We start from the raw sequence: 44,202 nt of genomic DNA, 5'->3' as shown, positions 1-44,202 counted from the left end.
CCTTGAGTTTCTGTTCCTAGACAGTCAGAAACCTAGACAGGAAGCGGCGTGCGGCCGTTAAGGCGCTCCGAAACACCCACAGATGAAGCAGGAGAGCCAAAATCTCCGTCGAATTCGTTAGGGCCGGTCGCCGCGGTCGCCCGCAGCGACCACATCCGCAGCATTTGCCGACCAGGTCCGCGGCGCGGGTTCTACGCCGCTGCGCGGCTGGCACGCCACGCGCTTAGCGGCGCAACACCTGCGTGCCGCTCCTGGAGCGGGCAACGGATGCCGCTACGCGGCTGCGCCACCCAGGTAGGCGTTGTGCACCTCGGGGAGTTCCACGAGTTCGGCCGGGGTTCCCGTGAGTGCCACCCGTCCGCGGTGCATGACCACTGCCCGGTGCGCGATCTTGAACGAGGCGCGCACATTCTGTTCCACGAGGAGAACCGCGAGCTGCTCCTCGACGCAGAGCCGGGAGAGCACGTCCATGATCTCCGCGACCACCTTCGGCGCGAGGCCGATGGACGGCTCGTCCAGCATGATCGCCGTCGGGTTCGCCATCAGGCCGCGCCCGATGGCCACCATCTGCTGCTCGCCACCCGAGAGGGTTCCGGCGGCCTGACCCATCCGGGTGCGCAGCCGGGGGAACAGCTTGAGGATCGAGTCGACGTCGCCGTGGCCCTTCTTCGTCCAGGCACCCAGCATGAGGTTGTCACGCACCGAGAGGGTCGGGAAGCACAGCCGGTTCTCGGGCACATGGGTCAGGCCGAATCCGGCCATCTTCTCCGTGGGCTTCCCGGTGATCGTGCGACCCTCGAGAGTCACGCTGCCCCCGGTGGGCCGGATGAGGCCGCTGACGGCTCGCAGCAGGGTCGTCTTACCGGCCCCGTTCGAGCCCACCACAGCCACGATCTCCCCACGCGCCACCTCGAAGCTGACCTCGTGCAGCACCGCGAGCTTGCCATAGCCGGCGTCCAGTCCGGAAACGATCAGCGTCATGCGTGCTCCTCCAATTCGTTCAGTTCCGCTTCGGCCTCGTCGAGGTCCGTGCCCAGGTAGGCAACGACCACGGCGGGGTCATTGCGCACGGACTCCGGGTCGCCGTAGGCGATGAGCACACCGTCGTCGAGCACCGCGACATGGTCGGCGAGGGACATGACCTGCGCCACATCGTGCTCGACGAGCACAATCGTGAGCCCGGCGGTCCGCAGCCGCCGCAGCAGCTCGGCCATCACCTCGCGCTCAGCGCCGGATAGGCCGGCCATCGGCTCGTCGAGGAGGAGCAGGGCCGGCTCGGCGGCCAGAGCCCGGCAGACCTCCATGATTCGCTGCTTGCCGAACGACAGATCCGAGGCTGAGTCGTCCGCGGCATCCGAGAGTTTCATCGACTGCAGGATCTCGTAGGACGCGGCGCGGTGGGCGCTCTGCTCACCCGACTGCAGCCCCAGCATTCCGCGGAGGACGCCCGCGCTTCCCTTGCGGTACCTGCCCATGTACACGTTGCCGACGACATCCGTCGAGGTGAAGACCTGCAGGTTCTGGAACGTGCGGGTCAGCCCGTGCGCGGCGGCGACGTGCGGTTTGCGGCCGGAGATCACCTGGTCGAGGAACGTGACGGTGCCCTCGCTTGGGGTCAGTGCTCCGGAGATCATGTTGAAGCAGGTCGTCTTGCCGGCACCGTTGGGGCCGATCAGACCCAGGATGCTGCCGGCCGGCACGGTGAGGTTTACATCGTTGACGGCGACGACGCCGCCATATCGTTTGCTCAGTCCCTCGAGGACGAGGATCGGCTCACCGGCCGCGACCGGGGTGCTGACCGCCGGGAGCTGCGGGATCGTCGTGTCGTCCTCCGGGACGTGCGCATGCGCGTCGCCGGGTGGGCGCTTCCCGGCGAACGGCAACTTCTGCCACAGCGTGGTCGCCGCCTGGTGGAGGCCGCCGGGCAGGAGCAGGATCACCAGGATCAGGACGATACCGTAACCGAGCAACTGCACCTCTCCGGTGGCGCCGGGGAAGATGGCCGGGATGACGTCGCGCATGCCCTCGCCGAGGAATTGCACGAGGAAGGCGCCCGCGACGGCGCCCCAGACCGATCCCAGGCCCCCGATGACGACCATCAGCAGGATCGAGACCGACAGGTGGAATTCGGCGGTGGCGGGGCTCACGATCGCGACCTGGTAGGCGTAGAACACCCCGCCGAGGCCCGCGAAGCCGGCGGAGAGCACGAAGACTTTCAGCCGCAGCGCATAGGTGTTGACGCCGAGGCTCTCGGCGGCGAGTTCGGAGTCGTTGACGGCCGAGAGGGCGCGACCGGCGCGGCTGTGGGTGAGGTTGAGGGCCAGGATGAGCCCGATCACCACGAACGGCGTCACGAACCAGAGGAAGAAGCCGCTGTTGTCGATCGGGATCCCGAGCACCGTGGGTCGCGAGATGCCGTAGATGCCCGTGGTTCGTCCGGTGACATCCCATTCGCGCACGCCGATCATCACGATGAAGCCGAGCCCCAGCGTCGCCAGCGCGAGGTAGTGGCCGCGCAGGCGCATCAGCGGAAGGCCCACGAGCAGGGCGACCAGCATCGCGGCGAGAACACCGACGGTGGCCGCGACCGGGCCGGGCAGATCGAGCTTGGTCAGCAGGATTGCGTGGGTGTACGCGCCGATCGCGAAAAACGCGGCCTGCCCGAGGCTGACCTGCCCGGCCAGACCCATCAGCAGGTTGAGCCCGATGGCCGGCAGGGCGAAGATCATGGCGAACACGACGATGTTCATGACCGAGGAACTGGCCGTGAAAGGGACCACGATCATCAGCGCGACGAGCACGCCGCAGCCGATCAGCGTGCTCTTGTTGTTCGCCCAGAAACGCGTGCGGAGGGAGCGCGTCCCGGCGAGGGTAGGTGTGGTTGCATGTGTCATTTCGCTACACCCTGACCGCTGTGGGCTTGAGAACGAGGCCCTGGGGGCGAACGACGAGCACAAGGATGAGGATGAGGAAGGCGGCGCCGTCCCTCAGGCCGGACGAGACGTACCCGGCCACGTAGGCCTCGATCACGCCGAGCAGGAGAGCCCCGACGATCGCGGCACGAAAGGAGACGAAGCCGCCGAGGACGGCGGCGACGAAGCCCTTGAGGCCGAGCAGTACGCCGCCCGACCAGAGCGAGAGGTAGATCGGGGAAGCCACCACGCCGGCGACACCCCCGACGAAACCCGCAATCGCGAAGGCCAGCACTGACGCGGTGACCGGTGAGATCCCCACGATGCGCGCCGCAACGGGCTGCTCCGCACACGCCCGCAGGGCCTTGCCCCAGCGCGACTTCTCGTAGAAGAGCACAATTCCGCCGCCGACCACGACGAGGGCGCCGATCATCCAGAATTCCTGAGAACGGATGCTCACCCCGCCGATCAGGATGTTGGTCCCCGGGAACAGGGGCACCCCCTTGGCCTCGGGCCCCCAGGCCAGCAGCATGATCGCCTGCAGCAGAGTCGAGACGCCGAGGGTCAGGATGATGGACGTGAGCGGGGTCAGCTTCTTCACCCGTGCGATGATCAGCCGTTCCATCGCAATGGCCACCAGGGTCACCGAGAGGATGGCGACCAGGATCGCGAGAAGGAGCGGCATCCCGGCCGCGGCGAGCCAGGCACTCCCCAGTCCGGCCAGCATCGCGAACTCGCCCTGGGCGATGTTGATGACGTGGCGAACCGTGTAGACGGCGATCAGGCCGACGGCGAGCAGGGCGTACACAGAGCCCTGTGAAAGCCCTGCCACCGTCAACTGCAGGAAATCAGTGAGCACGATCAGTCCTTGAGGAGGTTCCAGCGACCATCCTCGGCCTCAGCCAGGATGAGGGCGGTGGCGTCGAGGCCGGAGTGGTTCTTCGCGGTCATCTGGAAGACTCCGGAGATCCCAGTCCACTGGGCGCTCTCGAGTTCGCCGCGCAGGGCATCCGCGTCGGTGCCGGCGGCCTCGATCGCGTTGACGGCGATGTGCCAGGCGTCGAACGCGTGGCCCGCGAAACCGGACGGCTGCTCGCCGTAGGCCGCGTTGTAGTCCGCCTGGAACTGCTCGATGACCTCGCGCTGGGTGTTGTCGGCCGCCAGCTGGTCGGCGACGAGCAGGCGGCCCATCGGGGCGATGACGCCGTTGGCGGCGTCACCGGCGGCGTCGAAGAATGCCTGGTTCGAGATGCCGTGCGAGTGGTAGACCGGCTTGTTCACGCTGAGCTGCACATAGGCCTTCTGGGCCAGGCCGGCCGAGGGGTTGATGCCCCAGATGATGACGGCGTCAGAGTCCGAGCCGCGCACGTTGGTCATCTGCGGGGTGAAGTCGGTCGCGCTCGGCTCGAAGGCCTCCGTCATGACCAGGGTGATGCCGCGCTCGGCGCCGAGGTCTGTGATGTACTCCGCGACCCCTTCGCCGAAACCGCTCGCGTCGCGCACGAGGGCCAGCTTGGTGTATCCCTTCGCCTCGGCGTCGTCGAGGATGCGCTCGAGCACGACCACGTCGTTCTGCGCGGTCTTGAAGACCCACTTCGAGCCCTCGACGATGGCCACGTTGGCCGCGACGGAGATCATCGGGATCTTCGCGGCTTCCGCGATGGGGCGCATGGCCAGGCTGGGCCCGGTGCGTGAGGCACCGATGATGATGTCGACCTTGTCGCTCTCGATCAGCTTGCTCGTGGCCTTGGCCGCGCCGTCCTCGGTCGACTGATTGTCGATGATGGTGAGCTCGACGTCGCGGCCGTCGATGCCGCCGTCGTCGTTGAGCTGCTTGGCCAGCATTGTGAGCGTGTTCTGCTCCGGCACGCCGAGGCTGGCGCCGACGCCGGTGACGTCGAGAACCGCGCCGATCTTGATCGGGCCGGCCTCCGCTGCAGGGTCGTCCTTGGCCGTTCCCCCCAGGTTCGAGGTGCTGCATCCGGCCAGCGCAAGGGCTGTGATAACGGCAATCGGCGCGATGAAACGCAGACGAGACTTCTTCATTGGAATCTCCTTCAGAGGAACAGATAATTAGTGACCGACCAGTCGTTCACTAATTCAGGTGTGGGCCTGACAGTACCGTGGCATCGCCGCGCGCGGCAAGGGTCCCGAGGCAGTCGTTCGTAACGAGTGGGTGACGGTGTCGGCGGTGAAAGGATGCCAGTCGGCGCCCGGTCCGTCAGGCCAGCGCGAGCATCCCGGCCGCGCCGAGGGCGAGCGCGAGGCCCAACCACTGCACCGGCGCGATCCGTTCCCGGAGCACCACGGCGGCGAGCAGGATCGTGCCGGCCGGGTACATTGCCGTGAGTACGCTCATCACGCTGAGGTCTCCGGCGCGCATGCCGAGCAGCAGCAACACATTGGCCACGACGTCGATCACGCCGCAGGCCACGGCCAGCCGCAGCCCGATGGTGAGCGTCGAGCGGGGCTGCGGCGCGGCATCCGTCACCGGTCTGAACGAGCCCGTCATCGGCGCGGTCGTCACCAGTGAACGTCGCCGCCGCAACGCGAGCAGGGCGAGCAGCCCGACCACGGAGAACATGATCGCCGCATTAACCGCGCGGTTCATCACCAGCGGCACGAGCCCGCTGTCCGCCGGGGTCAGGTCGATCATCACCATGAAGGCGCCGATCATCGTGCCGGAGCCGAGGGCCATCAGCACGCCGAGCAGGCTCGGCCGCACGGCGCCGCGCTCGGGCACGAAACCCACGAGCACCACCGCCACGAGCGCCAGGCCGAGCGCCCAGTAACCGATCGGGGCGAGGCGGTCGCCGCCGGCCAGCCCCACCGTCATCGGCACGACCGCCGACACCACGGCCGTGAGCGGCGAGAGGATGCTCATCGGCCCGATCGCGAGGCAGGTGTAGAGCAGCGAGATCGCGATTGCGCCGCTGACTCCGGACAATCCGCCCCACAGCACGGCCGACGGCGACCAGACCCCCACCACAAACGGTAGGGCGAGCAGCAGGGCCACGAGCCCGGATGCCGCGGCGACGGCCGTCACGAGCAGGGAACTCATGCGCTTGGCGGCGAGCCCGCCAAGGAAGTCGGCACTCCCGAAGATGAGTGCGCCGGTGAGGCCGAGGACCGCGGTGAGCATAGAAAACGAGCTTAGCGAGTGGCCGGTATCCTAAAACCCCCAACTGTGTGAGGCGGGGAGACAGGTCGCTGTGAAACGAGGGAACAGGGCGCGGCAGTGGGCAGCGCTCGCGCTGGGCGCCGCCGTGGTGGCCGCGCCGCCGTGGTGGTCCGCCGCCCCGGCGTCGGCCCACGACTCCGTGGGCGGGTCCTCCCCGGCAGCGGGGGCCGTCGTGACTGAACAGCCTTCGCTGTTCACCGTGACGACGAACGACGCCCTGCTTGACCTCGGCGGCGGGGGAGCGGGCAGCGGGATGCTCATCAGCGGGCCCGCGCGTGTGGCCACGCCTCTCTACTACGGTGACGGCTGTATCAGCCTGCTCGGCCCGACCGTCGAGACCAAGGCCCAGCTGGGCCAGCCGGGCGAGTACACGGTGACCTGGCAGGTGGTCTCGACCGACGGGCATCCGGTGTCCGACGACTTCACCTTCACCTGGCAACCGGCCGCCGACCAGGCATTGGCTGAAGGGTCCCCGGCCAAACCGGTCTGCGCCGAGACCGCGGACGCCGCCGCGGATGCTGCTTCCCCGGATTCCACCGACACAAGCGCCGTCGCCCTCGCCGAAGCCCCCCTCGTCGCCGTCTGGATCGCCGCCGCCCTCGGTGCCGTTCTCCTCGCCGTGGCTGGAACCCTCCTCGCCATCCGCCGACGCGCGCCTCGCCCACCGAATCAGCCCGAGCAGCCCGACCAGCCCGCGTAGCCGACCCGCACCATCGGAGGGCGCAGGTAGAGTTGCCGGGTGAGTTGGAACGCCGAAATACCGTGGAATCCTGACGAGTTCGAACCACCCGACGAATTCGACGCCCCGCCACCGCCCGACGGCTATGCCGGCGGAGCCAGGGAGTGGGAACCGGCCCCGGGCCTGGCGGGCCCGGCAGGCCGCGCCGGTGCCGGCGCATCCGCCCTTCGCGTACCCGCAACCCCGCCCCACCGCGCCACCGCGAAGTTCGCGACGGCCGGCGAGGCCCTGCGCACGGTCTTCGGCTACGACTCCTTCCGCGGCGAGCAGGCCGCCATCATCGACCAGGTCATCAACGGCAACGACGCCGTCGTGCTGATGCCCACCGGTGGGGGTAAGAGCCTGTGCTATCAGATCCCCTCGCTCGTGCGGGAGGGCACCGGCATCGTCATCTCGCCGCTGATCGCCCTCATGCAAGACCAGGTCGACGCGCTCACCGCCGTGGGCGTGCGCGCCGCGTTCCTCAACTCCAGCCAGGACTCCGCCGCTCGGGGCGCGGTCGAGCGCGACTACCTCGCCGGCAACCTCGACCTGCTCTACGTCGCCCCCGAGCGACTCTCCTCCGAGGCCACCAAGCGTTTCCTCGACCGCGGCACCATCGCCCTCTTCGCCATCGACGAGGCCCACTGCGTGTCGCAGTGGGGGCACGACTTCCGGCCCGACTACCTGGCCCTGTCCGACCTGGCCGACCGCTGGCCCGATGTTCCCCGCATCGCTCTCACCGCCACGGCCACCGACGCCACCCATAAAGAGATCACCACCCGGCTACAGATGGGCGATGCCCGGCACTTCGTCGCCAGCTTCGACCGGCCCAACATCCAATACCGCATCGTCGGCAAGGCCGAGCCGCGCAAGCAGCTCCTGGCCTTCATCAAGGCCGAGCACCCCTCGGATGCCGGCATCGTCTATGCCCTCAGTCGCAAGACCGTCGAGGCGACCGCCGAATTTCTGCGCCAGAACGGGCTCAACGCGCTGCCCTACCACGCGGGCCTCGACCAGGGGTTGCGCGCCCGCACCCAGTCCCGGTTCCTCCGTGAGGAGGGCGTCATCATCGTCGCCACGATCGCGTTCGGCATGGGCATCGACAAACCGGATGTGCGTTTCGTCGCCCACATCGACCTGCCCAAGTCCGTCGAGGGCTACTACCAGGAGACCGGCCGCGCGGGCCGCGACGGCCTGCCCTCCACCGGCTGGCTCACCTATGGCCTGCAAGACGTCGTGCAGCAGCGCCGCATGATCGACGAGTCGCCCGGCGACCTCGGCCACCGGCGCAAGCTCTCCGCCCACCTCGACGCCATGCTCGCGCTCTGCGAGACCGTCAGCTGCCGCCGGGTCAACCTGCTGCGCTACTTCGGCCAGTCCAGCGAGCCGTGCGGCAACTGCGACACCTGCCTCGAACCCCCCGTCGGCTGGGACGGCACCGTCCCTGCCCAGAAACTGCTCTCCACCGTGGTGCGCCTGCTGCGCGAGCGCAATCAGCGCTTCGGCGCCGGGCAGCTCATCGACATCCTGCGCGGCAAGGTGACCCCGCGCACCACTCAGCACAGCCACGACCAGCTGGCCACCTGGGGCATCGGTGCCGACCTCAGCGACCAGCAGTGGCGCGGCGTCGTGCGGCAGCTCCTCGCCCAGGGTTTCCTGGCCACCTCCGGCGAATACGGCACCCTGGTGCTGACGGATGCCGCCGCAGAGGTCCTCGCTGGCCGCCGCACAGTGGAGCTCCGCACCGAGCCCGAACGGGCCGCCCGCCCCGCGGCCGGGGCCCGCAAGAGCGCCGCGAAGGCGGCCGCGGCCGATCTCAGCCCCGAGCAGGAGACCCTGTTCGCGGCGCTGCGGGTCTGGCGCTCCGCCCAGTCCAAAGAGCAGGGCGTGCCGGCCTACATCATCTTCGGCGACGCAACCCTGCTGGCGATCGCCGCGACGAAGCCGGCCACCCTGGCCGACCTCGACGGCATCTCCGGCGTCGGTGCCAAGAAGCTCGACGCCTACGGCGCCGCCCTCCTCGAGGTCGTGTCCGCCGGAACCTGACGCCTCCCGTCCCGGACCCAACCCGCGGCATCCCGCAGGACCGGGTAGAACTGAGTCATGGACTGGACCGAGTACTTCAACGCTCAGGCCGCTCGCCCACCGCGTGCGGTGCTGCTCCGTGCCCTCGACCTCCGTGCCCTCGACCTCTGCGCCGACGCGCCACCCGCCCCACCCGGCACTGCGATCGACTTGGGCTGCGGTGCGGGCACCGAGACCCGGCACCTGCTCGCCGCCGGCTGGACTGTACACGCGTTCGACGCCGACCCGGGCTCTGAGGCCAGGGTCTGGACGGGCCTTCGCGCCGCGGAGCAGTCCCGCCTGGTCTTTCACCGGTCCCGCTTCGAGGATCTCCCCGAGTTGCCCGCCGCAGACCTCGTCTATGCGGGGTTTTCCCTGCCCTTCTGCGACCCCGCAGTGTTCCCCGACCTGTGGGCGGGCATCCGCGCGGCGCTGAAGCCCGGCGCCTGGTTCGCCGGAGAATTCTTCGGCCCCCACGATGAATGGGCCGGCCGCGCAGACATGAACTTCCATGATCGCGGCCAGGTCGAGGCGCTCCTGGCCGGTCTGCACGTCGTCGGCCTCGTCGAAGACGACCGCCCCGGTCAGTCCGCATTCGGCCCTCGCCACTGGCACCTCTTCCACGTCACCGCCCGCACCCCGACGACCTGTGCCCCAACGAATTCGACGGAGATTTTGAGCTAAAGCCACGTTTTGGGCTTGTTTTAGGGCTTCTAGGGCAAAATCTCCGTCGAATTCGTTAGGAGCGGCCGGGCCGTCGCTCCGGCAGAGGTGGTGCCCCGTTTGTGGGTAACGGTGCCGTCAGACCCTTTACCGCTGTGGAAACCTACAAGACGAATGCCGGGCGGAGCATCCTTCGTTGTAGGCCCGTCACGCACTATTTCCCCGCTTCGTGAGAGCCGCCTAACGTGTAAGAAAATTTCGAGTTCGCGCGAAGACGAAGGACCAATGATGGTTGACACTGCTCAGCGCTCCAACAGCACTACCCCCGCCAAGACGGAGAAGACCCCCGCCAAGACGGACAAGAAGACGGACGCGACCCTGGCCACGACCGTCGCCGTCACGCCCCCCGTGGCGCCCGGCGTCGACACCGGCCCGGTCATGATCGCCGGCCAGGCCGGTGCCCCCACGGTCAACATCGAGTCGCTGCACCGGCAGCTGCTCGGCACCTGGGCCGACGTGCGCCTGCGGGCGCGCGAGCTCACGGCCAAGCCCGAACTGCAGCGCATCGAGGGTCAATCCATGGCCGAGCACCGCGAACGCGTGCTGGGCCAGCTCCTGATCCTGGCCGAGAACGGGCACGTGCACCGCGCGTTCCCGACGCACCTGGGCGGCGCCGACGACCACGGCGGAAACATCGCCGGGTTCGAGGAACTCGTCACCGCCGACCCCAGCCTGCAGATCAAGGCGGGCGTGCAGTGGGGTCTGTTCGGCGCGGCCGTGCTGCACCTCGGCACCAAGAAGCACCACGACGCCTACCTGCCGGGCATCATGACCATGCAGGTCCCGGGCGTCTTCGCGATGACCGAGACCGGACACGGCTCGGATGTCGCGGCCATCGGCACGACTTCGACCTACGACCCTGCCACGCAGGAATTCGTTATCGACACCCCGTTCCGCGCGGCGTGGAAGGACTACCTCGGAAACGCCGCGAAAGACGGCATCGCCGCCGTTCTCTTCGCCCAGCTGATCACGGCAGGCGTCAACCATGGAGTGCACGCATTCTGGGTGCCGATCCGCGACGAGTCCGGGGATTTCCTCCCCGGCATCGGTGGCGAGGACGACGGCCTCAAGGGTGGCCTCAACGGCATCGACAACGGGCGGCTCCACTTCGACGGGGTGCGCATCCCCCGCGAAAACCTGCTCAACCGCTACGGCGACGTCGCCGAGGACGGGACCTACGCCAGCCCGATCTCCAGCCCCGGCCGCCGCTTTTTCACCATGCTCGGCACCCTCGTGCAGGGCCGCGTCTCGCTCGACGGCGCCGCCACCCAGGCTTCGGCGATGGCCCTCACGATCGCCATCACCTACGGCAGCCAGCGCCGCCAGTTCAACGCCGGTAGCGACACCGACGAGGAGGTCATCCTCGACTACCAGCGCCACCAGCGCCGTCTGCTGCCGCGCCTGGCCACGACCTACGCGCACACGTTCGCCCACGACGAGTTCCTGGTCAAGTTCGATCAGGTCTTCAGCGGCCAGGCCGACACGGATGCCGACCGGCAAGACCTCGAAACCCTCGCCGCCGCCCTCAAGCCGCTCTCGACCTGGCACGCTCTCGACACCCTGCAGGAGGCCCGCGAAGCCTGCGGCGGCGCCGGATTCCTGGCCGAGAACCGGCTGGTCGGCCTGCGCGCCGACCTGGACGTCTTCGCCACCTTCGAGGGCGACAACAACGTGCTCCTGCAGCTCGTCGCGAAGCGTCTGCTCACCGACTACAGCCGCAAGTTCGCCTCAGCCGGCCCGGGCGTGCTCGCCCGCTACGTCGTGCAGCAAGCTGCCGGCCGCGCCTACCACGGTACCGGGCTCCGCACCCTGGGCCAGGCGGTCTCCGACTTCGGCTCCACCGCTCGCTCCGTGGGCCACCTCCGCGACACCACGGTGCAGCGGGAGCTGCTCACCGACCGGGTCGAAACCATGATCGCCGAGATCGCGGGCAAGCTCCGCTCGGCCGGCAAGCTGGCACCGAAGGATGCCGCGGCCCTCTTCAACGCCAACCAGGACCAGCTGATCGAGGCGGCCCGCTCACACGGCGAGCTGCTGCAGTGGGAGGCGTTCACCCGGGCGGTCGAGACCGCCGAAGACGCCGGCACGAAGCAGGTCCTGACCTGGCTGCGCGACCTGTTCGGCCTCGGACTGGTGGAGAAGCACCTGGCCTGGTACCTGATCCACGGGCGCCTGTCGGCCAAGCGGGCACAGTCGGTCACGGCCTACATCGACCGCATCATCGCCCGGCTCCGCCCCCACTCCGTCGACCTGGTCGACGCCTTCGGTTACAGCCAGGACCACCTCCGGTCGGCAATCGCCAGCGGTGCCGAGCAGGAGCGCCAGAACGAGGCCAGGGACTACTACCAAACCCAGCGTGCCAACGGCACCGCTCCCCGCGCCGAGAAGACTCCCGCCAAGAGGTAGCCCCGATCCGGTGGAGAGTGCCCGTTCCGCCGGCCGCTCTCTACCGGAACGGGCACCCTCGTGTCGTACCCAGGTACGAGGCCGGCGGGCGCACAAGCGTCCGCTGGGCCGATGCGTGCAGCATCCGTCCCCCGTAGCGTCGATGACGGGTCGATTTCACACGGTGAGACCGGCCCCACCGATGTACAACGAGGAGACGGATGATTCAGGCACAGTCCCTGACCAAACGGCACGGCGGCAAGACCGCGGTCGACGCGATCGACTTCACCGTGCAGCCCGGCAAGGTGACCGGCCTGCTGGGTCCGAACGGCGCCGGCAAGAGCACCATCATGCGCATGATCGTCGGACTGGACCGGCCGACCGCCGGATCGGTCACGGTCAACGGCAAGCATTACAGCGAGCACCGGGCGCCGCTGTGCGAGGTGGGCGTGCTGCTCGACGCGAGGGCCGTGCACACCGGCCGCTCGGCCCGCAACCACCTGCTGGCCCTGGCGGCCACCCACGGCATCCCGGCCACCCGGGTCGACGAGGTGATCGAGCTCACCGGGATTGGAGCCGTCGCCCGCACGCGCGTCGGCGGCTTCTCCCTCGGCATGAGCCAGCGCCTCGGCATCGCAGCGGCGCTGCTCGGCGACCCTGCGGTGCTGATTCTCGACGAGCCCGTCAACGGGCTCGACCCCGAGGGCGTGCAGTGGGTGCGCCAGCTGATGCGGTACCTCGCCGCGGAGGGCCGAACCGTGCTGCTGTCCTCGCACATGATGAGCGAAATGGCTCTCACGGCCGACCACCTGATCATGCTGGGCCGGGGAAAGGTGATCGTGAATGCCCCGGTCTCCGAGATTATCGGCATGGCCGGCACGCACCGGGTGCGCGTGCGCACCCCTCAGTCCGCCCAGCTTGCGGCCCTGCTCGCCCAGCCCGACGTCACCGTCAGCACCGGAGAGCCGGACCTGCTCGAGGTAGCCGGTATTTCGGCCGGTGACATCGGCGAACAGGCCGCCGCCGCGGGCATCGTGCTGCACGAGCTGACCGGCGTGAGCGCGTCACTGGAAGAGGCTTACCTGGCCCTGACCCAAGACGAGGTGGAGTACCGCGCCAGCGGCTCCGCGCAACTGCAGGAGGCATGACGATGACCGAGACAACCGCGACCAAGACGCCCGCGCCCGCTGCTTCCTCCTCCCCGGCCGCGGACGGCACCGTGCCCGGCGCCGCATCCGCTGTGCACGGCCTGAGCGCGGCGGGCCTGCTGCGGTCGGAGTGGATCAAGCTGCGCAGCGTGCGCTCGACGGCCTGGTCGTACGCCCTGCTCGTACTGGTTTCGCTCGCCCTCGCGGCGGTCATGTCCTCGACGCTCGACCTGCAGGGTGCGGACGCCTCGATGATCCCCGCGGCCGACCAGGCGACTTTCATCGCCCAGACCGCGACATTCGGGGTGTTCTTCGGCCAACTCATCGTGGCCGTCCTCGGCGCGCTGACCATCAGCGGCGAATACTCCACCGGCATGATTCGGTCCACGTTGACAGCGGTGCCGCGCCGGCTGCCCGCCCTTGCGGCGAAGGCCGCCGTGCTGTTCGTCACGACCTTCGTGGTTGGGCTGGCCGCCAACCTCGGTTCCTATCTGGTGGCGTCGCTGGTGCTTTCCCGGCAGGGCTTGGGCGTCAGCTTCGCGGATCCAGCCGTGTTCCTGCCGGTACTCGGCGGTGCGCTCTACCTGGCCCTGATCGCGGTCTTCGCCCTCGGCATCGGCACCATCGTGCGCAGCGGGGCCGGCGGCATCGCGGTCGTGCTCGGCATCGTGCTGTTGCTCCCGATGGTGTTCCAGGTGATCGCTGCCCCGTGGGCCGCCGCGGTGCTGCCGTATCTGGTGTCGAACGCGGGCATCAACATGTTCGGGTTGATGTCGTTCAGCCCGGTGCCGATCGAATGGTGGGTCAACCTGCTGGTGGTGCTCGGCTGGCTCGCGGTCAGCTTGGTCGGTGCCGCTGTGGTGTTGAAGCGGAGGGACGCGTAAAGTCCTCTGAATGACCGAATCACTCCTCGCCCTCGGCCGGCCGCTTGTGCCGACCGAGGGCGAACTTCGTCTGCCGACACCGCCGGGGGTGGCCGGGCGGTTCTGGTCGCGGCATCCGTGGCTCAGCGATGCGCTGGTCGCGAGCGCCTATTTCGTGCCGATGGCCGTCGTTTTCCTGATCGACCTGACACGGCAGGCCGGGCCCGGCCTGCCGCCGCAGGCCCTCATCACCGCCGCGGTGGTGATGGTCATCACGGCCGCACTGCTGGTCCGGCGGCATGCCCCGCTTCTCGTGCTCGGGGTGACCTGCGCAGGACTGGTCGTCGCGTTCCCCGGCCAGGGCGACACCCTGCCCGTGCTGATCGCGCTCTACACTGCCGCGGTCTATCGTGGCGTGCGAAGCGCCTGGTTCGGCCTCGCCGTGGCGATCGGCATCGGCGCCCTAGGTGCTTTTCCGGGCGCGAGCAGCTACGCATCCTGGCTTGCGGTCGCCTCCCAATCCGCGGTCCTCATGCTCGCGGCCACCCTGATCGGTGTCACGGTCGGCGATCGCAAGCGTTATGTGGCCGCGCTGGTCGAACTGGCCGCACAGCTGGCCCGAGAGCGCGACCAGCAGGCCCAGCTCGCCCGCATCACCGAACGCGGGCGCATCGCCCGGGAAATGCACGACATCATCGCGCACAGCCTCTCGGTCATGGTCGCGCTCGCCGACGGCGCCGACGCGCTGCTCGTCAAAGACCCGGAACGTTCGCGCGCTGCGCTGCGCGAGGTGGCCCGGACCGGCCGCGGCTCGATGTCCGAGATGCGCCGGCTGCTCGGCGTGCTGAGTGAGGGTCCTCAGGAGCAGGGCGACCCCGAGGGGACGGATATCCCCCTCCGGCCCCAACCCGGCGCCGACCAGCTCGTCGACCTGGTCGAATCGTTCCACGCCGCCGGACTGCCCGCCCGGCTGGAACTCACCGGGCGCATTCCCGGGAGCCAGGGTCTGCAGTTGACGGTCTACCGGATCGTGCAGGAATCGCTGACCAACGCGCTGCGGTATTCGGCGCATCCGACCGCGGTGACCGTGCGACTGATCCGGGTACCGGGGCGGCTCGAGGTGGTCATCGCCGACGACGGCCGGAACGCGTCGGCCACATTGCCATCGTCGGCTGCCGGGCGGGGCATCATCGGGCTGCGCGAGCGCGTCGCGCTCTACGACGGCACCCTCGTGGCCGGGTGCCGTCCCGGCGGCGGCTGGCAGGTGCGCGCGACGATGACGGTCGACGAGACGGGGGAACGGGCATGACGCCGATCCGGATTTTGCTCGTCGACGACCAGGCGCTGCTGCGCACGGGCTTCCGGATGGTGCTCGAGGCCGAGGACGATTTCACCGTGGTGGCCGAGGCCGGCGACGGCGCCGAGGCGATCGCACTCGCCACCGACCTGCATCCCGACGTCATCCTGATGGATGTGCGGATGCCCGGAATCGACGGCATCGACGCCACACGGCGGATCACCGCCGCGTGCCCCGACAGCCGGATCATCATTCTCACCACTTTCGACCTCGACGAGTACGCGTTCGGTGGCCTCCGCGCGGGCGCGCGCGGGTTCCTGCTGAAAGACGCCCAGCCCGCTGAACTCACCGCGGCAATCCGGGCCGTGGCCTCGGGAGACGCCTCCGTTTCGGCGCGGGTGACCCGGCGCATGCTGGACCTGTTCGGAGCGAAGCTTCCGGGGGCAGATCGGGAGGCCGACGGTACCGAAGCGGATGCCGACGCCGGCCGACTCGGCCTGCTCACCGAGCGGGAGCGAGAGGTCTTCTTCGCGGTCGCGGAGGGTCTGTCGAACCCGGAGCTCGCCGAACGTTTCTTCCTGTCCGAGTCCACCGTCAAGAGCCACGTCGGACGCATCCTGGCCAAGCTTGAGCTGCGTGACCGAGTGCAGGTCGTCATTCTGGCCCACCGGCTCGAATAGGCTCGGGGGTATGCGCACCTTCTACCCCGAGATCGAACCCTACGAAACCGGACTCCTCGAGGTCGGTGACGGGCAGACCATCTACTGGGAGGCATCCGGCAACCCCGACGGCAAGCCGGCCGTCTACCTGCACGGAGGGCCGGGCGGCGGATCGAGCCCGAAGCAACGCCGCGTCTTCGACCCGAAGAAGTACCGCATCATCCTTTTCGACCAGCGTGGCTGCGGTCAGAGCACGCCGCACGCGAGCGCGGCGGACGCCGACCTCACCACCAACACCACCTGGCACCTCGTGTCCGACCTCGAGAAACTGCGCGAGCACCTCGGGATCGAGCGTTGGCTGGTCTGCGGCGGGTCCTGGGGCAGCACCCTCAGCCTCGCGTACGCCGAGACACACCCGGACCGGGTCACCGAACTCGTGTTGCGGGGCATTTTCACGCTGCGCCCGATGGAACTCGACTGGTTCTACGAGGGCGGCGCGTCGGCGATCTACCCGGACCTCTGGGAGAGCTTCATCGCCCCGGTTCCGGTGGAGGAGCGCGGCCGCCTGATCAAGGCCTATAAGCGCCTGCTGCACGACCCCGACCAGTACGTGCGCGAGCGGGCCGGCGTGGCCTGGTCCACCTGGGAGTCCTCGACCATCACGCTGCTGCAGCAACCCGACACGATCGCGCGTTTCACCGAGCCGGCGTTCGCGGTGGCCTTCGCCCGGATCGAGAACCATTACTTCACCAACTCGGGCTGGTTCGAGCCGAACCAGCTGATCCGCGACGCGGACCGGCTGAAAGACATTCCCGGCGTCATCGTGCAGGGCCGCTATGACATGTGCACCCCCGCGTTCACCGCCTGGGAGCTGCACCAGAACTGGCCGGAGGCCGATTTCAGGCTGATCCCGGATGCCGGTCACTCCTTCGACGAGCCGGGCAACCTGGACGCGATCATCGAGGCGACGGACCGCTTCGCGGCCTGAGGCCGGCCGGGAGAATCCCGGCGACAGCAGGCCCAGACCGGTCGGACGGCGGTCCTGAATATGTGCTCGCTCCCGTCGAAATAATCCCTGCCGGTGGTCTGTCCAGGCCCTTGACACTCTCGTCTTATTTGGTAATCGCACTACCCTTCGATAGCATTCGAATATTGCTCAGGTGGCCCCTCTTCGGGGGTCACATTCCTCGCGCTCTCGATCGCGCACAATCTTGAGATGTTGTATGTCTGCACTTTATGCTGCCCAAAAATCCCCGATCAAATTCCTGAACCGGCACCCCAATGGCAAGCCACGTCTCGCCAAGCTATGGCAACTCACGGCCGTCCTTGCGGCGACAGTGCTGGCCCTATCGGCTTTCGTTCCGTTGCCCGCGTCGGCGGTGACCTCTCCCCAGGCTGTCGCCGCTGCCCCGATCGCAGTGAAAGCGGGGGAGGCCACCTGGACCACTATCCGCGAACCCAGCACACCCCAGAACGCCACGCCGTACGTCAGCGCCACGTCGCTGGCTGACAAGACCTTCCTCAAATTCGACACGGCACAGTACACGGGCATGAGCGTCGTGTCGGCGACATTGGACTTGAAAGTCGCCAGCACCACCTCTACCGCACCTGGCGTGCAGGTCTATCCGGTCTCCTCGGACTGGAGCGCGTCGTCTCTGACTGAGTTGAACCGCCCGGCCCACATCGACACGGAACTGAGTGGGGCATCGGTTCGGGCTCTGACCGGACAGACAATTTCTGTGCCGCTCTCGGGTCTGAACGGTACAGCGTTGTCCGGGTCGACTGCGTTCGAGGTGCGCTTCGCCCAGAAGTTTGTGAGCACCTCGTTCGTAGGCAAAGGGGAGGCGCGCCCCACGCTGAAGCTCGTCCTCGCGGCCACCGGCTCGGCGACCGGCGCGGCGACCGGCTCGGCGACCGGCTCGGCCACCGGCTCGGCGACCGGCTCGGCCACCGGCTCGGCGACCGGCTCGGCGACCGGATCCGACAACCTGTCATTCGCGGTTCCCGGGTCGAACACCACCGGCAAAAAGGTCTTTGCACACTACTTTCCGCCGTACCCCATCTCCATCGAGAACAAGGCACCCGCATCGGATTACTATGCGATCAACTACCTCACCTCGCAGGGCGAGGGAGGCATCCACGCCAACTACGGCGGATTGCTGCGCGACCGCCCTGAGGCTCGCGCTCCGCGTTCGGGGGATTGGAAACTCACTGATATGAAAGAGGAAGTCACCGACGCGGCAGATGCCGGTATCGATGGCTTCACCGTCGACATCATGAGTCTGTCCGGCCTCAACTGGGAGCGAACACTCGATTTGGTGCAGGGCGCGGAGCAGTCCGGCAGAAACTTCACCATTGTCCCGAACCTGGATATGACGGCCAGCGCCGGAAAGGCCAGCATCGCGACCATCGCGGCGAAACTTGCCGAATTATACAAGTCCCCGGCCACCTATCGTCTGAGTACAGGCGAATTCGTTCTCTCCTCCTTCGCCGCCGAGCGTCAGAACGCGGTCTGGTGGGGGCAGTTGAAGTCGACGTTGGCTTCGCAGTATGGAATCAAGACGGCGTTCATCGCCGTATTCCTTAATGCCAGTGACGAGAACCTGAAGAGTTTTGCACCGATCAGTTATGCGTTGAGCAACTGGGGAACCCGGACGCCGGTGACCATCGAGAACGGTCCCGACTACGCGGCGAAGGCACGAGCACTCGGCGTGAAGTGGATGTCTCCCGTTGCCGTCCAGGACGTCCGGCCCCGAAGCTACCTCTATGACGAAGCCGGCAATACGGAAACCCTGAAGGCGTCCTGGAAACGGGCGCTGTCGAACGGTTCTGAATTGGTGCAACTGGTCACGTGGAACGACTACTCCGAGGGGACGTCGTTTGCTCCTTCGGCAGCGCACGGCGAGGCCTTCCTGGATATCAACGCGTACTACCTGAGCCAGTTCAAGAAGGGCTCGGCGCCGGCTATCGTCAACGACTCGATCTACTTGACGCACCGGATTCAGCCCTATGCAGCGACGCCGACCACGCCGCAGCAGCTCATGTCGCCCACGTTGAGTGGAACAGCCATGAAGCCTCGGGATACCGTCGGAGTGCTCACATTCCTCACGGCACCGGCGACGGTCACGGTCTCAATCGGAGGAAAAAAGGCATCGTTCGAGGCGCCGGCAGGAGAATCAAGCAGGACGTTCCCGCTGGCGCTCGGCACGGTCGGTGCGAGTGCAGACCGGAACGGGGCGCAGATCGCCGCGGTCACCTCTCCGTACACAGTCGTTGCGCGCCCTGTCGTGCAGGATCTGCAGTATTACGCCGCAAGCAGCAGGACCCAGTAACCAGGATCATCGGAACATAGCCGGGTGCTGCCGAACTGCCTGCGGGTCGGCAGCACCCTTTTGTGTCGAGTAGATCGTGTGACATCGCTACCGTTTGCGGAGTGCGACTTCTTCCTCGTGGCTGCGGACGGGTTGTTCCTGACGTGACGGCTCCTGCTCCGCCGCCGTGTGCGGCATGTAATACCTGCCTCGATTTCGACCGAGAAGCCGAGCGGGTGCCAGGTTCAGGATCGCGCCGAGCACCGGAGTCCCTGCCGTTTTGAGGCTCTCGACGGCTTTCCGGAGTTCCCGCGTTTCGACCTTTCCCGACCCGACGACGAGAACTGCCCCGCCGAAATACCTTCCGAGGATAGCTGCGTCAGTCACGGGCAGGAGAGGCGGGCAGTCGATGACGACGACGTTGAACCGGTCGCGCAGCGAGGCGAAAACCTGTTGGGCGTGTGTGGAGGAAAGCAGTTCGCTCGGGTTCGGGGGAACCTGCCCTGACAACAGGATCTGGAGGCCGTCCGGCCCCCAGGGTTGGAGGACATCATCCACGTCGGCGTCGTGGGCCAGAATAGTCGAAAGACCGACCGATCCCTCGAGGTCGAAATAGTCGGCCAGGGACGGTCTCCGCAGGTCCGCTTCGACCAGACACACCAGGCTGCCGGAGGCCGCGAGTGTGATGGCGAGGTTCGCCGCCGTGACGGATTTTCCTTCGCCGGGAATGGACGAGGTGACGACGAACACCTTGTGGCGCTCATTCGCCTGGAGGAAATGCAGGTTCGTTCTGACCTGCTTGAATTCCTCGGCCCGAATGGGGCTGAAGCCTCGTTGCGGGACCAGCGGGTTGTTGACACTCCCGCGGTCGTACACAATCGTCCCGAGAAGTGTCAGACCGAACTGCCTGAGCTGTTCCGCGGTTCTCACTTTTGCGCTCGTTAGCTCCCGCAGGAGAATGAAGCCGAGCCCGGCAACGAAGCCGCCCAGCAATCCGGATGCCAGTGCGATCGACGGGCTGGGGGCGGAAGGCGCGGTGGGTGTCGTCGCACTCTGCACGGACTCGAGGCGTAGTGGTGTAGTGCCGTCGCTCCTTTTCGGGACCAGACGGATCACCGTATTGACCAGACTCGTCGCCACCGCGTCGGCAGTGGCGGCGGCGCGGTCCGGCGAGGTATCCGTGACAGCGATCGAAATGAGAGACGTGTTCAGTGGCACCGAGGCAGATACCCGATCACCAAGTTCACCGACAGTGGTTTTCAATCCAAGCGCGGTTATCACAGGGTCCAAGACGATCTGGCGGGTCGCCATGATGCTGTAATTGCGGGCCTGCTGTTGTGAATAATTGCTGCCCTGCGCGAGGTCACTGGTGCTATCGCTACCGATTGCCGAAACGAATAACTCCGCTTCCGCGGAGTACTCAGGCTCGGTGGTCAGCACGTAGACCGAAGCGGCGATGACGCCAAGAATGGTGAATGTGACGAGCGCAACCCATCGAGATCGCAAGAGGTTCCAGAATCCACGTTGATCCACGCGTTCGCCCTTCACCGTGTCGAGCGGCACCGGATTGACCAGCCAATACTGAGACTCTATCAAGAACCTCATTATCACAGCGACCCACGTAGGGGGGGCATATGCGTGCCACTATGAGCACATGATAGCCCGACGTCTCATGCGGCCTCGGTGGTGGAAATTTCTCGTCGTCGCCGTGCTTTTCGTGGGTGCCATCGGGCTTGCACTCCTCGCGCTGCAACCGGTCGGCACGGAAGACGCAGGAGCGCCGAAAGACCCATACCCCACCATCACCGCCGTTCCACGTGCTCCTACGGCCGTGTTCCTCGGTGGGGCATCAACCTCGGGAGCCGGAGTCAGCGGCCAGGCCACCCGTTGGTCGACTGGGCTCGCTGCAGACAAGGGCTGGCAAGAGGTCAATCTCGCGACAAAAGAAGGTGACATCGCGTTTGGAGTCACACCCGGAACCTGTGGGCCCTCGCCGTGTCCGAGCTACCAGGACTTGGTGGCCAAGACCGTCGGCCTGAATCCCTCCGTCGTCGTGGTGGCGGCGGAGCGGGCCGGCACGAATGTGGATCTGCCTGAAGCAGTGGCAACCATCAATGCCGCACTTGCCGCCCTGCGCGTCGGAGTGCCCGATGCTACTCTGGTCGTAGTCGGCCCGGCGGCGCTCAACGGTATGGACGATAGTCGGGCAGCCGAATTGGACAGTGAGGTTCGCGCCGCCGCGGCGCGCGTCGGCGCCACGTACGTTAGTCTGCTCGAACCGAATGTTCTCGATCCATCGATGGTCGCAAGTGACGGTGTCAGTGTGAACGAAGCAGGTCATGCCGCAATTGCAGTTCGTGTGAAAACTGCGCTTTCGTGACGGAACCTGGACCCGGCGCAACCGTCGGGACGTCGGGGTCGGCAACGACTTTTCGCACCGTCCTCGGGGTCACCGTTCTCGGTGCAATCCTTGCCGCTGTCGTGCCGCTGGCTCTCCTGGTACAGGTGCCAGACGTCGGCAGAGGACAGGCGTGGATTCTGACTCTGATCCTCGTCGTGTGGGCGGGTCTGCGACTCGCCCTCATCATCGTTGTCGGCCGTCCGATGCTGTTCGACTTCTTCTTCTGGATGTTCGTCTACGTCTTCATGGGGATTGCTCCAACCGTCCAGATCCGAAGTGGTCTCATCTCGCGGACGACGCAAGGTATCGACGAGTCGCTCGAGCTCCCCACGGCCGCCTTGGTCTGTCTCGGCGTCGCCTGCTATGAAATCGGGCGATTGGGTGCCTACGGGCATGAGCGCAGCAAGCTGACGACCGGGATTCGAGAACGGGGGAGTGCCCCCGTTCGGGTGGTGACCCAGGTGCGAACCTGGCCGACCCTGGTGCTCGTCGGCGCGGGCATCGTACTCAGCTTGTATTTCATCTCCAGGGTCGGTGCGGGATCGCTTTTCGGTAGCAGGGATCAAGCCTTTGCCGCGCGTTCAGCGGCGTGGACGGATCCCGCAGTGCGCTCGATCATGTACGCCGGTGCTATCTATCCGTTGTTGGTGGGCATCGGTGCGCTCGTGCAGCTGAGGCGGAGGACGACGGGGCCGCTGTCGATGGCCTATCGCGGCCTGATCGTTGTCGGGATTGCACTCCTTCTCACCGTCGTGAATCCGGTCAGCAGTGCACGCTACAGCCTGGGCACTGTCCTCTTCGCCCTCGCCGTTTTCGCGGGAGCCCTGCTCACCGTCGCGCGTGTTCGAGCGACCCTGACTGCAGCACTCGTCGGATTGATTTTTCTGTTCCCTCTGGCGGATGCCTTCCGGCGCCCGGAAGTCAACTTGGTGCGCAACGGTTTCTTCGGGGAGTACGAGGGGAACCCTGACTATGACGCATTCTGGCAAGTCGCCAACGCATTTTCGTACGGTCTTGACGGGCTGATTGAGCCGGGGCGCCAGGCGCTCGGCAGTGTTCTCTTCTGGGTGCCCCGAGGCGTCTGGCCGGACAAGCCTGTGGACACGGGAATTCTGCTCGCCCAATATCGCGGCTACAGTTTTCAGAACCTCTCTGCCCCGCTCTGGGCGGAATTCCTGGTCAATGGAGGTATCAGCGTACTCATCGTGGGTTTTCTCCTGCTGGGCTACTCCCTGCGTGTCATGGACAGTCGACTTCTCCCCGCGTTCAATGCCGCGGGCTATTGGGCCATTGTCGGCGCGATCTTTCCGGTCTATATGACAATTCTCTTGCGCGGTTCACTGCTCCAGGCGACGGGAGTGGTGGCGGTCGCGTTGGCGTGTCTGCTTTTCGTCCGACAGTCGGGCAGGCCCCCCAGAAGTGACTCGCTCAGCGGTACGAAGTGGCCAGAGCTTCAGCGATCGCCTGCATCCCGAACCGGTTCCGGCTAGCCAGCGCGCCGGCGCGGCCCATGCTGTGAGTCAGATCGTCGTCGCGTAGAACCGTTGCAACGGCGCCGACGAGAGCCTCGAGAGTGTCATCCACCACAATTCCGCATCCGATCTCAGTGACCGCCGGAGCGAGTCCGCAGCTATCCGTGATGACCACCGGCACGCCGAGTGACATGGCTTCGAGAACTGACATCGGATACGGTTCATCGATGGAAGGCAGAACGTATACGGCGGCCCGCGACAACCGTTCGTTGGTTGCACCCGGGGCCAGGGGTCCCTCCCAGGACAGTATGCCTTTACTATCGGCCGCGTCGATGAGGCGCTGTACCGCTGGCCCCTCTCCCTCATCGGGACCGACCAGGGTGAACGACACCGTCGGGAATTCATCAGCGAGTGCGAGCGCCATTTTCACGAAGAGCTGCGGGCGTTTCCGGCGGGCGAGTCGGGCTAGATAGAGAACTTCCGTGCCCGCAGCGGGACCGTTCGCGCTCCCCGGCGCCGGTACGCCATTGGCGAGATGCTTTAGATTGAGCGCCGTGCCCGCAACGGCACTGAGATCATTCCGTTCCTGGTCGGTGAGGTAGAACACCACCTTCGCCCCCCTCAGAGCCGGTCGGGTGACGAACGCGTCCAGAGGAATCGCCAATGGACTGTCTGAAGGGTCGATCATTCCGTGAGTCTGCACCACGTACGGTATCCCGGCCTTGCGCAACCAGCGCGCAGCAGGGAGCGTGACGAGGTCACGGGCGGCATGAATGTGCACAACGTCGAACGAGCGCGCGGCCTGCTTGAGCCAGTGCTGCAGGGCGGGTGCGCACAGGCCGGCGAAACCGATACCTGGGATGATCGTTCGGGCGGGGAACAGACGGAGCGGCACCCCGTCGAATTCATGGGGGGCCGCTTCGCCGAATCCGCGGGCGCCGCCGGCTACCACTACGTCGTGGCCTGCTTCACGGAGGGCTTTGGCCTGGTTCAACGCGACGCGAACGGGACCTCCATACTCACCGTTGGGAGTGACGAGCGTCACGATGGAGAGCACACGCATTCAGGTCTGGTCCCGGTCCTGTGAGAGTGCTGGTCGTTCCGCGCGCGGAGCTCGCAGAAGTGCCCGGGCGGGCACGGTCCCGGAGACGAGAGCCGTCGCGCCGATAACGCTGTCATGGCCGATCCGGCTTCCTCGGAGAACTGTTGCCCTGGCCGCGATCCAGGCGCCGTCTTCCACGATAATCGGCGCATTGTCGAATTCGAATGTCTGCGAGGTGCGGTCATGGCTGCCCGTGCACAGCATGACACCCTGGGAAATGCACACGTCACTGCCAATGATCACCGGCTCGAGATTCAGAATCCAGACCTCTTCACCGATCCACGAGTTGTCACCGACGACCAGTTTCCATGGCCAGTGGATGCGCACGCGATGGCGGATCAAAACATTGTCACCGATCGTGGCGCCGAAAAGCCGAAGGAGCGCCACGCGGAGACGGGGCGGGCACCACCACCGGACAACAACGAGTCCGGAGAGGAGAAGCCAGGCGATCTGCCAGAGCGAATTCCGCCCCCGTTCGTAGCCTGCGCCGGAGAATCCGGCCAGGTTCCGGCGAGGGAGACCTGACGGTTGGGCCATCGGTGGTCTCGCGTCGCTGACTGACATGACGGTCAGTGTACGCAGACAACCGATCAGCGGCTAGATATCCCGTTGAACCATGTTGCTGCTAGCTTGTTCGCATGCAACCCCGTCGAACTGAGCGTGGGCAGGCGAGATGAGGGTCCGATGAAGGCAGGTGCGCCGAGGGGTAGACGGCTGAGGCGCGTTCGCGCCAGCATGAACACCATCGTCGGATACTCGATTTCGATGGTGCTCCTGGCTGTCGTCTCGCTTGCGGTCATCCCCTCAATGGTCATGGCAAGCGGCGCGGCAGCGTGGGGAATGATTGCGGCAGGCCAGTCCATCGGCGGCGTGGGTGCGGTTATCGTGGCTTACGGCTGGGGTCTCTCCGGGCCGGCCTCCGTGGCGAGGGCAGACGCGAACATGCGACTCACCGCATATGCGGAGTCGGTTATCTGCAAGCTGCTGATCATTGTGCCCGTCGGCCTTCTTGTTTTTTCGGTGGCCTGGGGTGTCGGTCGCGACTACGCCATCTTCGCCGGAGTCGGTGCCCTGTCCACGGCGACCGTGGGACTGACCGCGAACTGGTGGTTCGTCGGTCTCATGCAACCGTACCGACTCTTGGTTTTCGAAACCGTCCCGCGGGTTCTCGGGACCGGCATCGGCATTTTCTACATGACTCACGGGTCGAGTGCTCTCGTGGGTGTGCTCTGGCAGCTGATCGGTATGGTGACGGCATTCATGGCCTCCACCATATGGATCCTGCAACCGTGGAGACTCCGTCGACTCCGGTCGCTTCCGCGCAGGCGGATAGGGATGGTGCTTTCTTCGCAGCGGCTGGGTGTCACCTCGACCGTGCTTTCCTCGCTGTATACCTCGACCCCGATTGTCATTGTGTCGTTGATCGCCCCGGGCGCGCAGCCGGTTTACGCCGTTGTCGAGAAGGTGCAGCGCCAGGTGATCGTGGGACTCGGCCCATTCGTCACGATCCTCCAGGGCTGGGTGCCCAAAGCTCGAAGGCAGGACCTCGTCCGCCGAGTCAGGACGGGGCTGGTCGCCGCCGTGGTGTTCGCGGTTGCGCTCGCCGGTCTCATGCTGGCCGTAGCCCCGGAACTGGTGCGTTGGCTCGGCGGCGGCCAGATCAAACCGTCCTTTGTCACCTTGATACTGATGGCGCTGATCACCGGAGTGAGCCTGATCGAGGCGGTCGTCAGCAAGGCCTGCCTGGCGGCATTGCGCAGACTCGATGTGGTGACCGGGGCGACGGCCATCGGAACTCTGGTCGGTCTACCCTGCGTCGCGATCGGAGCCGTGTCCTGGGGGGCAGAGGGGGCGCTCTGTGGTATCTTCGCTGGGCTTTCGCTCAGGCTTCTGCTTGAACTCATGGGCATGCGCCGCGCAATCGCCCAGCGCAGCGAGGATGCGCTCGACGTGACAATGGTTCCGGAAATCGGGGTGAGCGGCTCTTGAGTCAGATCAAAGACGCGATGAGGGCGCTGGCTTGGGCGCTGCCGGCGAGCACGGCTAAGAACCGGCTCCTTCGCTCGATCGGCCACGACATTCATCCGACCGCAATGGCGCGATCCTGTCTCGTCCTTCGGGTCACACAGGTCTCGATGGGAGCGAACAGCCGGATAGGCCGATGGAACCTGCTCAAGAACATGCGCCGGGTGTCAATCGGTGATCACGCAACCATCGGCCGCTTGAACGTTTTTTCATCCCACCCCGTGTACAAGCGGCTCTACCCGGACGGCGCGGCACTGGAAATGGGGCCTCATTCAAAAATTACGAGCCGGCATCAGTTCGATTGCTCCGGCTCCATAGTGATCGGCGAGTACTCCAGTGTCGCCGGGCACGAAACCAAGATTGTGACGCACAGCATCGACGTTCGACGAAATGCTCAGGCGGCATATCCGGTGCGAATTGGAGCCCGGAGTTTCGTCGGAGCGCGCTGTCTGCTCTTCGGCGGCGCTATCTTGCCGGATCGGTCGGTCCTGGCGGGAGGATCGGTGCTCGCCCGTGCGAGATCGGGCGGGTTGCCCGGACTATGGGCGGGTGTTCCGGCCGCGCTCCGCGGGCCGATCGACGGTGAGTGGTTCGAGCGTTCGACCACGGGAACCAGTCGGGTCTTCATCCCGGCTACGGGAGAAACGGTGGAAGACGCGCTTTAGCCGCGGGCGGACAGTGCCCGGAACCATTTGCCGAGCAGTAACGCCATGATCAGCGCGTTGGCGGCCAAGAGAAGGCTGTAGACCACCACGAAAGCACCGGGCCAGCCAGTGAGGATGAAGCTGAGCGAGAGGATCCCGTAGTCGGCCGGCAGCAGAGCAATGGCCCTGGCTCTCGAGGGGCGACGAGCCCCGCCCTCGCCGATGGCCGAGGTCGTGGAGGTTGCGTTGGCTGAACGGCGCAGGAGCAGCTCAGTCAGCAGGCCACCCACGAAGGTGACAACGGACACGACCTGGAATGCGAGGGGCACGAGATACCAGATCGGCTCCGTGGACCAGAAGCGGTACGCCGTGATGAGGATCGCTGCGTGGACCGCGACGATCTTGCCGGCGTCCACGACGTGGTCGAGCCACTCGCCAGCGGGGGAACCGCGGCCGGTCAGGCGCGCGACCTGACCGTCTGCCGAATCCAGCGCAAAGCCGAGAACGAGGAGGACCGCAACGCCGACGGCTCGGATCGGGCTTGGTTCTCCGCTGACCAGGAGAACAAGACCCGCCCCGGTCGCAAGGGCCGACAGCCCGGTCACCTGATTGGGCGTCATCCTGAGCCCAAAACACACCGAGGCCAGCACGCGCCCCAACGGTCGATTGACGTATCGCGTGTACAGCGACACCCCGGTCTGTGCCTTCTGCGCACTCGCAAGCTGTGCGTGAGCTTCACGAAACTGTGTCATCACGGGCCATCCTCGGATTGATTGAGCGTGGGCAGCGTGCCCCGTCCTCGGCACATGTTAGCCCCTCGTCGGACGTCACTCCTCCGGGGCATTGCGGGTGTGGCGCACAGGGCGTACGTTTCCGCCGATCCCACTTTTCGCTAAACGTGAGCAATGCTTTCTTACCCAAAGCGCTCCAAGGCCGCGTGAGGCTGGATTCCATAGTTCATTCGCGGTCATCAGAGCTTTTCGGCGATGAGGCTGTTCACCCGAGGGATAGGTAGCTATGCGTAAGCTTGCCGCAATTTTCACGACCGTGGCTGTCGTGGCCGGACTCGTCATAGCGAGTCCCGTGCCACAACCGGCGTCGGCGCTCTCCGCCGGCGTCGCCTTCAGTGCGGACAACCTGTCGACCTGGCAGACGAACGGCGTTGTCTACGGAGTCGGCACGGTGCACGGAAAAGTCGTGGCGGGCGGAACATTTTCTGAGATCAGGCCGCCCAGCGGCGGTGCGGGAGTGCCGAGGAACCAGGGAACGCTTGCGATTTTCAACGCGGAGACAGGAGCCCCTGACAGCTGTCAGTTCGCCATGACCCTTAATGGGGCCACGCCGACCGTGCGGTCGGTGGTTGCCTCACCCGACGGCAACACCATCTACATCGGGGGCAATTTCTCCTCCGTCGGCGGGGTGAACGCCGCGCGGGTAGCCGCGATCGACCCGGTCGCCTGCACCGTCAAGCCGTTCCGGGTGGCGGGGGTGTCTTCCCTCGTCCGCGGCATGGCTGCCACCTCGTCCACCCTGTACCTGGCTGGGGAGTTCCAGACCGTCGGCGGCCAGGCGCGCAAGCGCTTTGCAGCGGTGGACGCGACGTCGGGCGCGCTTCTGCCCTGGGCCCCGGCGGCTGACACTGTCGGGCGGGCCGTGGCCGTCTCTCCCGACCGCAGCAGGGTAGCCATCGGTGGGGACTTTTTCACGGTCAATGACCAGGATTCCCACTCCATCGCGGTCGTCGATGCGACCACCGGCGCAAACGTGCGTAATTACCCCCTCGGCTTCATCCCGCGTACCTCGGTGACCAAGACCTTGTGGTCGGACGGCACGGCGTTCTACGGGGGCAACGAAGGAACGGGGGGCGGAGTCTTCGACGGTCGCTTCGCCGTCAATTGGAGCACACTCGACCAGACTTGGCGGGACAACTGCCTGGGCGCAACGCAGGCGGTGCTCGAATACCAGGGCACCCTGTATTCCGCGAGTCACGCGCACGACTGCTCATCGAACAACGCCTTTCCTGACGGGAGACGGATGTTTTTGATGGCACAGAACACCTCGGACGCGGCTTTGCTGGGCTGGTTCCCGACTTCCAATGACGGTACGGGCGAAGGAATCGGCCCGCGTGCTCTCACCATTGCCACCGGCGCCACAACGGGAAAGAAGTACCTCTGGTACGGCGGTGAGTTCACTGTCATCAACGGCGTAGTCCAACAGGGACTCACACGCTTCGGTCCGGATGACGTCGGTGCGCCGCCCACCCCGGTCGTTGCAGCCGAGGCGCTCACTTCGGGCGCCAATCAGATTCGCTTCCGCACCGTGGTCGACCCTGACGACAGTGCCTTGACGTACAACGTCTACCGGAACGGCGGAGCGACCCCAATCTGGACCGGCTCTGCCAGTTCCCTGTGGTGGACCCGTCCCCAGGTGACCGTCGTTGACACGAATGTCGCCGCGGGCACGAATTACACCTACCGGGTGACGGCGAATGACGGGGTCAACACCAGTCCGCTGTCGGCGTCAGTAGCAGCCCGCGCCGTCACCAAGGGGGTTGACTATCCCACTCAGGTGATCCAGGACGGAGCCAGGCTGTATTGGCGTCTGGATGAGGTTTCCGGTCCCTGGGCACAGGACAAGTCCGGTGCGACGGTCACCGGCCTGAACGGCCTATACAAGAACGGCGTCACCTACCGGGCGCCTGGCGCGATCGTCGGTGACACCAACACCTCCGCTACGTTCAATGGGACTGATGGCTACATCTGGAGCGACCAGCAGAAACCGGCACCCACCACTTACTCGATCGAAACCTGGATCAAGACGACATCCACCCAAGGGGGGAAGATCATCGGATTCGGGGATGGTCGGCCGAGCACCGGGACTGGCAACACGAACCTGAGCGGGAATTACGATAAACACATCTACATGGATAACCAGGGTCGCCTGACCTTCGGTGTCTACATCGGTCGCACCGAAACGATCAAGACGGCCTCGTCGTACAATGATGATAAGTGGCACCACATCGTGGCAACCCAGAGCGGGTCCGGGATGAAGTTGTTCGTGGACGGCGTCCGGGTGGGCCAGAACGCCACCAGCACCAGCCAGCAATACAGCGGTAACTGGCATGTCGGTGGCGACAACCTGAATGGCTGGCCCAGCCAGCCGTCTAGCGCTTTCTTCGGCGGCCAGATAGACGACACCGCGGTCTATGCATCCGCCCTGAGCGCCGCGCAGATCGCCCAGCACTACACTCTCGCTGGGGGAACCCTCGCCGTTCCGCCGACCCCGACAGACGCGTATGGAGCCAGGATCTACACGGACGAGCCTGATGTGTACTGGCGCCTCGACGAAACCTCTGGAAGCGCGGCGAAAGACTCATCGTCCGACGCCCAGAGCGAAGGAGATTACGGCGCTGCAGTCCAGCTGCAGCAGCCGAAGGCGATCAAGGTCGGGACTGCCGTGCAGACCAGCGGAACTCAGGACGGCGGCATTGCGACCAAGACCGCACGCTCATCGGTTGCCCAGTTCTCCACGGAAGCTTGGTTCAAGACGGACACGACATCCGGCGGGAAGATCGTCGGCTTTGAGAACGTCGCAACCGGGCAGGGTTCGAATTACGACAAGCAGATCTACATGACCAATTCCGGGAGCATCATCTTCGGCGTGTACGTCGGGGGCTTCCAACTCATCGAATCGCCGGCGGGATTCAACAACAACGCCTGGCATCACGTAGTGGGCACGCAGGGACCCGATGGGATGAAGCTCTACCTGGATGGCACAGAGGTCGGCTCGAACCCTACCAACTTCAACCAGGCGTTTGACGGCTACTGGCGTGCCGGTGGTGGCAACCTCAACAGCTGGCCCTCGCAGCCCGACAGTCCCTATTTTGCGGGCACGCTCGACGAGGTGGCGGTCTATCCGTCGGCCTTGAGCGCAGCGGCCGTCGCGGCTCACTACGAGCTGGGCTCCAACACCGCTCCCGATGCCATAGCGCCGAGCGTTCCCGCTGGCCTAACGTCAACCGTCTCAAACGGCGCCGTCGCGCTGGCATGGACTCCGTCAACGGACAATGTCGGTGTCACCGGCTATTCGGTGCACCGCGGGTCTGCATCCGGCTTCGTCGCTGACGCCACCAACAAGATCGCCGACGTGACAGATGCGTCATATACGGATCCGGGGCTCGCTGACGGAACGTACCATTACGTCGTGGTCGCCTACGACGCCAGAGGCAACGCAAGTCCGGCTTCCGCGTCGGTATCCGCGTCGGTGGCGACCGCCGACACTGACGTGCCGAGTGTTCCGACTGGTCTGACGGCGTCGGTGTCGGGGAGTTCGGTTTCGGTGGCCTGGACGGCGTCGACGGACAATGTCGCGGTGACGGGTTATTCGGTGTACCGGGGGTCTTCGGCTGAGTTCGTCGCTGATGCGTCGAGCAAAATCGCAGATGTTTCGGGTGCGTCGTATTCGGATCCCGGTCTGGCGTCGGGTGTTTACTTCTACAAGGTGATGGCGCGTGATGCTGCCGGCAATGTGAGTGCAGCCTCTGGTGCCGCGGAGGCGACGGTTCAGGCCGCCCCTGTGGGACCGGTGGTCCTTACGACCGGTGCCAGCGAAGACTCGACGACGTACCAGGTGCTTCCCACGACCAACTTCGGGTCCAATAGCCAGTTGTCGTCCCGGGGGGCGGGCACGTCGCTGATCGAGTCGTACCTAAAGTTTGCAGTCCCGGCTGCGCCGGTGGGCACTGTGCTCAGCGGGGCGACCCTGCGGATTCGAACCTCGACCGACTCGACCGCCGCCTCGGTGGATGCCCAGACATTTAAGCTGCTGAGTGGGAATTGGACGGAGGGCACGGTGAACTGGAACAACCGACCCACCGGTCTGGGACCGGACCTGGGGAGCCTCGCCGGCGCATCGGCGACGAACACGGCTTACTTGGTCACGCTCGATGCGGCGCAGCTGAGAACTCTCGCTGGTTCAACGGTGTCCGTCGCGCTGGTCAGTGCCGGCCCGGACAACCTCCGGCTGTGGTCGACCAACAGCACCAACGTCACCTATCGCCCGCTGCTCACCCTGACCTTCACAGCGAGCTGAATGTCCAGCGGTACCGACGTGCAGAGCACGGCTGACATCAGCCGCGCTCCGTTCCTGCCGCCAATAAACCGAAGACAGTTCCTCCTGGCCGGCGCCTCAACACTGCTGCTGTCGGCTTGCCAAGCCACGCCCGCTCCCCCGGTCTCCGTACTCCCGACTGCTGCGGCACGATATGCAATCGGAGATCTCCTCGGAACGACACCGTTCTACATAGCTCACCGTGGCTCCGGAGACAACTGGGTCGAGCACAGCTTCGATTCGTACAGCCGCGTGATCGACAGCGGGGCCAAAGCGATCGAAGTCTCGGTCAGCGCCACCTCAGACGGCGTGTTGGTGTGCCATCACGATCTGACGACCAAGCGGATGACGGGTGTCGACCTCCCGATCGCGGAAGTCACCTGGGAGGAACTGTCGCAACTTCGCAGCGACGCGAGAGCCTGGCTCGGCCCTGCGGCAGAACGGGAGCCGCTGCCGTTGCTCGCCGACGTACTGGATGCCTTCGCCACAACGCACGTGATCTTTCTCGAAGACAAGCAAGGCACGAATACGGAAGCCCTGCTCAAGGTCATGGACAGCTACTCGCACTCCACGGAGCATTTCGTCTGGAAACAATGGGCAGGTGCAACGCAATACACACTGGTCGACGGGCACGGTTACACAACCTGGGGATACTTCACTCCGGAACTTTTCGAGCGTGCAAATGAACTTGCGCCTCGTTTCGATTTGCTCGGGGTGTCACACAGGGCGACGGATGCGCAGGTGGCCGTGTTGGTGGGCTTCGGCAAACCGGTTATCGCGTGGGAGGTGCACTATCGCTCGATGCGTGACCGGATGAGCGACCTCGGCGTGGCCGGGATGATGTGCTCTAATCTGCCCTACGTGACCGGGACGACCGCTGGGAGTCACGGTGACGCCTTCGGAACCGGGCTGCGGGCCGCCGGCGACCTGCCCTGGACCATTGACGAGGGCACTCTGGTGCAGCCCCTGATCGACGCGGGCGCCGCATCCGTGGCACTGGACCACCGGGACGTGCAGAGCTACTTGATGGGCTCAATGTGCCCGGTGGGTCCCGGATCATACCGGATCACGTGCGAGCTCCGTTGGCCGGAATCGCTTCCAAGGGAGGAGCAGCACGCCGGGCTCGCCTTCGGTGCCGCCGACGACCGCCCTTACCGAGTCAGGGTGGCCAGCGATGTGTCCGGGTACCACATGATTCTCCGGGCGAACGGCTCCCTTGAATTGTTCAGCCGGGTCGCGGGGACGACCGAGGGCACGCGATTGAGAGCGGTGCTGACCGCCCCACCACGGGCTTCGGAGTGGGTGCGTCTCCAGATCGAAGTCCTCGCAAACAGTATTCGGATCCTGCGACTTGACGGTGACGGCTGGTCGATGGACATCGATGATGCGAGCTACCGGGGAGGCTATTTCTGGCTATGCAAGAACTACCAGGATGGACCGCCGGTCGAATTCAGGTCAATCCTCGTCAGTTGATGTCCATTCGTTCCGGGCTGTCCATTTCCGCTTCACGGCGGTTCGATTGCATCCGTCGCCCCGGTCAGAATCGGCCTCGCCAACCGATTTCTCTCGACACCGCCGTCAACGGCTCCCTTCTCCAGAATTCGCCGAATCCGGCCGATTGCAGCGTCTGAGGACAGGAAGTCGGCCGAGAACTTCCGCCCGGCCGCCCCGTACGCGGCCGAAGACTCCGCATCGCCACCGAGCATCTCGGCCGCGTCCACAAGGTCGCCGGGGACCGCGGCGTTGATTCTGATTCCGCCGCCGGCCAACGCCAGCTCATCGGCGGTGACACTGGATTCATCAGTTGCCGCGATGACGGGTAACCCCGTGTTGAAGTACGTCGTGAGTTTGCTCGGTACGCACATTTCCGTCAAGCCAGGCCGCTCATTGACGAGCAGGATGTCTGCGGCTGAGAGGGTCGCCTGGAACGCTTCTTCGGGTAGGGGATCGATGAATTCGAGACGGCGGTTTCCGCCCATGGCTTCGAGTTGATGCCGCTTGTTTCCGTCGCCGAGGAGAACGAATCTCACTCTCGATCCCCGCTTCTCTGCGATCTCTGAAGCGTGGACAACGTTCTCGAGAGCCTGTTTGGCACCCATGTTCCCCGCGTGGAGAACGACGATATCATCCGATTTCCAGCCTCGAGTGGTGCGCACATCTTCCCGACGGTGGCCGTTCGGGTAGTCGGTGTGACACCAATTGCGAATGACCTCTACGGAGTCGGCGTCGATGGCCAGCTCCTCAACCAGATAGCGCTTGAACCGCTCGTGGATCACGACGACTGTGTTCGCACTGCGGAGGATGGACCGCTCGATCCCGCGGAGCAACCAGGTGGCCAGGCGGCCCCCTGTTCCACTTTCGGACACTCCGAGGCTATAAATGTCCTGCACCCAAATACAGGTGTTGGTATGGACCAGGCGCGCGCGCAGCATTGCCGCGCCCACGGAGAATAAGGCAGGTGTAACCAGCACGGCGACGTCGGGCTTGTCCCACTTGCTGAACACTGCCCGAATCCCGAAGCTGAGTTCCATACCCAGGCGGTTCCACAGACGCGGTTTCGACGGCACACCGTGAGGGGCCCTGGTGACATTGACACCTCTGATTCTTTCGTGCGCATGCTCGCGCCCGTGTACGCGGTTGTGGCCGTCGTAGCCGTCGTAGATCCGCCATTGCGGGTAATGCGGATTGCCGGTGATCACAGTGACCGGGTGACCGGTCGCGGCCAGTGCTTCCGAGAGCCCAGCGGTGTAGACGGCGATGCCGGTCGGCTCGGGGGAATAGTTGAGTCCAATAATGGTGACCCTCATCTGCCCGCTCACCGCCCGCGAAAATCTGCTTGATGGGAAACAAACCAGGCGTAAGCGTCTTCGAGGCCGTCCTCGAGATCGATCGTCGGCTTCCAGCCCAGCGCCTGGATGCGGGTAACGTCCATCAACTTGCGAGGAGCACCATCGGGCTTGCTGTTGTCGAAGGTCAGACGGCCGGTGAAGCGGGTGACTTTGGCGACCGCCGATGCCAGGTCGTTGATGCTGCAGTCAGAGCCGGTCCCGACGTTGACGTGCGACAGCATCGGCGTAGTGCTGGCCTGGTACACCTCCCGGTCCAGTTCCATGATGTGCACGCTGGCCGCCGCCATATCGTCTACATGAAGGAATTCCCGTCGCGGGCTGCCGCTGCCCCAGATGACGACCTTATCCTCCCCGCCTTCTCGTGCGTCGTGGAAACGCCTGAGTAAACCGGGGATGACATGGCTGAAGGATGCGTGATAGTTGTCTCCGGGACCATAGAGATTCGTGGGCATCACGCTTCGGTAGTCCCGCCCGTACTGGCGATTGAAGCTCTCGCACAGTTTGATTCCGGCGATCTTGGCGATGGCGTACGGTTCGTTGGTGGCTTCGAGCGTGCCGGTCAGGAGCGCGTCTTCGGCCATCGGTTGGTGGGCAAACTTGGGATAGATGCAGGACGAGCCGAGGAATAGGAGCCTCGGAACGCCGAAGTCGTGCGCGGACTTGATGATGTTGGCCTCGATCAGGAGGTTGTCGTAGATGAAATCCGCCGGCGAGGAGTCGTTGGCTTCAATCCCGCCGACTTTCGCGGCAGCGAGATAGGCCTGATCGATGTGATTGCCCTCGAAGAAGGCCCGAACGGCTCGCTGGTCGACGAGGTCGAGTTCCGAATGACTGGCGGTCACGATGTTGACGTAACCCAACGACGTGAGTCTGCGCACGATCGCCGAGCCCACCATCCCGTTGTGTCCCGCGACGTAGACAGCAGCGCCGGTGTTGCGGTTCACCAGCTTTCCAGGGACACGAGGGAGGGAAAACCGTGACTTTTCAGGAGGGCGGTTTTCTGCGCGATCATCAGGTCGGAGGCGACCATCTCCGCGCACATCTCCCGCACGCTGATCTCCGGCAGCCAGCCCAGCTTCAGGCGCGCGCGTGTCGAGTCGCCGAGCAGAGTGTCGACTTCGGCTGGCCTGAAGTACCGGGGATCGACTCGCACGATGACGTCTCCCGGGCGAACGGCAGGGGAGAGTTCTCCGACGACGCTGTCGACGATGCCGATCTCATTCAGGCCCTCACCCTCGAATCTCAAGGTGATGCCGAGCTCGCTCGCCGACCATTCGACGAATTCGCGCACAGAATATTGGACTCCCGTGGCGATCACGAAGTCTTCCGGTGCGTCCTGCTGGAGCATCATCCATTGGAGCCGAACGTAGTCGCGTGCATGGCCCCAGTCGCGGAGAGAGTTTAGGTTTCCGAGGAACAGGCCGGACTCGAGACCCTGGGCGATGTTAGCGAGGGCCCGAGTGATTTTCCTAGTCACGAACGTCTCACCGCGACGCGGGGATTCGTGATTGAAAAGAATCCCGTTGCAGGCGTACATCCCGTAAGACTCTCGGTAATTCACGGTCATCCAGTAGGCGTACAGCTTGGCGACCGCATACGGAGAACGGGGATGGAAGGGCGTGATCTCACTCTGGGGTGTCTCCCTGACCAGTCCGTACAGTTCAGATGTCGAGGCCTGGTAGAACCTCACCCGGTCCGTCATTCCCAGCAATCGCACCGCCTCAAGCAGGCGTAGGGTGCCTAGGGCATCGATGTCAGCGGTGTATTCGGGCATTTCGAAGCTCACGGCCACATGGGATTGTGCACCCAGGTTGTAGATCTCGTCCGGCTGCACCTCCTGAATGATGCGGGTGAGGTTCGATGAGTCGGAGAGATCCCCGAAATGGAGGAAGAAGCGCGCGTTGCGCTCGTGCGGATCCTGATAAATGTGATCGATTCGCTGTGTGTTGAGCTGCGATGAGCGGCGTTTGAGACCGTGCACCTCGTAGCCCATCGACAGGAGGAACTCGGCCAGGTAGGAGCCGTCCTGGCCGGTTACACCGGTGATGAGTGCCCGTTTCGGAATCATGGTTGTCCTATCGCTCGCTGTTGCTGAAGTCATGAACCGGTTGGTTGTCGGGCGCGTTGGTGGACATGGCCGTCAGCGCAAGGCGAAGGGCCGTGCTCGAGGTCGAGATGGTGTACGGGAAAAAGATGACTTCTACGCCCACCTCGGCGAATTGGCGCTCAAGACGGCGACCTTTCTCGGTGCCCTTCCAGTCGTCGCCTTTGAAATAGACGTCAAAGCGAAGAGAGCGCCAGGTATCCATCTTGTTGTCGGCGATTTCAGCTACCGCTTCATTGACAAAGGCGATGTGGCGAACGATCTCAAGCCTCTCGGCCAACGGCACGACGGGTAGTGAACCCTTGGTCACCAGGAGCATCTCGTCAGACATCACGCCGGCGATCAAATAGTCGCATTGGCTCTTCGCGTTTCTAAGGATGTTGAGGTGACCGATGTGGAAGAGGTCGAAAGCCCCGCCAGCGTAGCCGACTGTCCTTGTCACGGTGATTCCTCCGTTGATCGGTTTTTCGCATTCTTCATCAGTACGCACCCACCGGGCGCATGACGGTTTTGAAGGTGCGCCAGATGATGATCAGGTCACCGGCCAGCGACCAGTTCTCGACGTAGTAGAGGTCGAGCCGCACGCTGTCCTCCCAGCTCAGATTCGACCGGCCGTTGATCTGCCACATCCCCGTCAGACCCGGCTTGATATATAGACGCCGGTGCACGTGGATCTCGTAGGCTTCGACCTCCACCGGAAGCGGCGGTCGCGGGCCCACGAGGCTCATGTTCCCGACCAGGATGTTCCAGAGCTGGGGAAGCTCGTCGAGCGAGTACTTGCGGAGCACACGTCCCACCCGGGTGATGCGCGGATCATTGCGAATCTTGAAGAGCGCTCCGGATGCCTCGTTCTGATCGAGCAGGCCTGCCAGGTCGTCCTCGGCCGTCTGCACCATGGAGCGGAATTTGACCATTTGAAAGGTGCGCTCATTGCGCCCGCACCGCTCCTGGTGGAAGAGGACGGGACCCGGGGAGTCGAGCTTCACCGCAATCGCGATGGCCACCAGGAGCGGCCAGAAGACAAGGAGTGCGATCCCGGACACGCCGATGTCCAGGAAGCGTTTGAGGACGTGCTTTGTCCCCTCGAATTGTGGGATCTCAACGTGGATCAGGGGCAAGCCTTCGACCGGCCGGAAATGGATGCGCGGACCGGCGACATCCGTGAGTTGGTTGGACAGCACCAGGTCTGCGGATGTCCCCTCCAACTGCCAGCCGAGGGTGCGGATGTACTCGCTCCCCCAGCTGGGCTGGCCGGCGACGATCACGGTATCGACGGCAAGATCGGCGGCCGCGATGGCGACGTGTGCCGGGTCGGAAACCACCGGAATCGTTCGGCTTTCGGTTTTCACCGGGGACTTCGAGTCGCTCGCGAGTGCCACCCCCACCACGTAGTAGGTGGCGCCGGCATTCTCGATCTGGCCGACCACGTATTCGACGTCGGCTCGATTTCCGACCACGATGACTCGCGCGAGGTAGTGGCCGAAAAGCCTCTGGCGCAGCAACCACCGGCGCCAGAGCCAGCGTTCCAGCACAAGGCCGCACATGCCGAGGGGGAGTGCGAGCACGAAGAAGCCGCGTGCGACGTCGACCTGGAATGCCAGGAAACCGATTGCGAGGAGGCCAAACGTGATCGCGCTCGCGTTGATCACCTGTTTGTACTCGGTGGCCCCGATCCCGACGACGCGGGAGTCCCGAGTGTGGAAGACCCCCAGGGTCGCGATCCAGCTGAGCATGATGAGCAGGGCGACCAACCAGTAGTCGGCCCGATATCCGCCGACGGATGCTTGGGCACCCTCACCGCCGAACCTGACGATCAGGGCCGTCGCGACCGCGGTCGTGACGATGCCCACGTCGCTCATCAAGAGTTTCATCCGAAACTGTTTGGCCCAGACCAGGCCGGACGACTTCGCGTCGACGCTGACTGGGTTCTTCAGCGCCGGTGCCGGCACCAGGGCGAGCTTCGGCTGGGCGGTGGGAAGGCGCCCCGCGAAGGGCAGGCGCGGTTGAGGGTCCGTCACCGTCTGCTCACCCCGCCAGCAAGGGGCGGTGGAGCGCTCGGCGCTCGGCCTGGGTGGGGCCGGTGAATATTGGTCGACGAATAGGTCGACACGTCGCGGACGTCTTCACGTGAATCCTCTGCATTTCGGGTGTACAGAGCGGGATGGGATTCGCCCGGGAAAGCCTGTCTAGGGAACGAGACAACCCGACCAAACAAACAAGTGATAAATCTTCAACTGCTTGCGAGCTGACCATACCCCCGAACGCCCAAGTCGGCTCGGACCCCGAATGGGGGACGGGCGGAGCTCACTCATCTCGGTGGGTGGGCACATCGTGCGCAGGGCACCTAATGTTCCATTAGCGAGCTCGACAACCCGGACGCCATCATCGCGGCAGCGGACCACTTCGACGGGTAGCTTTTTCTCATGACATTCAACGACAACGCGAACATCGGCGGCGGCCGGGTCAGCAAAAGGGGCCGCACCGCGGGAATCGCAGTGGGCGGCGGCGTGGGTGCGATCGCCCTCTTTCTGCTCTCACAGCTCCTGGGTGTCGACCTGAGTGGCCTGGCCGGCGGCGGCACGCAGCCCGTCGACAGCGGCAGCGTGTCGAATCTGTCCGAGTGCACGACCGGCGCCCAGGCGAACGAAGACGTCGAGTGCCGGATCAAGGGCGCGGCGGCGTCCCTCGACGTATTCTGGGCTGAGGAACTGCCCGCCCGCGGAGCCGAATACCAGCGGCCGCCGGTTGCGCTGTTCACCGACAGCGTCGGAACCGGGTGCGGCGGGGCCACCAGCGCCACCGGGCCGTTCTACTGCCCGCCGGATGCGACCATCTACATCGACACCGCGTTCTTCGGCGACCTGCGCACCCGCTTTGGCTCGTCGGGCGGCCCGCTCGCCGAAATGTACGTCGTGGCGCACGAATGGGGCCACCACATCCAGAATCTCGATGGAACACTCGCGGCCTCCCAGGATGGACAGACCGGGGCCGGCTCCAACGCGGTGCGCGTCGAACTTCAGGCCGATTGTTTCGCCGGCGCCTGGGCCGGGGCCGCCTCCGACACCCGCGACACTGGCGGAGTGCCCTTCCTGAAGCCCATCACCCCGGCACAGATTCAAGATGCGCTCAGTGCGGCATCCGCAATCGGCGACGACCGCATCCAGGAGTCCATGCAGGGCCAGGTCAACCCGGAGGCCTGGACCCACGGCTCCAGCGAACAGCGCCAGCGGTGGTTCCAGACCGGCTTCGACGACGGCGCCGGTAGCTGCGACACGTTCGCGCCGGCCGACGCGGTGCTGTAGAGCGGGCGGGTCAGTTGCGCGTGAGTATGCCGTCGTGTTCGGTGTAATCTTCGCCGGTGACCGGACACACAAAGCGGTTGTCTCCCTCGGCCCGCAGGGGCAGGCCGCTGCGTCCGACCCAGCCGGTGCGCCGAGCCGGCACGCCGACCACCAGGGCGTAGTCGGGGACATTCTCGGTGACGACCGCACCGGCTGCCACCATGGCCCACCGTCCGATCGTGAGCGGGGCGATGCAGACCGCGTGGGCGCCGATCGACGCGCCGGTACGCACGGTCACCCCCACGAGGTCGCGGTCGTCGGTGGCCCTGAGCGTTCCGTCGGGATTCACGGCCCGAGGATGCGTGTCATTGGTGAAGACCGCCGCGGCGCCCACGAAAACCCCGTCCTCCAATAGGGAAGGCTCGTAGATGACCGCGTAGTCCTGGATCGTACAGTGCCGCCCAACCACGACGCCGGGTCCGATATAGGCGCCGCGGGCGAGAACGCACTCGGGGCCGAGCCGCGCGTATTCGCGCACCTGCACGAGCGGGCGGATCGTGCAACCGGGGCCGATCACGGCGCTTGGATCGATCTCGGCCGACGCCGCGACTCCCATCACGGCCCCTCGGGTGGCAGGAAAAGGGTCGGGTGCTCCGCGGGGGGGCGGAGGAATCGACGACAAAGAAGCGTATTCACGGTGATTCCCTGCAGTTCGGGTTACAGGTCGGAGAAGTGCTGCCGCGGTGGCTGCCGCGTGCGCCGCTGCCGGGAATCCTCGCACGACATCTGCGAACAATCTGACGTTTTCTCAGCGTGTCACAGCACGGAATGTACCCCCGTTCGGACGCGAGCTACTAGGACCTCTTNGGGGGGGGGGGGGGCTTGGTTCGGGAGGTGGCGCGCTGCGAGCCGGAGTCTTCCCCGGGCGGCCTACGGATACCGGGCTGCGAGGCAAAAAAAGAAGGCCACCCCGGTAGAAGCCTGGGAATGACCTTCAGTGGCCCCGACCGGCGTCGATCCGGTGACCTTTCGATTTTCAGTCGAACGCTCTACCAACTGAGCTACAGGGCCAGAAGTGGCTTCGAGAAGCCGCTTCAAGGAAAAAAACCCTCTCTGTCGAAAGGGCTTGTTGCCTGTGCGACCCTGACCGGACTTGAACCGGCGACCTCCGCCGTGACAGGGCGGCGCGCTAACCAACTGCGCTACAGGGCCTCGTAAGAAGAACTAACGAGAGTCGAACTTTGTCTAGCTGTTTTCGTACTTGCTTATTCTTGCACATCCCAGACCTGCAGGATGCGTAGCCCCAACGGGATTCGAACCCGTGTTAACGCCGTGAAAGGGCGCCGTCCTAGGCCGCTAAACGATGGGGCCGAGACGCCATAAACCTCATGGCTTCCGACGCATAAGCATACGGTCTACCGCCCGGGAATCTCAAATCGAGAGCAAAAAGTGTTCCTTCCGGGGGTGTCGCAGGCATTGAGCCCGTGAATTTCCCAGGTTTCGCTTGACGGGCCGCTAGATTCAAGGGGGGTGTTTTTACCCTGTTGTTGTTACTCTGAGTCGGTCTCAAGCAGTAGCAGATGTGTGTAACGAGCCCGATCGGGGAGTAATGAAGCGCACGGCAGTTCTCTTCAGCCGGGAAGCACGAGCGGAAAAGGGGGGTGACGGATCCGCGGGCAGCAGGCGCAGTCGCCGCCACCGTGTCAGCCTGGCGACCGGTTTCGTCGCTGCGCTCTCCCTCTTTGTTTCCCTCATCGGTCCGGCCGGCCCGGCCCAGGCCATCGACTATCCAACGTGGCAGGACGTGCAGAACGCCAAGTCCAACACGGCCGCCGCCTCGGCGCAGGTCAGCCAGATCCAGGGTCTGATCGCCGACCTGCAGACCCAGGTGGAGCAGACCCAAGCCGAATCCGAGGCCCGCGGAGCGGAACTGCAGGCGGCGCAAGAGAAGTTCGACGAGGCCAGCCGGCGCGCCGCCGACCTCGAGGCGCAGTCCGCCGCGAGCTCCGCGGTGGCGGCGACCGCGACTCGCCAGGCCGGCCAACTTGCCGCCCAGCTCTACCGCACCGGCGGCACCGACCTGAGCGTGAACCTCTTTCTCGACGGCGAGGGGCGCGGCGAAGACGCCGATGCGCTCCTGTCCAAGCTGGGCAGCATGAGTAAGCTCGTCGAACGCAGCAGCAGCGTCTACGAGCAGGCGCAGACCGCCACCAACGTGGCCGAGTCTCTGGGTGACCAGGCCAAGGTCGCCCAAGCCGAGCGCGAGAAGCTTCGCGTCGCGGCCGAGGAAGCGCTCGTCGCTGCGCAGGCCGCCGCGCAGGCGGCCGCCAGTGCCCTAGCCGAGTCGGAGGCGAAGAGCGTCGAACTCGACGCCCAGCTGGCGTTCATGCAGGATGCGCAGGCCACTACGTCGGCCGGCTACGAGGCCGGAGTGGCCGAGCGGGCGCGACTGGCCGCCATCGAAGCGGAACGGGTGCGCGTCGAGCGCGCTGCGGCCAGCGCGCGGGCGGCCGCAGCGGCCGCAGCTGCAGCGGCCGCGAGGCCGAGCAACGGGGGAGGCTCGTCCAGCAGCTCCGGCGGCTCAGTCGGCGGCGGTGGCTGGGCGGTTCCATCCGGCGGGCGCATCACGGACGGCTACGGCCCGCGTGCGCAGATCTGCGGCAACGAGGGCTGCAGCAAGGGCTTCCACAGCGGCACGGACCTCGGCGCCGGCTGCGGCTCGGGAATCTACGCGGCCAGCAGCGGCACCGTCGTCTACGCCGGTCTCTACGGAACCTACGGCAACTTCGTTTTGATCCAGCACGCCAACGGCATCTCCACCGGGTATGCCCACATCCGCTCGGGCGGCATCTTCGTCTCTAACGGCGAGAGCGTCTCCGCGGGGGAGAACATTGCCAGCGTTGGGGAGACCGGTGCGGCCAGCGGCTGCCACCTCCACTTCGAGGTGCGCACCAACGGCAGCCAGATCAACCCGGTTCCGTTCATGTCGGACCGGGGCGCTTCCCTTGGCTAGGGACACCGACCGACGGGGGTGGCGCAAGAAGCCCTCCCGTCTGTTCGCGGCGGTCGCCCTCGGAGCTGTCTCGGCATCCGTGGGCGTCGCGGCGCCGGCGGCGTTCGCCGTGCCCGGCTACCCCAGTTGGGACGACGTGGCGAAGGCCAAGCTCAGCGAGGCCACCAAGCAGGCCGAGATCGAATCGATTACCGAGCTGCTCCAGGGCCTGCAGATCTCGGCGGCGGCGGCCACCAAAGCCTCGCTGATCGTGGCGGAGGCCTACCGGGTCGCGCTGGACGACCTCGAAGCGGCCACGGCCCGTGAAGCGAGCCTGGCGAGGCAGGCCCAGACGGCGGAGGCCCGTGCCGCGACCTCGAAGCTGCGGGCTGGCCTGATCGCAGCCCACCTGGCGAAGACCGGCGCCCAGGATCTGTCGCTGAGCCTGTTTCTCAACGGCGACAACTCCGATGAGTTGCTTGGACGGCTCGGCACCGCGAGCAAGCTGAGTGAGCAGTCGGACACGATCTACCGCGAAGCACTGCAGGATAAGAACACCTCCGAGTCGCTCGGGAAGCAGGCGGCATCCGCTGCCGAGGAACGCACCCGGCTCAGCACGGAATCGCTGGCCAGGTACGAGGCGGCGAATGTGGCCGCGCAGGCCGCCGAGACGGCCTACGAGACCGAGCAGCGGCGCTCCACTGAGCTGTTCGCGCAGCTGGCCCTGTTGAAGGACACCACGGCCGAGGCCGAACGCGACTACCAAGCCGGTCAAGATGCCGAGGCGGCGACGGCGGCCCTCGCCCGGGCGCAGGCGGCGGCCGCCCAAAAGACCGCAGCCGACGCCCAGAAGGCCGCGGGCGGCAAGAGCACGCCCCGGCAGCCGGCGGCCCAGCCCGCGCCCCAGCCCGCAGCACAGCAGCCCGCTTCACGGCCGGTCACCCCGGCCCAGGCGGCCC

The 44,202-nt window shown here is 65.5% G+C and carries 34 protein-coding genes and 3 tRNA genes; 19 read left to right on the top strand and 18 right to left on the bottom strand.

The annotated features are described in order from the left end of the window. Window positions 1-273: 273 nt before the first annotated feature. The 5 genes from E3N94_RS15620 to E3N94_RS15600 all read right to left on the bottom strand — a co-directional run bounded on the left by E3N94_RS15620 (window position 274) and on the right by E3N94_RS15600 (window position 6,054). Window positions 274-981, bottom strand: a complete 708-nt coding sequence (locus E3N94_RS15620; RefSeq protein WP_134401808.1) for an ABC transporter ATP-binding protein — start codon at window positions 979-981, stop codon at window positions 274-276. Then, window positions 978-2,894, bottom strand: coding sequence for an ATP-binding cassette domain-containing protein (locus E3N94_RS15615; protein ID WP_134372798.1), 1,917 nt, complete (start codon window positions 2,892-2,894; stop codon window positions 978-980). Before E3N94_RS15615 ends, E3N94_RS15620 begins: the two co-directional genes overlap by 4 nt. A 4-nt stretch (window positions 2,895-2,898) precedes the next feature. Continuing rightward, window positions 2,899-3,771 (bottom strand): branched-chain amino acid ABC transporter permease, encoded by an 873-nt coding sequence (locus tag E3N94_RS15610; protein WP_158250302.1) that lies wholly within the window; start codon window positions 3,769-3,771, stop codon window positions 2,899-2,901. A 2-nt stretch (window positions 3,772-3,773) separates the two neighbouring features. Beyond that, complete coding sequence (locus tag E3N94_RS15605; RefSeq protein WP_134341841.1) at window positions 3,774-4,958, bottom strand: ABC transporter substrate-binding protein; 1,185 nt, start codon at window positions 4,956-4,958, stop codon at window positions 3,774-3,776. A gap of 175 nt (window positions 4,959-5,133) precedes the next feature. Then, window positions 5,134-6,054, bottom strand: coding sequence for an EamA family transporter (locus E3N94_RS15600; protein ID WP_134372789.1), 921 nt, complete (start codon window positions 6,052-6,054; stop codon window positions 5,134-5,136). A gap of 70 nt (window positions 6,055-6,124) precedes the next feature. On the opposite strand from E3N94_RS15600, the gene E3N94_RS16690 reads away from it, so the two are divergent. The 10 genes from E3N94_RS16690 (at window position 6,125) to E3N94_RS15545 (ending at window position 19,285) form a co-directional block, all read left to right on the top strand. Continuing rightward, window positions 6,125-6,793: a copper resistance CopC family protein gene (locus E3N94_RS16690; protein ID WP_166784772.1), complete on the top strand. Its 669-nt coding sequence runs from the start codon at window positions 6,125-6,127 to the stop codon at window positions 6,791-6,793. Between the two features lie 39 nt (window positions 6,794-6,832). Continuing rightward, a complete protein-coding gene (gene recQ / locus E3N94_RS15585; protein ID WP_166784773.1) occupies window positions 6,833-8,860 on the top strand; it encodes a DNA helicase RecQ in 2,028 nt (675 codons plus the stop codon). A 57-nt stretch (window positions 8,861-8,917) separates the two neighbouring features. Continuing rightward, the gene (locus E3N94_RS15580; protein WP_134372783.1) at window positions 8,918-9,562 is read left to right on the top strand and encodes a class I SAM-dependent methyltransferase; all 645 of its coding nucleotides are present in this window, start codon (window positions 8,918-8,920) and stop codon (window positions 9,560-9,562) included. A gap of 417 nt (window positions 9,563-9,979) precedes the next feature. Then, window positions 9,980-12,007, top strand: a complete 2,028-nt coding sequence (locus tag E3N94_RS15575) for an acyl-CoA dehydrogenase (RefSeq protein ID WP_241987154.1) — start codon at window positions 9,980-9,982, stop codon at window positions 12,005-12,007. 200 nt (window positions 12,008-12,207) lie between these two features. Continuing rightward, window positions 12,208-13,134 carry an ATP-binding cassette domain-containing protein gene (locus tag E3N94_RS15570; RefSeq protein ID WP_134415609.1) on the top strand — a complete coding sequence of 309 codons (927 nt, stop codon included), beginning with the start codon at window positions 12,208-12,210 and terminating at the stop codon, window positions 13,132-13,134. 2 nt (window positions 13,135-13,136) lie between these two features. Continuing rightward, window positions 13,137-14,018 (top strand): ABC transporter permease, encoded by an 882-nt coding sequence (locus tag E3N94_RS15565; RefSeq protein ID WP_104102530.1) that lies wholly within the window; start codon window positions 13,137-13,139, stop codon window positions 14,016-14,018. 10 nt (window positions 14,019-14,028) lie between these two features. After that, window positions 14,029-15,306 (top strand): histidine kinase, encoded by a 1,278-nt coding sequence (locus E3N94_RS15560; RefSeq protein ID WP_241987153.1) that lies wholly within the window; start codon window positions 14,029-14,031, stop codon window positions 15,304-15,306. Further along, window positions 15,303-15,974 carry a response regulator transcription factor gene (locus tag E3N94_RS15555; RefSeq protein WP_104102527.1) on the top strand — a complete coding sequence of 224 codons (672 nt, stop codon included), beginning with the start codon at window positions 15,303-15,305 and terminating at the stop codon, window positions 15,972-15,974. Before E3N94_RS15560 ends, E3N94_RS15555 begins: the two co-directional genes overlap by 4 nt. Window positions 15,975-15,984: 10 nt before the next feature. Beyond that, a complete protein-coding gene (pip, locus tag E3N94_RS15550) occupies window positions 15,985-16,941 on the top strand; it encodes a prolyl aminopeptidase (protein WP_134570544.1) in 957 nt (318 codons plus the stop codon). Window positions 16,942-17,176: 235 nt separating this feature from the next. Continuing rightward, entirely contained in the window at window positions 17,177-19,285 is a 2,109-nt protein-coding gene (locus E3N94_RS15545; RefSeq protein WP_134570543.1) for an endo-1,3-alpha-glucanase family glycosylhydrolase, read from the top strand. A gap of 87 nt (window positions 19,286-19,372) precedes the next feature. On the opposite strand, the gene E3N94_RS15540 is transcribed toward E3N94_RS15545, so the two are convergent. Continuing rightward, window positions 19,373-20,860, bottom strand: coding sequence for a polysaccharide biosynthesis tyrosine autokinase (locus E3N94_RS15540; RefSeq protein ID WP_166790126.1), 1,488 nt, complete (start codon window positions 20,858-20,860; stop codon window positions 19,373-19,375). 421 nt (window positions 20,861-21,281) lie between these two features. On the opposite strand from E3N94_RS15540, the gene E3N94_RS15535 reads away from it, so the two are divergent. Both E3N94_RS15535 and E3N94_RS15530 read left to right on the top strand, forming a co-directional pair. Continuing rightward, on the top strand, window positions 21,282-21,644 hold the full coding sequence (locus tag E3N94_RS15535) for a hypothetical protein (RefSeq protein WP_104102512.1): 363 nt from the start codon (window positions 21,282-21,284) through the stop codon (window positions 21,642-21,644). Then, a complete protein-coding gene (locus tag E3N94_RS15530; protein WP_104102509.1) occupies window positions 21,641-23,155 on the top strand; it encodes a hypothetical protein in 1,515 nt (504 codons plus the stop codon). Before E3N94_RS15535 ends, E3N94_RS15530 begins: the two co-directional genes overlap by 4 nt. On the opposite strand, the gene E3N94_RS15525 is transcribed toward E3N94_RS15530, so the two are convergent. Both E3N94_RS15525 and E3N94_RS15520 read right to left on the bottom strand, forming a co-directional pair. Further along, complete coding sequence (locus tag E3N94_RS15525; RefSeq protein ID WP_134570542.1) at window positions 23,094-24,200, bottom strand: glycosyltransferase; 1,107 nt, start codon at window positions 24,198-24,200, stop codon at window positions 23,094-23,096. The two genes, E3N94_RS15530 and E3N94_RS15525, sit on opposite strands and share 62 nt — an antisense overlap. Next, window positions 24,201-24,803, bottom strand: a complete 603-nt coding sequence (locus E3N94_RS15520) for a putative colanic acid biosynthesis acetyltransferase (RefSeq protein ID WP_233191495.1) — start codon at window positions 24,801-24,803, stop codon at window positions 24,201-24,203. A gap of 171 nt (window positions 24,804-24,974) precedes the next feature. Between E3N94_RS15520 and E3N94_RS15515 the strand changes: the two genes are divergently transcribed. Both E3N94_RS15515 and E3N94_RS15510 read left to right on the top strand, forming a co-directional pair. Further along, window positions 24,975-26,228 (top strand): hypothetical protein, encoded by a 1,254-nt coding sequence (locus tag E3N94_RS15515; protein ID WP_104102502.1) that lies wholly within the window; start codon window positions 24,975-24,977, stop codon window positions 26,226-26,228. After that, entirely contained in the window at window positions 26,225-26,929 is a 705-nt protein-coding gene (locus E3N94_RS15510; RefSeq protein WP_104102499.1) for a DapH/DapD/GlmU-related protein, read from the top strand. Before E3N94_RS15515 ends, E3N94_RS15510 begins: the two co-directional genes overlap by 4 nt. Here E3N94_RS15510 and E3N94_RS15505 read toward each other — a convergent pair. Beyond that, on the bottom strand, window positions 26,926-27,528 hold the full coding sequence (locus tag E3N94_RS15505) for a CDP-alcohol phosphatidyltransferase family protein (RefSeq protein ID WP_233191494.1): 603 nt from the start codon (window positions 27,526-27,528) through the stop codon (window positions 26,926-26,928). The genes E3N94_RS15510 and E3N94_RS15505 overlap by 4 nt on opposite strands. Window positions 27,529-27,925: 397 nt before the next feature. Between E3N94_RS15505 and E3N94_RS15500 the strand changes: the two genes are divergently transcribed. Next, complete coding sequence (locus E3N94_RS15500; protein ID WP_134570541.1) at window positions 27,926-31,999, top strand: LamG-like jellyroll fold domain-containing protein; 4,074 nt, start codon at window positions 27,926-27,928, stop codon at window positions 31,997-31,999. Further along, complete coding sequence (locus E3N94_RS15495; protein WP_134570540.1) at window positions 32,000-33,490, top strand: glycerophosphodiester phosphodiesterase family protein; 1,491 nt, start codon at window positions 32,000-32,002, stop codon at window positions 33,488-33,490. It begins immediately after the preceding gene. Between the two features lie 32 nt (window positions 33,491-33,522). Here E3N94_RS15495 and E3N94_RS15490 read toward each other — a convergent pair whose 3' ends face one another. From E3N94_RS15490 to E3N94_RS15470, 5 genes are read right to left on the bottom strand one after another with little or no spacing between them, the layout of a single operon-like run. After that, window positions 33,523-34,824, bottom strand: coding sequence for a glycosyltransferase (locus E3N94_RS15490; RefSeq protein WP_134420397.1), 1,302 nt, complete (start codon window positions 34,822-34,824; stop codon window positions 33,523-33,525). An 8-nt stretch (window positions 34,825-34,832) separates the two neighbouring features. Then, window positions 34,833-35,810: a GDP-L-fucose synthase gene (locus tag E3N94_RS15485; RefSeq protein WP_104102488.1), complete on the bottom strand. Its 978-nt coding sequence runs from the start codon at window positions 35,808-35,810 to the stop codon at window positions 34,833-34,835. After that, window positions 35,807-36,931, bottom strand: coding sequence for a GDP-mannose 4,6-dehydratase (gene gmd, locus E3N94_RS15480; protein ID WP_241976914.1), 1,125 nt, complete (start codon window positions 36,929-36,931; stop codon window positions 35,807-35,809). The genes E3N94_RS15485 and gmd overlap by 4 nt, the downstream gene beginning before the upstream one ends. Window positions 36,932-36,941: 10 nt before the next feature. Then, window positions 36,942-37,412, bottom strand: coding sequence for an adenylyltransferase/cytidyltransferase family protein (locus tag E3N94_RS15475; RefSeq protein ID WP_104102482.1), 471 nt, complete (start codon window positions 37,410-37,412; stop codon window positions 36,942-36,944). Between the two features lie 37 nt (window positions 37,413-37,449). After that, window positions 37,450-38,988: a sugar transferase gene (locus tag E3N94_RS15470; protein WP_241987152.1), complete on the bottom strand. Its 1,539-nt coding sequence runs from the start codon at window positions 38,986-38,988 to the stop codon at window positions 37,450-37,452. Window positions 38,989-39,393: 405 nt separating this feature from the next. On the opposite strand from E3N94_RS15470, the gene E3N94_RS15465 reads away from it, so the two are divergent. After that, a complete protein-coding gene (locus tag E3N94_RS15465; RefSeq protein ID WP_134570539.1) occupies window positions 39,394-40,272 on the top strand; it encodes a neutral zinc metallopeptidase in 879 nt (292 codons plus the stop codon). A 10-nt stretch (window positions 40,273-40,282) separates the two neighbouring features. Here E3N94_RS15465 and E3N94_RS15460 read toward each other — a convergent pair whose 3' ends face one another. The 4 genes from E3N94_RS15460 to E3N94_RS15445 all read right to left on the bottom strand — a co-directional run bounded on the left by E3N94_RS15460 (window position 40,283) and on the right by E3N94_RS15445 (window position 41,622). After that, window positions 40,283-40,867: an acyltransferase gene (locus E3N94_RS15460; protein ID WP_104102715.1), complete on the bottom strand. Its 585-nt coding sequence runs from the start codon at window positions 40,865-40,867 to the stop codon at window positions 40,283-40,285. Between the two features lie 382 nt (window positions 40,868-41,249). Beyond that, window positions 41,250-41,322: transfer RNA gene (locus E3N94_RS15455), tRNA-Phe, on the bottom strand. 67 nt (window positions 41,323-41,389) lie between these two features. Next, a tRNA-Asp gene (locus E3N94_RS15450) sits at window positions 41,390-41,463 on the bottom strand. A gap of 86 nt (window positions 41,464-41,549) precedes the next feature. Then, a tRNA-Glu gene (locus E3N94_RS15445) sits at window positions 41,550-41,622 on the bottom strand. 238 nt (window positions 41,623-41,860) lie between these two features. On the opposite strand from E3N94_RS15445, the gene E3N94_RS15440 reads away from it, so the two are divergent. Continuing rightward, entirely contained in the window at window positions 41,861-43,264 is a 1,404-nt protein-coding gene (locus E3N94_RS15440; RefSeq protein ID WP_134570538.1) for a M23 family metallopeptidase, read from the top strand. After that, the coding region (locus E3N94_RS15435; protein WP_134570537.1) for an NlpC/P60 family protein at window positions 43,257-44,202 on the top strand (946 nt) is incomplete at its 3' end. The genes E3N94_RS15440 and E3N94_RS15435, both read left to right, overlap by 8 nt.

Source organism: Cryobacterium sp. Sr3, assembly GCF_004402835.1.
GTDB classification, from domain to species: Bacteria; Actinomycetota; Actinomycetes; order Actinomycetales; family Microbacteriaceae; genus Cryobacterium; species Cryobacterium sandaracinum.
This window is presented reverse-complemented; position numbering and strand designations above follow the sequence as displayed.

Coding starts and splice junctions, on each gene's coding strand:
- E3N94_RS15620 (WP_134401808.1), bottom strand. CDS start 981: ATGACGCTGATCGTTTCCGGACTGGACGCCGGCTATGGCAAGCTCGCG.
- E3N94_RS15615 (WP_134372798.1), bottom strand. CDS start 2,894: ATGACACATGCAACCACACCTACCCTCGCCGGGACGCGCTCCCTCCGC.
- E3N94_RS15605 (WP_134341841.1), bottom strand. CDS start 4,958: ATGAAGAAGTCTCGTCTGCGTTTCATCGCGCCGATTGCCGTTATCACA.
- E3N94_RS15600 (WP_134372789.1), bottom strand. CDS start 6,054: ATGCTCACCGCGGTCCTCGGCCTCACCGGCGCACTCATCTTCGGGAGT.
- E3N94_RS15580 (WP_134372783.1), top strand. CDS start 8,918: ATGGACTGGACCGAGTACTTCAACGCTCAGGCCGCTCGCCCACCGCGT.
- E3N94_RS15575 (WP_241987154.1), top strand. CDS start 9,980: ATGATCGCCGGCCAGGCCGGTGCCCCCACGGTCAACATCGAGTCGCTG.
- E3N94_RS15570 (WP_134415609.1), top strand. CDS start 12,208: ATGATTCAGGCACAGTCCCTGACCAAACGGCACGGCGGCAAGACCGCG.
- E3N94_RS15565 (WP_104102530.1), top strand. CDS start 13,137: ATGACCGAGACAACCGCGACCAAGACGCCCGCGCCCGCTGCTTCCTCC.
- E3N94_RS15560 (WP_241987153.1), top strand. CDS start 14,029: ATGACCGAATCACTCCTCGCCCTCGGCCGGCCGCTTGTGCCGACCGAG.
- E3N94_RS15555 (WP_104102527.1), top strand. CDS start 15,303: ATGACGCCGATCCGGATTTTGCTCGTCGACGACCAGGCGCTGCTGCGC.
- pip (WP_134570544.1), top strand. CDS start 15,985: ATGCGCACCTTCTACCCCGAGATCGAACCCTACGAAACCGGACTCCTC.
- E3N94_RS15545 (WP_134570543.1), top strand. CDS start 17,177: ATGTCTGCACTTTATGCTGCCCAAAAATCCCCGATCAAATTCCTGAAC.
- E3N94_RS15525 (WP_134570542.1), bottom strand. CDS start 24,200: ATGCGTGTGCTCTCCATCGTGACGCTCGTCACTCCCAACGGTGAGTAT.
- E3N94_RS15520 (WP_233191495.1), bottom strand. CDS start 24,803: ATGTCAGTCAGCGACGCGAGACCACCGATGGCCCAACCGTCAGGTCTC.
- E3N94_RS15515 (WP_104102502.1), top strand. CDS start 24,975: ATGAACACCATCGTCGGATACTCGATTTCGATGGTGCTCCTGGCTGTC.
- E3N94_RS15505 (WP_233191494.1), bottom strand. CDS start 27,528: ATGACGCCCAATCAGGTGACCGGGCTGTCGGCCCTTGCGACCGGGGCG.
- E3N94_RS15500 (WP_134570541.1), top strand. CDS start 27,926: ATGCGTAAGCTTGCCGCAATTTTCACGACCGTGGCTGTCGTGGCCGGA.
- E3N94_RS15495 (WP_134570540.1), top strand. CDS start 32,000: ATGTCCAGCGGTACCGACGTGCAGAGCACGGCTGACATCAGCCGCGCT.
- E3N94_RS15490 (WP_134420397.1), bottom strand. CDS start 34,824: ATGAGGGTCACCATTATTGGACTCAACTATTCCCCCGAGCCGACCGGC.
- E3N94_RS15465 (WP_134570539.1), top strand. CDS start 39,394: ATGACATTCAACGACAACGCGAACATCGGCGGCGGCCGGGTCAGCAAA.
- E3N94_RS15460 (WP_104102715.1), bottom strand. CDS start 40,867: ATGGGAGTCGCGGCGTCGGCCGAGATCGATCCAAGCGCCGTGATCGGC.
- E3N94_RS15440 (WP_134570538.1), top strand. CDS start 41,861: ATGAAGCGCACGGCAGTTCTCTTCAGCCGGGAAGCACGAGCGGAAAAG.